Consider the following 54550-nt stretch of genomic DNA (forward strand, 5'->3'; position numbering starts at 1 on the left):
ACGGTGACCGCGACCCCGCCGATGGCGATGGGGGCGAGCGGCGACCAGTCCGGCACGACCTATTCGGCTATCGCGAACGGCACGATCACGATCACCTCGGGCGACGCCGCCAGCGCCGCGCTCGCCCAGACGATCCGCCGCGACACCAGCGGCGCCAATGCCGGCGCAGTCGTCCAGCAGTTCGACGAGGCCAAGCGCCAGGAAATCGCCCAGGGCTTCCAGGCGGCGCAGGCGTTGGCCGCGGAGACGACGGCGTTCCTGAGCCATCAGGCAGCCGAGGCCGAGAAATGGGCTGAAGAGCATCCGAACAGGGATCCCAAGTCCAACCCCTATGCGATCTGGGGTGCCGGTGGCGCCGGGCGGCTTGTGCTCACGGCGATCAACGGCGCTGCCGGATCGGACGTAAGCGGCTCGCTCACCAGCCTCGTGCAGGGAGCGGCGGTCAACGTGCTGCAGGGCCTGGCGACGAGCAAGGTCAAGGACATCGCCGACAAGCTCCATAGCGAAGAGGCCCGCGCCGCGCTGCAGGGACTGGTCGGCTGTGCCGGCAGCGCGGCCGGGGGCTCGGGCGACTGTGCTAGCGGAGCGATGGGCGCCGCGGCAGCGGTCGTGCTGAACGATCTTCTCAAGACCGGGAAGACGACCGCAACCGATAAGGACGGCAAGCAACTGACGCTCGCGGAGCAGCAGGCACGCGACAATCTGGTGGCGACGATCGTCGCAGCGGTCGCCTCCGCTGCGGGCTTGGACGCGCAGAGTGCCGTGACGTCGGCGCATCTCGAGACGCAGAACAACTCCACGACGACGCCAATGGGGCTCTATAGTCCTGACGGGAAGCATGGTCTTCCGGTTGCGGAGGTCTACGAAAAGGATCCAGCGTTCCGGGAAGCCGTGAACAAACTGGGCGGGCTGTCGGCGTTCGACAAGGTCAGCGCTTGTGCGAATGCCAAGGAAATGTGCACGCTGTCGTCCGATCAGCAGGCCGCGCTGGACGCTTATTCCCTGGGTAACCAGAATGTTGTGGGAAAGCAGCGGGAGGCAGAAGCGGCCGCCGCTCTGGCGAAGTTGGCATCCCTGGGCTTTACCCCGGCGCAAATCGAAGTTCTCGCTACGTCGCCTGGAAGTTCGTTCGTGGCTCGATACACGCCGCAATTGGGCGCGGCGATCAACGCCTTGACCAAGCTGAAGGGCCCCTATGGCAACGCGGCGATTGTAGGGGCAGGGCTCGGTTTGGGAGCAGCGTACCTCTACGTCGGGCTCAACACCCCGTCTTCGCCCAGCACGATGACGCCCGTCGATCCATCGGCGAAGCCAAACACGGAAACCCTGCCGGTAGCTACGCCGCTGCCCCCGCTGCAGGGCCGGCCGCCGATGCCGCCGCCCGATCTGCAGCTAGGTACGCCCATACCAAACCCGGACGACATCCGAACGCCACCGCTGGTGACGCCAATCCCGCCGCCGCCTCTGCCAGGATTTGAGCTTCCTGAGCCAGCGAACACTGGCGGAGCATATACGAATGTTGCACACAGCCAAGGTGACCTTCTTAGCGGGGGGGGGCGTATACGGCCCAGGCAGGTTATTTGGCTCAGTTGATGGATTAACTTCTGCAGAAAAATCTTTTGTGAATGATCTAATTGTCGCTGGGCGAACTGTAGAAATCATTCCTACATCAACGAATCGAACTGTCGACTTCATTATTGATGGGGTCAGTTATGAATTGAAGACGGTGAACAATATTGCTAATAAGACGATAGATGGTATCTCGAAATCTATATCAAGCACCATCATGGACGCGCGTGGCCAATCGGGTAACATAATTATAGATGCCCGCGGACAGGATGGAATGACGAAATATGTTGCATATCGTGCTATTGGCCGTGCTTATGGGGCTGATCGGAAATTGAAGATACAAAATATCACCATTATTACTTCAGAAGGTGAAATTTCTGTACCGAGGATAAAATGATGAATTTGATGATGGAAAATTGCCCAATGGAAGAAGAGATTAAAAACAGAATTGTACGTCAACTAAATTGGCGTAATACCGAAAGCGTGTCACTGATATGGCAAGGATATCTTGCTGCTCTTCTAGAGTGGGGATTGATTGAAGTTCAAGTATATGATCGTTTGAGTATTTTGGTCCGGGGAGTTGGAGAAAAGGAAATACACGAGCTATTTTTAGATGAGCCAATTAGTGCTGAGTATGAATCGGAGATCGGCATGGGGCGATCGGGCGAGACGGCGACGTCTCCCGAGGGGCAGTCCGAACGCAATATCTGAGTTAAGGTTGAAGGGGTGAAAGCGGTCGCCGCGTCTAGCGAGGAAAATTGGCGGGATTCCCGCTTTAACAGGCGAGATCACATAGCTTCGCAGTTAACGCGAGCTTCGCGTATCGCACTGGCCACATCTTAGGTCCCTGTTGTCTTCCGAATGGCAAGCAGGATGGCGACTTCGCCAATGCGGCCGTGTGGGCGGTCATCTAGAGCGGATTTCGACCGCACTGAATCGTGGAGGGATCCCCAAGGATCGCGATTTCTGATTCAGAATGCATGCCGGTGAAGGAGTCCGGCATGGATGGGTCATGCTCTCTCTATGGATTTGCGGGTTCGTGTTCTGGCTGCGATTGACGGCGGGCTGAGCTGTCGGGCTGCAGCCGCACGGTTTGGGGTTGCGCCCTCGACAGCGATCCGCTGACACGCGCAGAGGCGGGAAACGGGCAATTTTGCCGCCAAGCTGCAAGGCGGAGACATGCGTTCGCGTCGGGTCGAGGAACGGGCAGCTGACATTCTCGCGCTGTGGGAAGCCCGCAAGGACATCTCTCTGGAAGAGCTTCGCCGAGCCCTGGCCAAGAAGGGTCTGGCGGCCTCTGTCTCAGGGCTACATCGCTTCTTCGCGCGCCGTGGCATGACGCGCAAAAAAAGACTGGCCATGCCGTCGAGCAAGACCGGCCCGACATCCTGAAGCAGCGCCGCGGCTGGTTCGATGGCCAAGTAGATCTGGAACCGGAACGCCTGGTCTTCATCGACGAGACCTGGGCCGCCACCAACATGACCCGCAGCCACGGTCGATGCGCCAGAGGTGAGCGGCTGCGGATGGGATATCCGCATGGCCATCGCAAGGTCACCACGCTGGTCGCCGGACTGCGCATGACCGGCATGGTCGCGCCGATGGTGCTCGACGGACCGATCAACGGCGACTGGTTCGAAGCCTATGTGGCACAGCTCCTCGTGCCCACACTGCGTCCCGGCGACATCGTCATCATGGACAATCTGTCGAGCCACAAACGACCCGCGGTCCGCGAGCGGATCGAGGCGGCCGGCGCGACGCTGCGCTTCCTCCCGCCCTACAGCCCCGATTTCAACCCCATCGAAAAGGCCTTTGCCCGCCTCAAGGCCATGCTCCGAAAGGCTGGAGAGCGCACTGTCAGCGGACTCTGGAACCACATCGGCGCACTTGTCGACATCTTCCAGCCCATCGAATGCGCCAACTACTTCAGTTCCTGCGGATATGATCCAAATTGATCGGAAACTGCTCTAGGCGATCGGCATCCGCAAGGCGATGGGGGCGAGCACGGCGCAGATACGCCTGCTGCTGCTCCGCCAGCGGACCCGCCCTGCGCTGCTGGCCAACTTCGTCGCCTGGCCGATCATCTGGTGGGCGATGCAGCGCTGGCTGAACGGCTATGCCTATCGGATCGAGATGCCGCTATGGCTATATCCTGCGGCAGGCGCACGCGACGCTCGTCGGGCACAGCGATGCCCAGCCCGCGAACATGCGCAGCTCCTAATATTCAACTACAACGCCAGCGTGAGGAAGCGACTATGCGGATCTTCCGCATATCTGCCGAACGGCGGGCAGGGGGCGAAGCCGTAGCGGGTATAGAGTCGGATCGCCGGTTCGAACGCCGGCGCGGTACCCGTCTCCAGGCTCAGCCGCGTCAGCCCACGCGCCCGGGCGACGGCGAGGATATGCTCGAGCACCGCCGCGCCGATGCCCTTGCCGAGCTGCGCCGGCACGGTGCGCATCGACTTCACCTCGCCATGGGTCGCATCGAGCTGCTTGAGCGCGCCCATGCCGAGCAGGTCCGCGCCCGCCCAGGCGCTCCAGAAGGTGACGTCCGCCGCCTGGAGGCCCGACAGGTCGAGGAAGTGGCAGCTCTCGGCCGGCGAGTTGGCGAGCATGCCCGCCGCGTGCAGGCGCAGAAGATCCTGCACCTGGGCGTCGTCCAGCCCGCCTTCCCGGATCGTGATCACAGCGTGTCGATCATGCCCGCCAGCGTCTCGAGGCAGGCATGGGCGAGCAGCTTGCTGCGGGTCGGCGACCAGCCGAACTCGGGATCGGCGTTCGCATCATGGTCCTTGAACGGCATTTCCAGCGTCATCGACACCGCGCCGAACCGCTCGGCGAGCTGGTTGGTCGACATGGCGAGGTTGGCCTTGCCCGGGGGCGACTTGTCATAGCCGAGCTCGGTCTGGAAATCGGGGGTGTGCGCCGCGAGACGCCGGCCGAACTCGTAGAATTTCTCGCCGAGCGCGTCGGTCCAGCTCGGGATGCCCTCGAAGCCGGCGAGGAAGTTGGCCGGGATCGCCTCGTCGCCGTGCACGTCCATGGCGAAGTCCACGCCGGTTGCGTCCATGGCGTTGCGCACCGCGAGCACTTCCGGGCTGCGCTCGGGCGTCGGGGTGTGCCATTCGCGGTTGAGGTTCACCCCCGCCGCATTGGTGCGCAGATGGCCGCGGCGCGAGCCGTCCGGGTTCATGTTGGGCACGCAGTGGAACGTGGCCTTGGTGCGGAGCGCCTGCGCGACGGCATTGTCCTCGTCGGTGAGGAACTCAAGCGCGCCCTCCATCCACCATTCGGCCATGCTCTCGCCCGGGTGCTGGCGGGCATAGAGCCAGACCTGCTTCGGCCCCTCGCCCATGGTCAGGCAGTCGATCGGCTGGCCGTCCAGCGTCTCGCCCAGCTGGCGGTGGGTCACGCCCTCCTGCAGCGCGATGCGGCTGACCAGGTCGTGGTGCCGCTCCATCGAATAGGGGGCAAAATAGGCGAACCAGGTGAGGTCCGTCTGGAAGTGATGGGTGAAGCTGAGGATGCCGTCGGCATAGTCCGTCTCGGTCATCCGCCACGATTCGCGGTCCGCCGACCAGCGCGCCTTGTAGCCCGGCCAGCCGAAGGGGTAGGCCGAGCTGCCCGCATTGAGGATGCGGAAGGTCAGCGTCCGCCCCTTCGCGCCGGCGACGCGGAAGTGGAACCACTGGAAAAAGTCCGACTGGTGATCGAGGACGATCTCGCAGTCGACCCGGTCGCCTTCGATGGCGACCACGCGGATGTTGCCGCTGTCGAACGCGGCGCTGATCTGAATGCTCATTTGACCGTCGTAGTGATCCCGGACTCGCCGGGGAAGTCCTTGAACAGCGCAGCGGCGAGTCGCTGCGCGGTGGCGGCAGGCTGGTTGTCGCGGAGGCCCACGCCGGTCGTCTCGGCGCGGCCTTCCCAGATCACGTTCTCGCCGGCGCGGCGGCGGAGCTGCACCCAGAGCTGCGAGACGAGGATCTCGTTCTGCTTGCGCTTGCCGATGCCGAACGAGACGCCGCCGCCCAGCCCGACACCGCCGCCCCGGCCACCGCCGAAGCTGCCGCCGCCCAGCCCGATCGAGACCGGCGAGGGTTCGCGGACCACGCCGCGCGAGGCACGGGTGAACGAGACCGAGGCGATATAGCCCGCCGGGCGATCGCTGGTGGCGGGGACATAGCCCTGCTTGTTCAGCTCCGCCTGCACCGCATCGGCATAGACGCGGAATTCGGGCGTGACGTCCATCGCGCCGGTCATCGGCATCACGCTGACCGTGGTGCGCTCGAACGGCTCGCTCAGATGATAGCGGGTGACGTCGATCGGCGGACGGGCGCCGGTGGTGGTGCAGCCGGCGGCGAGCGCGGGCAGGGTAGCGAGCAGGGCAAGACGCAGATACGGATTCACGAACACGCACTCCTGTTTCGTGGGCGCAATGGATCTATCCTGCCAGCATGGGCCGGGTCGAGCGGATTTGCGGGTCCCATCGGGGACGGAACGTTCGAGCGCGGCGTTCGGCTGCATATCGGCGGCACGGGACACACGCGGCCTTGACTTCCCGGCCCCGCGCTTATAGGCGAGCCGCTCTTTCCGGCATTCCAGATAATTTGAGAAGCGAATCGGTCATGAAGATCGTCAATTCATTGAAGTCGCTCAAGGGGCGGCACCGCGACAACCGCGTGATCCGCCGCCGTGGCCGGATCTACGTGATCAACAAGACGCAGAAGCGTTTCAAGGCACGTCAGGGCTGAGCCCATACGTGGGGACTGCGCCGCACGCCGTCATCTTCGACGTCGGCAACGTTCTTTTCCCTTGGGAACCGCGGCGTTTGTACGAGCGCCTGTTCGAAAACGAGCAGGCGCTCGACGCGTTTCTGTCGCAGGTCGTCACCAAGGAATGGCATTTCCAGCATGACGCTGGCCGCCCCTTCGCCGAGACATCGGCGGAGCTGAGCGCGCTGTACCCCGAGCATGCCGACAAGATCGCGCTCTGGGGGCCGCAGTTCGGTGACCAACTGGGTCCGCCGATCCCCGGCATGGCCGAGCTGGTCGAGGAACTCGATTCGGCGGGCGTGCCCCTGTTCGGCATCACCAATTTCTCCGGCGAGTTCTGGCGGGCCTGGATGCCGCAGGTCGACTGGCTGTTCGGCCGCTTCCAGGACATCGTCGTCTCGGGCGACGAGAAGCTGGTGAAGCCCGATCCCGCCATCTACGCGCTGGCGCTGGAGCGATTCGGACTGCAGGGCCCGGACGCGGTGTTCGTCGACGATCTGCCGGTGAACGTCGAGGCGGCGCGGGGGCAGGGTATTCACGGCGTGGTGTTTACCGGCGCGGAGGCGTTCCGCGCCGAGCTGGTGCGGCTGGGTGTGCTTGCCGGCTGAGCGCTGGCGTTTCTTCCTCTCCACCTTTTCCGTCGTCATCCCGACGAAAGTCGGGATCCATTCACCGCTCCGCCGGGGCTGGAGCTGGAACGGCGACCCTAATGGATCCCGGCTTTCGCCGGGATGACTGAGGTGGGTGTCGCGGCGAGCGATTGCTGCTCGCTAAGTTGCCAAAGTTCACACTCGTGCGCGATTCGTAAGTTCACACACGTGGACGTGCACGGTGCATTTCGCGAGGCGTGGTTCCAGCAGGTTCAAAGAGCGCTCGCTGGGTAGATCCCGGCATAGAACATATAGGAACCGGAATTACAGCTGCAATGATGGTCTAAGCACTCCCCCAGGATCATCAAATATCCTTCTGCTCCAACAGATGGAGGCCTCGGTCTGGATGTCCGTGATACCGTTGTGCTGGGATGGCCTGAAGCGCTACGTCACCCGAGACGCTGCTGTGATCATCACTAATCGAAGGTTGCGGAGCATGGGGGAAGACATGAAGCCGATTACGTTTGTGCTGATCGCGACCGTTTTTTGCGGCCTAGTTTCTACCGCCGTCGCAGCTGGTTCGACGTCAAGTGGCGGTGTCAAAACGCTAATTTTGTCGCAAGATGCTGGCGCGTCATCCCGTAGGCCTGGTCCTTCGCTCACGACTAAGCCGCTGGGCGTCAAGCCGGGACCTGCGGAGGGAATTTCTAAATCGGAAATGAAGGTGTTGGCGGCTTCGGCTCTCCAGCGCCCCGGCTTCGGACGCGCTATGGCTGCACGGTTCGGTCTGCAAGGGCCTTTTGCAGAAGCTTTAGACGAGCATGTGCGCGCAATCCATCATGACCCACGTTTTGTCGCTATCGTGGCGGACAAAATGTACGCGCGACGTGGTGATTTACGAGACCGTGAGTCAGTGCCTCGGGTCAGCGATTTGGTTGTCGAGGACCTTCTGAATGCGTTGCAGGTTCGCGGTTTTTCGAAGATGAGCGATTTCGATATTCAAAGATACTACTACTTTCTTGCGGCTTTGGCAAAAAGCTCTACGCAGGAAGAGTGCGCACATATTTATTCCACGCGGGTAGAAGCCGGTATGGAGCTGCAGGTCATTTCAAGAATGGGGATCGTCCCCTTTCGAGAGTTTCTGGGCCTGCTGAGAAAAGCGATTTTTTCATCGCTCGATGCTGACATGCCCGTCGTTGAAATTAGCGAACTGCAGAAGGACAAGGCAACTGCTGCTTTCGCGAAGCCTCTGGAGATTGAATGGCGCAAGCTCCCGGCGTCCCGGCTAGATGCTGTGACAAGCGCCGTGCAGAATCAGAAAGATGCGCAGCCTGCCGACGTTTGTACCGCGTATCAAATCATTCTCGATGTAGCATACGCAATGCCAGGCGACGAAGGGGCATGGTTCCGCAGGGACTTTTTAGTCAATTCGCAGCCGCAGTGATCTGCCACCACGGCTGAAGTGCTTGCGCGGTAGGCGAATAGTTACCTACTCCACCGCGCAAAAATCGCCGTCGGCAGCTCCAGCCCGCGCGCTTCCTCGCGCACCGTCAGCTCGCCCGCCTCGACCGTGCCCCCCTTGTCCGCCATCGCCTGGCGGACCAGTTCGCCGATCGCCAGCGCCGACATCCGCACCGCGTAGACGGTGAGGAACAGGAAGCGCGAATTCGCGTCGAGCAGCTTGGCGACGTCGTCGATCAGCGACGGCAGACCCTCTTCCAGCTTCCACACCTCGCCATTGGGCCCGCGGCCCCATTTGGGCGGATCGAGGATGATGCCGTCATAGCGCCGCCCGCGGCGCACCTCGCGCGCGGTGAATTTCATCGCGTCGTCGATCATCCAGCGGATCGGCTTATCGGCCATGCCCGAGAGCTGGGCGTTGGCCTTGCCCTCCATCACCGACTTCTTGGAGGCATCGACATGCGTCACCTTGGCGCCCGCCGCCGCCAGCGCCAGCGAGCCGACGCCGGTATAGCCGAACAGGTTCATGCACTCAGGACTGTCCATGCCGTCGATCCGGCCGCGCATCCAGTCCCATACCGGCGCCATGTCCGGGAAGAAGCCGAGATGGCGGAAGGGCGTGGTCTGGGCGGTGAAGCGCACCTCGCGCCAGGCCAGCGGCCAGCCTTCGCGGGGCGTAGGCTTCAGATACTCCCAGCGGCCGCCCCCATCCTCGTCGGATCCGGGGACGAACTCGGCATGCGCGTCCCACTCGGCCGCGGCCGGCGCCCACATCGCCTGGGGCTCGGGTCGGATGAAGCGATAGGCGCCGTAGCGCTCGAGCTTCCGCCCATGGCCCGAATCGATCAGCCCATAGTCGCCCCAGGGCTCGCCGGTGAGGGTGACGAGCTTCATGGGCGGGCGTGGGCGCGCTCGGCGATATAGCCGGTGACCGCGTCGAACGTCGCGGGCAGGGTGTCGTAGCGCTCGTGGCGCTCGAACAGGTCGCCGACGCGGCTCGGCACGGTCGGACGCATGCCGGTGGCGCGCTCGACCGCGTCGGGGAATTTTGCGGCATGCGCGGTGGCGAGGGTGACGACGGGCACGTCCGGCGCCAGCCCGGCGCGCTGCGCGGCGGCGAGGCCGATCGCGGTGTGCGGGTCGATCACCTGGCCGGCTTCGGCACAGGCCCAGCGCATCGCTTCGTTCATGCCGTCGGCATCGATCGCGTCGCTGGTGAACAGCTTGGAGGCGCCTTCGCGCTGGGCGTTGGTGAGCTGCATCGCGCGCGTCGATTCGAAGCCGCGCATCTGGTCCGCGATCGGCGCACCGGCGAGATCGGCCAGCAGCCGCTCGAAGTTCGAGCTGACCTGGATGTCCATCGAGGGCGCGGCGGTTGGCGTGACGGTGCCCGCCGAATAGTCCCCGGCCGACAGCGCCCGGTGGAGGATGTCGTTGACGTTGGTCGCCACCACCAGCTTGGCCACCGGCAGGCCCATGCGCGCGGCGACATAGCCGGCGAACACGTCGCCGAAATTGCCGGTCGGTACCGAGAAGGCGACCGCCCGCTCGGGCGCGCCGAGGCGGACGGCGGCGTAGAAATAATAGACCACCTGTGCCATCAGCCGGGCCCAGTTGATCGAATTGACCGCGCTCAGCTGGAAACGACCGGCAAAGTCGCGATCGTTGAACATCGCCTTCACCAGCGCCTGGGCATCGTCGAAGCTGCCGTCGATCGCGATGTTGTGGACATTGGGCGCGAGCACCGTGGTCATCTGGCGGCGCTGGACGTCCGACACGCGGCCCTGCGGGTGGAGCATGAAGATGTCGACGCCGATGCGCCCCGCCACCGCGTCGATCGCGGCGCTGCCGGTGTCGCCCGAGGTCGCGCCGACGATGGTGAGGTGCTGGTTGGTGCCGCTCAGGAACTTCTCGAACAGCAGCCCGAGCAGCTGGAGCGCCACGTCCTTGAAGGCGAGGGTGGGGCCGTGAAACAGCTCGAGCAGCCAGTGCTGCTGGTCGATCTGGACCAGCGGGGTCACCGCGGTGTGGGCGAAGCGGCCATAGGCCTGGGTGCAGAGCTGGCGGAGCTCGTCTTCGCTCAGGTCCGGCGTGACGAAGGGCAGCATGACGCGCACCGCCGTCTCGACATAGGACAGGCCGCGCATGGCGGCGATGTCCTCGGCCGAGAAGCGCGGCCACTGGGTCGGGACGTAGAGGCCGCCGTCGCTGGCGAGGCCGGTGAGGGTGACGTCGCGAAAGCCCAGCAAGGGCGCGCCGCCGCGGGTGCTGTGATACTGCATGGCCGACCGCGTTACCCGCCGGCAACGATCGGGACAAGATAGCTGTCCTTGGGGGCGGCGTGCCCTTGTTGGTGGGCGAGGGTGTTCCGCAACGGACCCGGCGTGCGTATAGGCGCGTTCCGTACAGCCTTCCCGATGGAGAGAGATGATGGCCTATCCCCAGCCCTGGCACGCCGATGCCGACCGATATGACGGCCGCATGCCTTATCGCCGCTGCGGCGTGAGCGGGCTCGACCTGCCGGCGATCAGCCTGGGGCTCTGGCAGAATTTCGGCGGCACCGACGTGTTCGAAAATGCCCGCGCGATGCTGCGCCGGGCGTTCGATCGCGGCGTGACGCACTTCGATCTCGCGAACAATTACGGGCCGCCCTATGGCTCGGCCGAAGAGAATTTCGGCCGCGTGCTGGCGACCGACTTCGCGCAGCACCGCGACGAGCTGATCATCTCGACCAAGGCCGGCTGGGACATGTGGCCCGGGCCGTACGGCGACGTCGGCGGCAGCAAGAAATATCTGATCGCCTCGTGCGACCAGAGCCTCAAGCGGATGGGGCTCGACTATGTCGACATCTTCTACTCGCACCGCGTCGACCCCAAGACGCCGCTGGAGGAGACGATGGGCGCGCTCGCCCAGATCCACCGCCAGGGCAAGGCGCTCTATGTCGGCATCTCCAGCTATTCGCCCGAGCTGACGCGGAAGGCCGCGGCGATCCTGGCGGACTACAAGGTGCCGCTGCTGATCCACCAGCCGAGCTATTCGATGCTCAACCGCTGGATCGAGGAGAGCCTGCTCGACACGCTCGAGGATCTCGGCACCGGCTGCATCGCCTTCTCGCCGCTCGCGCAGGGGATGCTGACGCGCAAGTATCTGAACGGCGTGCCCGAGGATGCGCGCGCGGCCAAGGGCGGATCGCTCGACACGCGGCTGCTCTCGGACGACAATATCGCCCGCATCCGTGCGCTCAACGCGATCGCCGAGAAGCGCGGGCAGACGCTGGCGCAGATGGCGATCGCCTGGGTGCTGCGCGATCCCCGCGTGACCTCGGCGCTGGTCGGCGCGCGGACGGTGCAGCAGCTCGACGATTCGCTCGATGCCGTGAAGAACCTCGATTTCAACGCCGAGGAGCTGGCGGAAATCGACACCCATGCAACCGAAGGCGCGATCGATCTTTGGAAGGTATCGTCCACGCTTGAGGAACTGCCCCAACGATGAGTGTCGCGTTTCGCCGCGAGAGCGACGAGGAACATAAGGAACCCAAGTTCGAGCTGCCGCTGCCGGCCGGGCCCAACCTGGTCACGGCGGCAGGGCCGGCGCTGATCGCGGGCAAGGTCGCCGCGCTGGAGGCGGCGATCGGGGCCGAAGGTGAGGACGAGGCCAGGGAAGCGCTCAAGCGCGAGCTTCGCTACTGGAACACCCGCGCCGCCACCGCGCAGGTCGCGCCGCCCCTGGAGGACGGCGTGGCGGGGATCGGCGCGCGGGTGCGGATCAAGCTGAACGGGCGCGAGCGGGTGATCGAGATCGTCGGCCATGATGAGGCTGATCCGGCGGCCGACCGGCTGGCCTTCCAGGCGCCGCTGGCGCACGCCCTGCTCGGCGCGGAGGAAGGCGAGCGCGTCGATTTCGGAGGGAAGCCGGAAGCGATTGAGGTGCTGGCGGTGGAGGCGATTTAGGGGGCGCCCCCCTCCCGCAAGCGGGAGGGGGATTTAGAAGAAGGGGACGGTGCTCAGTCGTTGAACGCCGCCAGATCGAACGCGATCACGTCCTGGCGCTGGGTGCCGAGGCCGGTGATTCCCAGCTCCATCACGTCGCCGGGCTTGAGGAAGATCTTCTCGGGCTTCTGGCCTTCGCCGACTCCGGGGGGCGTGCCGGTGATCAGCAGGTCGCCGGGGTGGAGCGTGATGAAGCGGCTCATATAGGCGATGCATTCCGCCACCGGAAAGATCATCGTCGACGTGTTGCCGGTCTGCATGCGCTTGCCGTTGAGGTCCAGATACATGTCGAGCGCCTGGCAGTCGGCCACCTCGTCCGGCGTCACCAGCCACGGGCCGATGGGTCCGAAGGTGTCGCAGCCCTTGCCCTTGTCCCACTGGCTGCCGAGCTCCTTCTGGAAGGCGCGCTCGGATACGTCGTTGGCGAGGACGAAGCCCGCGACATGGTCGAGCGCATCGGCCTCGTCGACATGGCGGCAGGTCTTGCCGATGATCACGCCCAGCTCGACTTCCCAGTCGCTCTTCTGCGAGTCCTTGGGGATCATCACCGGATCGTTCGGGCCGGTGAGGCACGAGATCGCCTTGGTGAAGAAGATCGGCTCGGGCGGCGGCTCGAGGCCGGCTTCGCGGGCGTGATCGGCATAGTTGAGGCCGATCGCGAGGAACTTGCCGATGTTCGCCACAGGCACGCCCAGGCGAACGTCGCCCTCGACCAGCGGCAGCGTGGTGGGATCCACCGCGCGGATCCGCTCGATCACGTCGACGGTGAGGTCGGGCACCAGGCCGGTCAGGTCGCGGATGCGGCCCTCGGCGTCCAGGATGCCGGGCTTTTCGGCACCGCGCGGGCCGTAGCGAAGCAACTTCATGCAAGCGTCCTCATTCAGGAAAGACAGACGATTGCGCCCTAGCGCGCGGGGGCGCGTTGCCAAAGCGGGATTTGCCGATTTGTCCGATTATTGGAGGCGGGGCCGGGGCCGGCGGAGGGCGGGGGCGGCAACAGCGTCGTTGCGCCGTACTTCTCGACAGCCGTCATCCCGGCGAAAAGCCGGGATCTAGACGCCAAACGGCCTCGGCAAGAACCGCGACGGAGACCCCAATGGATCCCGGCTTTCGCCGGGATGACGGGCGGGGCCGGGGCGGGCCGGCCTAAGCGCTCAGCTCACCCGGCGCAGGTGCTTGCCGCCATAGCGCTGGCCCAGATAGTCGGCGAGGCGCTGGATATAGTTGCGCGCGTTCGCCGCCTTGTTCGGGCAGCAGGGCAGGGGGTTCTTGCTCACGCCGGCGGCGCGGCGCTCGACCTTCTGGCAGAGCAGCTCGAGGTCCTGGCGCGAGAGCAGGTTCTTTTCCCGCATCACGCACAACAGGCCCTCGAGGATGATCATGCTTTCGTCCGAGGCCTGCACGGGCAGCGGGGGCAGGCCCTGGTCCTGTTCGGGGTGCACTTCGTTCAGCGACACGACACCTCTCCTTCTCCTATTGGATCCAGAGACTATGCCGATTTTCGCAGGTGGCAAGCCTCTAGTCGAGCCCGCCGCCTAAGGTTCTATACAGGGTAACCAAGTTGCTCGCGCGGGTCAGCCGCGTGGTGACCAGGCTCTGCTCGGCGGCATAGGCGCTGCGCTGCGAATCAAGCACGGTTAGGAACGAGTCGACCCCCGCCCGGTAGCGCGCGTCGGACAGTTTGGCGGCGACCTCCGCTGCATTGGCGCGTGCGCTCTGCGCGCGCAGCTGCTCGTCGATCGTGCCGCGCTGGGCCATCGCATCGGCGACTTCGCGGAAGGCGGTCTGGATCGTCTTCTGATAGGTCGCCACCGCCGCGTCGCGCGAGGCCTTGGAATAGTCGAGGTTCGCCTGGTTCTTTCCGAAGTTGAAGATGTTGAGCGAGGCGGTGGGCGAGACCGTATAGGTATCGGTGCCGGACCCGAACAGCTTGCCGATCGTCGAGGCGATCGAACCCACCGTGGAGGTGAGCGAGATGCTCGGGAAGAAGGCCGCGCGCGCCGCGCCGATATTGGCGTTCTGTGCGATCAGCTGGTGCTCGGCCTGGAGCACGTCCGGGCGGCGCAGCAGCACTTCCGACGGCACGTTGCCGGGCAGCGCGTCGATCGTCGCCTTGGCGTCACCCAGCGATTCCGGCAGCAGCTCGGGCGCAACCGTGGCGCCGGTGAGCAGCTGGAGCGCGTTGATGTCCTGCGCGATCCGGGTCTGTGCCGTCGCCACGTCGTTCCGGGCGGATTCGTAGCTCGTCTCGGCCTGGCGCGACTCCAGCTCCGAGGCGGTGCCGATGCGGAACTGCGCCCGGGTCAGCTCGAGCGACTGCTCGAACGCCTTGAGCGTGTTCTGCGCGATCGCGAGCTGCTCGCGGTCCGAGGCGAGGGTGAGCCAGGCGCTGGCGATCTCGCCGATCAGCGACACGCGGGTGGCGCGCTGCGCCTCGCTGCTCGCGAAATACTGCTCCTGCGCGGCGCGGCTGAGATTGCGCACCCGGCCGAACAGGTCGATCTCATAGGAGGTGATGCCGCCGGACACGCTGAAGTTCTGGACGTCCTGCACGCCCGCGCCGCCCAGTGCGCCGCCGGCACTGGCCGCGAACTGCGCGGTGTTGGTGTAGGTGCCGGTGCCGCTGACGCCGATCGCGGGGAACAGGTCCGCCCGCTGCGCGCGGTACTGCGCCCGGGCCTGCAGCACGTTGGCCGCGGCGAGCCGCAGGTCCTGGTTGTTGTCCAGGCCCAGCTGGATCACCCGGCGCAGGCGATCGTCGGTGAAGAAGTCGCGCCAGCCGACCTTGCTGATGTCCGGCGCGTCGGTGGCCGCCGCCGGGTAGACGCCGCCCTGGGGCAGCGCCGCCGGGATCGCCGGCGCGGGCCGGCTGTACTTGGGGGCCAGGTTGCAGGCCGAGAGCGCGGTGCTCGCGGCCAGCGCGAAGAACAGGGGGAAGCGGTTGGTCACGGCCGTCAGGCTCCCTGGGGCGCGTTGGCGCCGCCGTCATGGTTGGTATTCGGGCCCGCATTCTTGTTGCGGCGGCGATCGAACAGATTGCGCACCACCACGAAGAACATCGGCACGAAGAAGATCGCCAGCACCGTCGCGGAGAGCATGCCGCCCACCACCGCACGGCCGATCGCGTTCTGGCCGCCGGCGCCCGCGCCGGTGGAGATCGCCAGCGGCAGCACGCCGAAGATGAAGGCGAGGCTGGTCATCAGGATCGGGCGCAGACGGAGCTTGGCGGCTTCGATCGCCGCGTCGAAGGCGCTCATGCCCTCGCGCATCCGCTCCTCGGCGAACTCGACGATCAGGATCGCGTTCTTCGCCGACACGCCGATCGTGGTGATCAGGCCGACCTGGAGGTAGATGTCGTTGTTGAGCCCGGTCAGCCACGCCGCGAGCAGCGCGCCGAGCACGCCGAGCGGCACCACCAGGATCACCGAGATCGGCACCGACCAGCTCTCGTAGAGCGCGGCGAGGCAGAGGAACACGATCAGCAGCGACAGCGCGTAGAGTGCCGGCGCCTGGCCGCCCGACAGGCGTTCCTCATAGGAGAGGCCGGTCCATTCGAGCTGGGTGCCTGGCGGCAGCTTGGCGTGGATCGCCTCCATCGCCGCCATCGCGTCGCCGGTCGAGGTGCCGGGGGCGGGCGAGCCGAGGATTTCCATCGAGGGCAGGCCGTTATAGCGGGTGAGCTGCACCGGTGCCTGCGCCCAGCTGAGCGTCGAGAAGGCGGTGAACGGCGTCATCGTGCCGGTGGGGCCGCGGACGTACAGGTTGGCGATGTCCTCCGGCGTCAGGCGATAGGGGGCATCGGCCTGGACATAGACGCGCTTGACGCGGCCGCGATCGATGAAGTCGTTGACATAGGAACCGCCCCAGGCGGTGGCGATGGTGCTGTTGACCGAGGAAAGGTCGAGGCCGAGTGCCTTGGCCTTGTCCTGGTCGATGTCGACCTTGAGCTGCGGCGCGTCGTCGAGCGCGTTGGGGCGCACGCCGACCAGGCGCTTGTCCTGCATCGCCATGCCCAGCATCATGTTGCGCGCCTGGAGCAGGCGTTCATGGCCGATGCCGCCGGTATCGACGAGCTGGAGGTCGAAGCCGGTCGCGTTGCCGAGCTCCTGCACCGCCGGCGGGGTGATCGCGAAGATCAGGCCGTCGCGATATTGCGCGAAGGTACCCATGGCGCGGCCGACGATCGACGCGGCGGCATTCTTGTGGCCGGGGCGATCGGCCCAGTCCTTCAGCGGCATGAACGCAAGGCCGCTGTTCTGGCCGGCGCCCGCGAAGCTGAAGCCGTTGATCGTGAACACGCCCTTCACATTGCCCGCTTCCTCCTTGAGGAAGTGGTCGCGGATCAGGTCGAGCCCCTTTTCGGTACGTGCCGAAGTGGCGCCCGCCGGGCCCTGGACCAGCGCGATCACGATGCCCTGGTCTTCCTCGGGAAGGAAGCCGCCGGGCAGCCGCAGGAACAGGAAGCTCATCCCGCCGATGATCAGCAGATAGACCAGGCCCGAGCGCTTCCAGCTGCGCGCGGTGCTGCGCACGCCCTTCTCGTACTTGGCCTGGCCGCGATCGAACTTGTCGTTGAACCAGCGGAAGAAGCGCGCGAGCAGGCCGTTGCCCTCGGTCTTGCTCGGATCGTGCGGCTTGAGGATGGTGGCGCACAGCGCCGGGGTGAGCACCAGCGCCACGAACACCGACAGCGCCATCGCCGAGACGATGGTGATCGAGAACTGGCGGTAGATCACGCCCGTGGAGCCGCCGAAGAACGCCATCGGCAGGAACACCGCCGAGAGGACGAGGGCGATGCCGACCAGCGCGCTGGTGATCTCTTCCATCGACTTGCGCGCGGCGTCGATCGGGCTGAGATGCTCGGTGGTGATCAGGCGCTCGACATTCTCGACGACGACGATCGCGTCGTCGACGAGCAGGCCGATCGCCAGCACCATGCCGAACAGGGTGAGCGTGTTGATCGAATAGCCGGCGATCGCCATCACCGCGAAGGTGCCGAGCAGCACCACCGGCACCGCGATCGTCGGGATCAGCGTGGCGCGGAAGTTCTGCAGGAACAGGAACATCACCAGGAAGACGAGCACCACCGCTTCGACGAGCGTGTGGACCACCTGCTCGACCGACAGGCGGACGAACGGCGTGGTATCGTACGGGTAGATGACCTTGATGTCGGCCGGGAAGGTCTTGGCGATTTCGTTGACGCGCGCCTTGACCAGGTCGACCGTGGTCAGCGCGTTGGCGCCGGGGGCGAGCTTGATGCCGATGCCGGCGCCGGGCTTGCCGTTCCACTTCGAATCGAAGCCATAGCTCTCCGCGCCGATCTCGACGCGGGCGACGTCGCCGAGGCGCACCACCGAGGCATCGGTGCCGCTCTTCAGGCGGATCTGGGCGAACTCGTCGGGCGTGGTCAGCCGCGACTGGACCGACACGGTGGCGTTGAGCATCTGCTCCTTCGGCGCAGGGCGCGCGCCGAGCTGGCCGGCCGAGACCTGCGCGTTCTGCGCGCGGATCGCGGTGGTCACGTCATCCATGGTGAGCGCGTATTTGTTGAGCTTCACCGGATCGACCCAGATGCGCATCGCGTACTGCGAACCGAACACCTGGGTGTCGCCGACGCCGTTCACGCGCGACAGCGGGTCCTGCAGCTTCGACACGATATAGTCGGCGAGATCGGTGCCGCTGTGCGACCCGTCCTCCGAATAGAGGCCGATCACCACCAGAAAGTTCTGGGTGGCCTTGGCGACCTGGATGCCCTGCTGCTGCACTTCCTGCGGCAGGAGCGGGGTGGCCGCCTGCAGCTTGTTCTGCACCTGCACCTGGGCGATGTCCGGATCGGTGCCCTGTTCGAAGGTCAGCGTGATCGTGACGGTGCCCGCCGACGAGGACGAGGACGAGAAATAGCGAAGGTGGTCGATTCCCTTCAGCTGCTGCTCGATGATCTGCGTCGTCGTGTTTTCCAGCGTCCGGGCGTCCGCGCCCGGATAGGTCGCGGTGATCGAGACGGCGGGCGGCGCGATGGCCGGGAACTGCGCGATCGGCAGGCTGCGGATCGCGAGGATGCCCGCCAGCATGATGATGATCGCGATGACCCAGGCGAAGATGGGCCGATCGATGAAATAGCGCGACATGAGCGGTTACTTCCCCTGGGCGGGTGCGGCGGCGCCCGGCTGGCCCTGGGCGGGCTTGGCGTTCGGGTTCCAGGGCTGCGGGGTGACCGGCATGCCCGGCCGCAGCATCATCGCGCCCTCGACGATCACCTTGTCGCCTGGCTTGAGCCCGCCGGTGACGATCCAGCTGTCGCCGGCGGTGCGGCTGGTCTGGATCGGGCGCGGCTCGATCTTGTTCTCGGCGCCGACGATCAGCACCGTCGGATTACCGCGCTCGTCGCGGCTGACGGCGCGCTGGGGCACCAGCATCGCATTCTGCTGGGTACCCTCGACGAGGCGGGCGCGGGCGAACATGCCCGGTAGCAACAGGCCGTTCGGATTCGGGAACAACGCGCGGATCACCTGGCTGCCGGTGGTCTCGTCGACGGTCACGTCGGCGAAGCGCATCGTGCCCTGCGGCCCGTAATTGGTGCCGTCCTCCAGCGTCAGCGCCACCTTGGCGTTGCCGTCACGCGCGACCTGGCCGGCCAGGATCGACTGGCGCAGCTTGAGGATGTCGGCGCTCGACTGCTGGATGTCGACATAGATCGGGTCGAGCCGCTGGATCGTGGTCAGCGCATTGGCCTGCGAGGCGGAGACCAGCGCGCCGGTGGTGTAGAGCGAACGGCCGATCTTGCCGCTGATCGGCGCGCGGATCGTGGTGCGGGCGAGGTCGATCTCGGCGGTGGTGAGCGCGGCGCGCTGGGCAGCAACGTCGGCGCGCGCCTGGGCGGCGCTGGCGACGGCGTTCTCCGCTTCCTGCTTCGAGATCGCGTTGATCTTGACCAGCTCGCCATAGCGGCGGGCGAGCGCCTCGCTGGTGGCGATGGTCGCCTGGGCGCGGGTCAGCGCGGCGCGGGCGCTGGCGACGGCGGCGCGATAGGGGGCGGGGTCGATCCGGTAGAGCGGCTGGCCCTGGCGGACCATGTCGCCTTCGGTGAACAGCCGCTCGAGGATCAGGCCGTTGACCTGCGGGCGCACGTCCGAGCTCTCATAGGGGCTCAGCCGGCCGGGCAGCTCGCTGGTGAGCGGCACCGCCTGCTGCTGGACGACGACATAGGAGACGGGGGGCGGTGCGGCCTGCTGTCCGCCCGCGCCGCCGGGGGCGCCGCCACCCTGCTGCTGGGACTGACCGCCACAGGCGGCGAGGACAAGCGCGAGAGCCGGCGCGGTGTGACGGAAAAAAGTCATGCGGATGCCTGCCGTTATGATATATGTGAGTGAACGATCGCTCACATTCGCCGCTACTGCGAAGTGAGGTGGTCGGTCAAGACGGTTTCAAGGGTAACACGGATGGCAGAAGCCACGGAAGCAGGCGGCGTTCCGCACCGCGATAAAGCGCTGTTGCGGCGCGAAAAAATCGTGTCGGCAGCGCGCAGGTTGTTCATTGCGAACGGTTTTCACGCCACCGGCGTGGCCCAGATCGCCAAGGAATCGGGCATTGCGGTAGGTCAAATCTATCGCGATTTTTCTTCGAAGGAGGCGATCGTCGCACAGATCGTCCGGGCCGACTGCATGGATTTTCTCGCGCCCGAGTCGCTGTGCGCGGGCATCCGGAGCGGCGATCCCGAGTTCGTATGGACTTGGCTGGCCGATTTCATCCGCCCGGAGCCCGACGAGTCGGACCCGTTGTTCGCGGAGATCGTCGCCGAGTCGGCGCGCAACGAGCGCATCGCCGCGATCTTCGAGGATACCCGCGAGGACGTGCGCGGCACGATGCTCGCGGCGCTGACGGCGCTGATCCCCGGCGACGCCTTCGCCGAGCGCCGCTGTGCGCTGACCGACGTGATCACCGCGACCGCGCTGGGGCTGATGCAGCACCGCTTCCTCAGCCCCGCCGAGGATACCGATCGCGCTGCCGCGCTGGTGCTCCGGATGATCCGGCACGAGGTCGCCGCGATGCAGGCCGAGGCCGCGGCGGGTTGATGCGCGCGCTGGTGACAGCGCCCGCGCCGATATGCGAAGGCGCGGCATGACCATGGCTCCCCCGTCCCGCGTCGCGCTGTTCGTCACCTGCCTGGTCGATGCGATGCGGCCGCGGGTGGGCTTTGCGGCCCTGCGCACGCTCGCCGATGCCGGGTGCGAGGTGGTGGTGCCGGAAGCGCAGACCTGTTGCGGGCAGCCGGCACTCAATTCGGGCGACCGCGCCACCGCCACCGATTTCGCCCGGCGCAACGTGGCGATGCTGGAATCGTACGAGGCGATCGTCGTCCCCTCCGGCAGCTGTGCGGGGACGATCCGTTGCCACTATCCCGAATTGCTCGCCGGCGATCCCGAATGGGCCGCGCGGGCCGAGGCGGTGGCGGCGAAGACCTGGGAGATCCTCGCCTGGCTCGATGCGCGCGGCTGGCGGCCGGAGGGCGTCGCGCTGCCGGCGACCGCGACCTATCACGACAGCTGCTCGGGTCTGCGCGAACTCGGCATCAAGGCGCAGCCGCGGCGGCTGCTCGGCGCGGTCGACGGCCTGGCGCTGGTGCCGCTCGAGGGCGAGGAGACCTGCTGCGGCTTCGGCGGCACCTTCTGCGTGAAATACCCGGCGATCTCCAACGCGATCGCCGACGAGAAGGCAGCGGCGGTGGAGGCTACGGGTGCCGGGCTGCTGCTGGCGGGCGATCTCGGTTGCCTGATGAACATGGCGGGCAAGCTGCACCGGCGCAGGGCGGACGTCCGCGCCTTCCACACCATCGAGGTGCTGGCCGGCATGGCCGACGGCCCGGCGATCGGCGAAGCGCAATGAGCCGTGCCTTCGACGCGCGGGTCGATGCCGCGCTCGCCGACCGCCAGCTCAAGATCGCGGTCGAGCGCACCGCCGGCACCGCCGAGGCCAAGCGGGGTGTTGCGATCGGCGCCTGGCCCAGCTTCGCGGCGGCGCGCGAACGGGCGGCGGCGATCAAGGACCATGTGATCGCCAATCTCGGCAGCTATCTGGTGCAGTTCGAGGCGGCGGCGACCGCAGCGGGGGCGACGGTCCACTGGGCCGCCACCGCCGACGAGGCCTGCGCGATCGTCGTCGACCTCTGTCGCAAGGCGGGGGCGAAGAGCGTCGCCCGCTCCAAATCGATGCTCGGCGAGGAGATCGGGCTGCCGCACGCGCTGGAGGCGGCGGGGATCGGCCGGGTCGAGACCGATCTGGCCGAGCACATCATCCAGCTCGCCGGCGAGCGGCCCTCGCACATCATCTGGCCGGCGATGCACAAGACGCGCGAGCAGGTCTCCGAACTGTTCCACGCCCGCCACCGCGAACCGCCTGTCGAGGAAAGCATCGTCGCGATGGCGGCGAGCGCCCGGCGGCAGCTGCGCGGCGAGATGCTGGGCGCCGATGTCGGCATCTCGGGGGCCAATTTCCTGATCGCGGATTCGGGCCAAGTCTGCACCGTCACCAACGAAGGCAATGCCGAACTCTCGCTAGTGCCGCCGCGCGTGCATATCGTGACGGCGGGGATCGAGAAGCTGGTCCCCTCGATGGACCATGCCGTGCATCTGCTGCGGCTGCTCGCCCGATCGGCGACCGGCGCGGCGCTGACGCAATATACCACCTTCTATGCCGGGCCGAAGCGGGCAGGGGACCATGACGGGCCCGAGGAGATGCACATCGTGCTGGTCGACAATGGCCGCAGCGCGATGCGCGACGCGGGGCTGGCGGAGATGCTCCGCTGCATCCGCTGCGGCGCGTGCATGAACCACTGTGTGGTGTTCCGCCAGATCGGCGGCCATGCCTATGGCGGCACCTATCCGGGGCCGATGGGATCGGTGCTGACCCCCGCGCTCGACGGTCTGGCGGCGAGCCGCGATTTGCCGGGTGCCTGCACGATGAACGGCAAGTGCCAGGAGGTGTGCCCGGTCGCGATTCCCTTGCCGACATTGCTGCGCGGCTGGCGCGAGAAGAGCTGGCGCGAGGGGCTGGAGCCGGTGACGCTGCGATCAGGGCTGGGGCTCTGGGCCTGGGCGGCGCGGCGACCGTGGCTGTACCGCGCAGGCGTGCGCTGGGCGATCCGGGCGATGCGGCTGGCCGGGCGCGGCTGGATCTCGCGGCTGCCCTTGGCCGGCGGCTGGACCGGCGGGCGCGACTTCCCCGCCCCGGCCGCGGAAAGCTTCATGGACCGCTATCGAAAGGGCGAACGATGAGCGCGCGCGACGCGATCCTGGCGCGGCTGGGGCCGGCGCGGGCGGCGGTGGATCTGGCTGCAGAGGCGGCGGCGCTGCTCGCGGGCGAGGAACGCGAGCGGCCGGCGGGGCCGGAGGATCTGGTGACGCGCTTCCTGGCGCAGCTTGCGCTGCCGAGCGTGGCGGCGACGCATGCACGGATCGGCTCGCTGGCGGAACTGCCGGGGGCGGTGGCGGGGTATCTCGCGGCCGAGGGCGCCGCGCCGGCGCTATGGCTGCCGCCCGATGCGCGGGTGGACGGGCTCGACTGGGCCGGGCTGACGCGGCTGGCGGAATGCCCGATCGACGACGGCGCGGTACTGGCGTTTGCGCGGGCCGGGGTGGCGGAGACGGGGTCGCTGGTATTCGAGACGTCGCCGGAAGCGCCGATGCTCCCCAACTTCCTGGCGCTGCGGCATATCGTCGTGCTGGAGGTCGCCGGTCTGGTCCGCTGGCTGGAGGACGCCGCGCCGGGCGGCGCGGTACCGCGCGCGCACTACTGGGTCACGGGCGTCAGCGGCACGACCGACATCGAAGGCACCTATGTCCGCGGCGCGCATGGCCCGCGGTTTCTGCATGTGGTGCTGGTAGGGTGAGGGGCGAGGGCAATGAGCGTCTTGGCGAGAGTCCTGATCGTAGGCGCGGCAGTTGGCCTCGCGACCATGATTGCTCAGCACGTGCGGGTGCGCGTCCAGCGCGATGAAAGCGGGTGGAAGCAGCTTAAGCCAGGCTTCTTGATCTACTTCATGTTGTTCGGCTGTGCGTCGTTCGTTGTACTCGCCGGATCGGCCCTGATAACGTCGGATCCGATGCAACCCGATGCGCAGGAGCAGAACTTTTATGCGCTGTTGGTACTGATCGGCTTTGCACTTGCTGGAGCTTACCCTGTCTGGATCGCGTATGGCCGGTGCGTAATGTGGAAAGGGAGCATGATCCTGGTACGAAGCTGGACGGGTAAGGAACGGCTGTTCTTGATCTCCGAACTGGTGTCCGTGCAAAGGAGCGAGATCTCTGAGGATTATCGTTTGGTATTCCAATCGGGTGAGACGCTTCGCTTCTCAACGAATTTGCGGGGTGCTGCGCGGTTTATTTTGGATATCGAATACTATCGCGACAGCATTGAGCACAAAGATCAGTCTTCGCAGACTGCGACATAGAAGGCATTCCGTGCATCCTCCCCTGTAAGGGGAGGTGGCAGCCCGCAGGGCTGACGGAGGGGTGTCGACGCTGGGGGCGCGGGCCTCCGTCTTCAGCTGGGACACCCCTCCACCACCGCCTTCGGCGGCGGTCCCCCTCCCCCTCCGGGGGAGGATCTTTTCAGCCCTTCAATGCCCCGCCGCTGCGAACTCCACATCCCCCGCCGTCCCCGTCGCGCGCACGCCGAAGGCGAGCACCACCAGGAACGCCACCGCGGGTACCAACAGTGCGAGATTGATCCCCGCGAGGTCGGACAGATGCCCCATCGCCGCGGTCAGCACCGCGCCGCCGATGATCGCCATCACGATCAGCGAGGCGCCGATCTGCTTGAGCGGGCCCAGGCCGCCGATGCCGATCGCGAAGATCGTCGGGAACTGGATCGACATGAAGAAGCTCGCCGCCACCAGCGCGTAGAGCCCGGTCGTGCCGCCGACGAACACCGCCGCCACGGTCAGCGCCGCCGAGAGCCCGGCGAACACCGCCAGCAGCTGCGGCGCCGGGACCTTGCCGAGCATTGCCGCGCCGACGAAGCGGCCGATGCCGAACAGCACCAGGCTGGCGAACAGATAGTCGGCCGCGCCCTGCTCGGTGAGGCCGGGCAGGTTCACCTGGGCGTAGCGGATCGTGTAGCTCCACAGCCCCACCTGCGCGCCGACATAGAAGAACTGCGCCACCACCGCGAAGACCAGCGTCCGGTCGCGCAGCACGGTGCCGAGTGCCTTGCCCGTCGGCACCGCGGGCGCGTCGCCGTCGCGGCGGTTGTCCGGGAAGGCGATCAGCGCGGCAGCGATCGCGAAGGCGAGGACGACGAGGCCGATCACCAGATAGGGCGTCTGCACCGAGGCGAGCTCGCCGCGCAGCGTCGCGGTCCGCTCGGCGGCGGACATCGCCGCCAGCGCCTTCTCGTCCTGCGCGAAGCTGGAGAGGATGAAATATTTCCCCACCAGCACGCCGAAGATCGTGCCGAGCGGGTTGGCCGCCTGGGCGAAGTTGAGCCGGCGCGCGGCGCCCTCGGGGCTGCCGAGCTCGGCGATCAGCGGGCTGGCCGAGGTTTCGAGAAAGGCGAGGCCGCAGGCGATCACGAACAGCGCGGCGAGGAACCAGCGATATTCGCCGAAATGCGTCGCCGGATAGAAGAGCAGCGCGCCGATCGCGTAGAGCGTCAGGCCCGTCACGATCGCCGCCTTGTAGCCGCGCCGCCGCGCCAGCATCGCCGCCGGGGTCGCGAGCAGGAAATAGCCCATGTAGAAGGCCTGCTGGACGAAGCTGGTTTCGAAATCGCTCAGCGTGAACGCGCGGCGGAAATGCGCGATCAGGATGTCGTTGAGGTTGTTCGCCATTCCCCACAGGAAGAACAGCGAGACCGTCAGGATGATGGCGGGGGTGTAGCGTCCGGCCTTGCTGGCCATGTGTCCTCTCCTTGGTGCGGCGCCCCTGTTGGGGTCATTCGATGGCGCGGTCCAGATGCGTGTAGCCGCCGTCGACGAACAGCCACTGGCCCGTGGTGTGGCTGGCGCGCCCGGACAGCAGGAACAGCGCGGTGTCGGCGATCTCTTCGGGCGTGGTGAAACGGTGGCCGAAGGGCACGCGACGCTCGATTTCCTCACGCCGGGCGGCGGGGTCGTCGAAGCTCTTCAGCCATTCGGCATAGGCGGGGGTCTCGACCTCGGCGGGCACGATTGCGTTGACGCGGATGCCGTCGCCGCGCAGTGCGACCGCCCATTCGCGGGTCAGCGCCAGCACCGCGCCCTTGGCGGCGGCATAGGCGCTGGTGTGGCCCTGGCCGGTGATCGAGGTCTTGGAGCCGATATTGACGATCGCGCCCTGCGCCGCCTTGAGGTGCGGAAGTGCTGCGCGCGCCATGCCGAAATAATGGACGAGGTTGATGTCGAGCGAGGCGCGGAACTGCGCCGGGGTCGCCTCGAAGCCGAGATTGTCGTTGCGCCCGGCATTGTTGACCAGCCCGTCGATCCGCCCGAAGCGCGCCGCCACCGCGTCGACCGCGGCGACCACGGCATCGTCCTCGGCCAGCTCGCAGGGGTGGAACAGCCAGTCCGCGCCCAGCTGCGCGACCAGCTCGGGCCGGGGCGGCTCGCGCGAGACGATGGCGGGGACCGCGCCTTCGCGCGCAAGGCCCCCTGCGATCGCCGCGCCGATCCCCGACGAGCCGCCGGTGACGATCACGACCTTCCCGGCGAGCCCCAGGTTCATGCGCCGAACCGATATTGGACGAGCGTCTCGGGCTTCATCTCGATCGAATAGCCGGGGCGCTGCGGCGGCATGTAGGCCGCGTCCCGAATCACGCAGGGCTCCAGGAAATGTTCATGGAGATGATCCACATATTCGATGACCCTGCCGTCCATGGTGCCGGCAAAGCACAGATAGTCGATCATCGACAAGTGCTGGACGTATTCGCACAGCCCCACGCCGCCGGCATGCGGGCAAACCGGCAGGCCGTAGCGCGCGGCGAGCAGCAGCACCGCCAGCGCCTCGTTCACCCCGCCGATGCGGCAGGCGTCGAGCTGGATCACGTCGACCGCGCCCACCGCCATGAACTGTTTGAACATGATGCGGTTCTGGCACATCTCGCCGGTCGCGACCTGCACCTGGCCGATGCCGTCGCGGATCGCCTTGTGGCCGAGCACGTCGTCGGGGCTGGTCGGCTCCTCGATGAACCAGGGCTTGGCGAAGGCCAGCGCGTTGACCCATTCGATCGCCTGGCCGACCTCCCACACCTGGTTGGCGTCGATCATCAGCTTGCGGTTTGGCCCCAGCACCTCGCGGGCGATGCGGACGCGGCGGATATCGTCCTCCAGGTCGCGGCCGACCTTGAGCTTGATATGGTCGAAGCCGGCATCGACCGCTTCCTGCGCGAGGCGGCGCAGCTTCTCGTCGGGATAGCCCAACCAACCGGCCGACGTGGTGTAGCAGGGATAGCCGCTCGCCTCGAGCGTGGCGACGCGCTCGGCCTTGCCCGCCGCGCGCTCGGTGAGCAGGGCGAGCGCCTGCTCGGGGGTGATCGCATCGGTGAGGTAGCGGAAGTCGATCGCGCGGACGAGCTGCTCGGGCGTCATGTCGGCGACCAGCTTCCACACCGGCTTGCCCTCGGCCTTGGCCCAGAGGTCCCAGATCGCGTTGACCACCGCGCCGGTGGCGAGGTGCATCGCGCCCTTGTCGGGGCCGATCCAGCGCAGCTGGCTGTCGCCGGTCAGGTGCCGCCACATCCGCGCGGGCTCCTCGGCGATCCAGGCGAGGTCGAGGCCGAGGACGAGATGGCGCATCGCCTCGATCGCCGCGACGCAGATGTCGTTGCCCCGGCCGATGGTGAAGGTGAGGCCATGGCCTTCGAGGCCGGGGACGTCGGTCTCGAGGATGACATAGGCCGCCGAATAATCGGGGTCCGGGTTCATCGCGTCGGAGCCGTCGAGCGAGGCGCTGGTCGGGAAGCGGAGGTCGACCGTGCGCAGGCCGGTGATATGGGCGTTGCGAGTCATCAGTTCACCCACCCGCCGTCGATCACATGCACCGCGCCGGTGGTGAAGCTCGCCTCGTCGCTGGCGAGATAGCAGATCAGCGCGGCGATCTCGTCTTCCTGGCCGAGCCGGCCCATCGGCTGGCGGGCGACGAAGGCGGCATGCGCTTCCTCCACCGCGATGCCCTGCTGCGCGGCCTGCTCGGCGACGCGCTGGCGGAGACTCGGGGTGTCGACCGTACCGGGGCAGACCGCGTTGCAGCGGATGCCCTTGGCGACAAAGTCCGCCGCGACGGACTTGGTGAGGCCGATCACCGCCGCCTTGGAGGCGCCATAGGCGTGGCGGTTGGGGATGCCCTTCACGCTCGACGCAATCGACGACATGTTGACGATCGCGCCGCCGCCCTTGGCCAGCATGCCGGGCAGGAAGGCGCGGATCATGCGGTGCATGGCGTGAACGTTGAGGTCGAAGGACAGCATCCAGTCGGCATCGGTGCCGTCGAGGATCGAGCCTGCCGCGACGAAGCCGGCGATGTTGGCGAGTATGTCGAGCTGGCCGATCGTCTCGGGAAGCGCGGCGATGGCGTCGGCGTCGAGCAGATCGAGCACCACCGGCTCGACGCCCTCGAGCGTCGCCAGCGCGGCGCCGTCGCGGTCGAGCGCGAACACCTTGGCGCCCTCGTCGCGCAGCCGCAGCGCGGTCGCGCGGCCGATGCCGTGCCCTGCCGCGGTCACCAACGCGGTCTTGTTGCCGAAACGCATCGCCTCCCCAACTCCTCTAGAACGTTTTCATAGGTCAAAATGACTTTCACATTCTTAGGCGCAAGCCGCGATTGTTCGCAAGTGGCATGACACCGCTCGTCGCATTGGTTAGCCTGACCGTCATGAGCGACAATGCACCCACCGCACCGGCCGACAAATCGCCCGCCTATGCCGCGCCTGCGCTGGAGAAGGCGATCGACGTGATCGAACTTCTCGGCAGCGAGCCGCAGGGGCTGACGATCAGCGAGATCGCGCAGCGGCTGGGGCGATCGATCAGCGAGCTGTTCCGGATCATCGTCGTGCTCGATCGGCGCGGCTGGCTGCACAAGGACGGCGCCAGCGATCGCTACCGGGTGACCTACCGCGTGCTGGAGATTGCCCACCGCGCGACGCCGGCGCAGGAGCTCACCCATGTCGCCACGCCGCTGATGCACAGCCTGGCGGCGGCGACGGTCCAGTCCTGCCATCTGGTGGTGGTGAACGGCACGCGCGGGCTGATCGTCGCGCGGCAGGAGAGCCCGGGCCAGACCGGCTTCGCGGTGCGGCTCGGCACCGAGATCGACCTGCTGACCAGCTGCTCGGGCCATGTGCTGCTCTCGGCGATGGATGAGGAGCGGCGGGCTGCGCTGTACCCGAAGGGGCTGCCCAAGGGGCTCGCGGAGCAGCTACAGGCGGTGCGCGCCAAGGGCTATGAATCGATCCCCAGTGCGCGGATGGCCGGGGTGTCGGACATGAGCTGCCCGATCTTCGGCTTCGACGGCCATGTCGTCGCGGCGCTGACCATCCCGTTCCTCGCCGCGATCGACGACGCGCCGCACGTCTCGCAGGAAGAGGCGCTGGCCCTGCTGCGGACGACGGCGACGGCGATCTCCTCGGCGCTCGGCTGGTTCGACCGGGGCGAGGCGCCGGTGGTGCCGAGCCTCTCGGTCGCCAGCCCGGTCCGCCGCCGCCGCGCGCGGATCGGGGAGGGATAGAGCCCGCTCTTCTTCGCCGTCATCCCGGCGGAAGCCGGGATCCATTTGCCAGGGCGATGCGGATCGAGCGGCAACGGAGGCCCCAATGGATTCCGGCTTTCACCGGAATGACGGAGGGGTGGTGGCGTCCCCGTCAACCCGGCGTTACGGCGTAATAGATGTTGTAGCCGACGAAGACCGTCGCGATGATTGCCAGGATGATCAGCGCGACGGCACCGAAGCCTTTGCGGGCGCGTTTCTCGACGGGTTCGGTTCTCGGGTCCATGCGGCGCCTCCTCGTTGAATCTCAACGGAAAGACGCTTCGGCGCACGGATCGTTGCGATCAGCCTGCCAGCAATCCCAGCCGCCGCGCATAGGCTGCGAACAAGGTCGGCCAAGCCGAGGCGGGCACCGTCTTGGGCAGGCGCACGCCGAAGCCGTGGCCGCCCTGGTCGAACGCATGCAGCTCGCCCGGCCGCTTGGCCGCGAGCAGCGCCTGGTAGAGCGCGATGCTGTTCTCGATCGGCACCAGCCCGTCGTCGCTGGCATGGGTAAGGAAGATCGGCGGAGTCTCGGCGTTGACGCGCTTTTCCACCGACGCCGCTTCCAGCGCCTTGGGATCGGCGCCGGCGCCGAACAGCTGGTCGCGCGAGCCGAGATGGGTGAAGGGCGCGGCCATGCTCACCACCGGGTAGATCAGCCCGGCGAGATCCGGGCGGGCGGAAAGCTGGTCGGCGGCGTCGACGGGGGTGTAGACGCGCTCGGCATGGCGGGTCGCCAGGCTGCCGGCGAGATGGCCGCCAGCGGAGAAGCCGATCACCAGCAGCTTGGCCGGATCGACGCCGTAGCGCGTGGCCGAGGCGCGGATCAGCCGCAGTCCGCGCTGGGCGTCGGCGAGCGGCACGGTCGCGCGGTTGGCCCAGCCGTCGGTGGGAATGCGGTAGCGCAGGATGAAGGCGGTGATGCCCTGCGCGTTGAGCCAGCGCGCCTGCTCCTCGCCTTCATTGTCGATCGCGAGGAAGCCATAGCCGCCGCCCGGCATCAGCATCACCGCGGTGCCGTTCGGGTTCGCCGCGCGACGTACGGTGAGCGACGGGCGATCGATGCCGCGCAGCCAGCGATCGGGCGCGGCGGGGTCCTTCGAGCGCTGCTCGGTGCTCGGCTTGGGCAGCGGGGAGGGGGCGCCGGGGGGCGAGCCGGGCCAGAGCGGCAGCACCTCGTCCGCGTCCGCCGCGCCGGCGGGGAGCGCGGCGAGCGTCGCGGTGGCGGCCATGCCGGTGAGCATCGTTCGGCGCGTCAGGTCTTCGAACACGGGCATCCTCTCTTCTGCAACCCGGCAATGCCCGGGTGCTTTCGCGGCGCATTGCCGCTGAATCTGGTAGCGGTACCGCGTGGTTGCAGAATCGCGATCGGCGCGCAACCGCGCACCCGACGCGGCCCCCGGCGACAAGAGCGTTGACGCGCGGCTGCGGTATCAAGATGGTATGGCCGTGGTTCAGGGGAGGTAGCAATGATCAGATCAGGATGGCAGCGTCGCGGGGTTCTGGCGGGGCTCGCCGCCCTGCCGGCAGTGGCGCGGGCGCAGACGACGGCGCGGGGGCCCGTGCAGGCCAATTGGCCGTCGCTGGTGGCGAACTACCGCTACCCCGACTGGTTTCGGGACGCCAAGTTTGGGATCTGGTCGCACTGGGGGCCGCAATCGGTGCCCGAGCAGGGCGACTGGTACGGGCGGCATATGTACATCCAGGGCCACCCCGCCTCGGACTTCCATCGCAAGGCCTATGGCCACCCCGCCGATGTCGGCTTCATGGAGGTCCAGAATCGCTGGACGGCGGCGAACTGGGACCCGGAAGCGCTGATGCAGCGCTATGTGAAGGCGGGCGCGAAATATTTCGTGTCGCTCGCCTGCCATCACGACAATCTGGACTGCTACGACAGCGCTTACCATCCGTGGAACAGTCTGCGCGTCGGGCCGAAGCGCGACGTGGTCGGCACCTGGGAGAAGGTGGCGCGCGCGCACGGCCTGCGCTTCGGCGTGTCCAACCATGCGGCGCATGCCTGGCACTGGTTCCAGACCGCCTATGGCTATGATCCCGAGGACGCGCGCAAGGGCGAGCGCTACGACGCCTTCCGCCTGACCAAGGCAGACGGCGCGGGCACATGGTGGGAGGGGCTCGATCCGCAGCTGCTCTACACCGGCAAGCACATTGTCGCGCCCGACGGCATCGACACGATGCAGGCGATGGGGAAGTGGCACGAGAATAACGATGGCCAGTGGGTCGAGCACGGCCCGGCCGGCGACGCCGCCTATGCGACGCGCTGGCTGCAGCGTCAGGTCGACCTGGTGAGCAAGTACCAGCCCGATCTCTGCTATTTCGACGATTACGAGCTGCCCTTCGGCCCCATCGGGCTGGCCGCGGCGGCCGATTACTACAACCGCTCGATCGCGAAGCACGGCAAGATCGACGTGGTGCTCAATGCCAAGCAGCTCAAGCCCTATGCGCGCTTCGGGCTGGTGCAGGATGTCGAGCGCGGCTTTGCCGACCGGCTGTGGGACGAGCCCTGGCAGACCGACACCTGCCTGGGCGACTGGTTCTACAAGCGCAGCCTCTACACCGAAAAGCGCTACAAGTCGGCGAACGACGTGCTCCAGCGGCTGGCCGACGTGATCTCGAAGAACGGCAACCTGCTGCTCTCGGTGCCCCAGCGCGGCGACGGGTCGATCGATTCGGAGGAAGAGCGCATCCTCGACGATCTCGGTGCCTGGATGGCGGTGAATGGCGAGGCGGTGTTCGGCACCCGGCCGTGGCGCGTCTATGGCGAGGGGCCGACCCAGCTCGCCGCGGGCATGCAGAACGAGGACGGCTTCAAGGGCTTCACCGAGCGGGACGTGCGCTTCACCACCAAGGGCGACACGCTGTACCTGTTCTTCCTCAAGGCGCCGAGCGCGCCGGTGACGGTGCAGGCGCTGGGGTTGAAGGCGGGCCGGGTGGCGCGGGCGCGGCTGCTGGGCGGTGGCGACGTGGCCTTCCGTCAGTCGCAGGCGGGGCTGACCGTGACGCTGCCCAAGGGCCTGGGCACGGTGCCGGTGGTGCGGATCGACGGGTTGCGGCGGGCATAAAGGCCGGCTCCTCCCACCAATCGTCATCCCGGCGGAAGCCGGGATCCATTGGGGTCTCCGTTTTGGCTCCTGCTGCGCCGTACAGGCGAATGGATCCCGGCTTTCGCCGGGATGACGTTGTTTGGATATGTCTCGAAAAAGCCTCGCCAGCGACGGTGCCCGTGCGGGCAAATTCTTCTGTCAGAAGGGGAAAATGGTGCTGCCGGCGAGGATTGAACTCGCGACCTCAGCCTTACCAAGGATGCGCTCTACCACTGAGCTACGGCAGCACTGTTTTCCAACCGCGGCGACCAGCGCCGTGCGGGAGGGGCCTATTTGCTTGGAGACCCGTGATTGTCAACCCGCATCCTGCCGGTTTATCGCTTTTCGCATGAAGGATGTGGATAAGCAGGCCCGACTGGCCGAAAAACTTCGCGAAAACCTGCGGCGGCGGAAGGCCCAGGCGCGCGGGGTGAAGGCGGAAGCGGCCGGGCAGGGGACGGAAGCGCCCCCCGAATCGGCGGACTGAACGATCCTCCCCGGCTCGGGGAGGATCTTTACCTCACCCGATCGGCGCGCACTTGGCTTCGAGCCACGCCCGCTCGGCGCTCTCCAACTGCGGGCCGACGATCGTGAGCACCTCGGCATGGTAGGCATCGAGCCAGGCGCGCTCCTCGGGGCTGAGCAGCTCGGGCAGGATCAGGCTGCGCTCGATCGGCGCGAAGGTGAGGGTCTCGAATGCCAGCATCGGCTTGTCGCCGCCGGGGATCGTCCGCTCGACGATATGGACGAGATTCTCGATACGGATGCCGTATTCGCCGGCCTTGTAGTAACCCGGCTCGTTCGAGAGGAACATGCCCGCCCGCAGCGGCTCCAGCGCCTGGCCGCCCGGATAGGAGGGCGGGGCGATCCGCTGCGGCCCCTCGTGCACCGAAAGATAGGCGCCGACGCCGTGGCCGGTGCCATGGGCGAAGTCGAGCCCCGCTTCCCACAGAGGGCGCCGCGCGAAGCCGTCGATCTGCGCGCCGGTCGTACCGTCGGGGAAGATCGCGGTGGCGATGGCGATATGGCCCTTGAGCACGCGGGTGAAGCGGTCCTTCATCTCGTGGCTGGCGTCGCCCACCGGCATCACGCGGGTGACGTCGGTGGTGCCGTCGCCATATTGCCCGCCCGAATCGATCAGGAACAGCTGGCCGCGCTCGATCGGCAGGCTCGATTCGTCGGTGACCTTGTAGTGCGGGATCGCGCCGTTGGGACCGGTGGCGGAGATGGTGTCGAACGACAGGTCCTTGAGCCGGCCGGTCGCCTCGCGGAACGCGCGCAGCTTGTCGGCGGCGGACATTTCGGTGAGGCCGCCCTGCGGCGCGGTTTCCTCGAACCATTTGAGGAAGCGGCTCAGTGCTGCGCCGTCGCGTGCCTGCGCGGCCTTGTGCCCGGCGACCTCGGCGGGGTTCTTGATCGCCTTGGCGAGGATGACGGGATCGCGCAGCGCGACCACGGTGGCGCCGCCGGCTTCCAGGCCGTCGAATATCGCCGCGACGGCCGTGCCCGGATCGGCGACGACGCGCTTGCCCGCGAAGCCGCCGAGCGCAGGCGCGAACGCCGCGCGGTCCTGGATCCGCACCGCGTTGCCGAGATGCTGGCGCACCGCGTCGGTGACCTTCTCCGGCGCGACGAACAGGTCGGCGGTGCCGTCGGCATGGATCACCGTATAGGCGAGCGCGACCGGCGTGTGAGTGACGTCGTCGCCGCGGACGTTGAAGGTCCAGGCGATCGAATCGAGCGCGGCGATCACCACCGCGTCGGCATTGCGCGCCTGGAGCCAGTCGGCGATCTCGGCGCGCTTGGCGGCGGAGGACTTGCCCGCCAGCGCCTCGTCGAGCACCGCGAGCGGCGCGTCGGACGGGCTCGGCTGGTCGGCCCAGACGGCATCGATCGGGTTGCGGCGGACGGGGACGAGCGTCGCGCCCTTCTCGGCCAGCGCCTTGCGCGCTTCTTCCACCCAGGCGCGGGTGTGCAGCCAGGGATCATAGCCGATGCGGCCGCCGTTCGGAGCATGCGCGCCCAGCCAGTCGGCGACGCTGGTCGCCGGCACGCCGACATAGTCCCACTGCTCGGCCGAGACCTGCTGGCGGACCTGCAGGGTATAGCGCCCGTCGGTGAAGATCGCCGCTTCCTGCGGCAGCACTACCGCGGTGCCAGCGGAGCCCTGGAAGCCGGTGAGCCAGGCGAGCCGCTGGGCATAGGCACCGACATATTCGGACATGTGCTCGTCGGTGAGCGGCACGACGAAGCCGTCGAGCGCGTCCTGCGCGAGTTGCGCGCGCAGCGCGTTCAGACGGTCGGCATAGCTGGACATACGCATACTTCCTGCATCTTCGGTGGCGGCGCGGAGCGCGTCGCGGGAATGGCCGGTTTCTGGCCGATGCAGGCAGCTTTGGAAAGGGGCGGGACCGGGCCCGCCCCTGCGATCCTTCAGCGGCGGACGCGCACATAGGTGCAGCGGTTCTTCGCGGTGATCGTGCGGTCGATCGCGCGGCCGCCCAGCGCACCGGCGACACCACCGGCCGCGGCGCCGAGCAGGCCGCCGCCGACCACCGACGGACCGGCCAGCGCACCGGCGACGCCGCCCGCGATCAGACCGGCTTCGCCCTTCGACTTGCGGCACTTCTTCACATAGCGATAGTTGCGGCTGGACTTGGACTTGCCTTCGTAGCGCGACTGGGCGCTGGCGACCCCGATCGGCATCGCGACCGGCATGGCCAGGGCAAAGGCGGCGAGCGCGGCGATTGTCTTACGCATATTCGGACCCCATCTTTCGGTTCGTGTTCGATGCGTATCAATGTGTCATGCCGCATTTCGGTTGCATGAACCCGCAACGATCGGGGCAAATCCGATGATGTCGGGAGGCTCCCGAGCGCGCGGCGCGGCGGCGGCGATCGCGGTGGAGGCGCTGCTGGCGGCGCTGCTGTTCGCCGGCCTGCGGGCGCAGACCGTGATCCGCACCGATCCGGATGCGAACCTGCTGAGCTTCGACGTGCCGCCACCCCCGCCGCCGCCCGCCCCCGAGCCGGCCAAGCGGCGCGCGGCGCCCGAGGCCGAGGGCGCCTCGGCGCCGCCCAACCGAGTCTCCAAGGCGACCGAGGTGGTCGCACCGCCGCCGCCGGTCGTCCTCCAGCCACCGCCGCTGGTGACCGCGCCCAAGCCTGCCACGGCCAGCGATTCGTCCTCCGGCGCGGCGCCGGTGGCGGGGCCGGGAACCGGTGCAGGCGGCGAGGGCGACGGCACCGGCAGCGGCGGGCGCGGCAATGGGCCGGGCGGCGGGGGCGGGGTACCGCTGCGCTGGATCGGCGGCGGGATCACCGATGCCGACTATCCCCGCGCTGCGCTGAACGCCGGGGCGAGCGGCACGGTGGGGCTGCGCTTCGTGGTGGGCGTAAACGGGCGCGTCTCGAGCTGCACCGTCACGCGGAGCAGCGGCAATCGCGACCTCGACGAGACAACCTGCAAGCTGATCCGCAAGCGCTTCCGCTACGTGCCGAGCAAGGATGCGGCGGGGCGGCCCTATGCCGACACCGTGACCGGCGAGCATCGCTGGGATCTGTACGAGCGGCCGGATGGGGAGTGAATCAAGTCGCTACTCCCCTGCCTACTCTTCCCCCTCCCGCAAGCGGGAGGGGTGCGAAAGAGCCGCTGACGTCTTGTCAGCCTACCCCTTCACCAGCGCATCGATCGCCGCCGCCAGTTGCAGGTCCCTTGTCGACAGCCCGCCCGCGTCATGCGTGGTCAGCAGGATGTCGACCCGGTTCCACACGTTCGACCATTCGGGATGGTGATCCGCCTTCTCGGCGATGAGCGCGACGCGGGTCATGAACGCAAAAGCTTCGGTGAAATCGGCGAACAGGAAGCGGCGAGTGATCGCGTCGCGCCCCCGTTCGTAGTTCCAGGCGGGCAGGGCCGCGAGCGATTCCTCGCGCAGGCCGTCGGTCAGTCGCGCTACCATAGATCCCCTCCTTGCTCGTTCTCTGCCGCTCCGCCTATGCATTCGGCCATGCCGGAGCAAGCGCCAACCTTCGCCCCCGATGCGGCCCTGATCGAGCGCCTCGCCCGCGCCGCGCTGGCCCGCATTCCCGCGCCCTTCCAGGTGCATCTCGCCGACGTGGTGTTGCTGGTCGAGGAGTTCGCCGACGAAGAGACGCTCGACGCGCTCGGCATCGACGATCCCTTTGCGCTCAGCGGCCTCTATCACGGCCGGCCGATCGGCGAGAAATCGGCGTTCGATTCGGGCGGGTTGCCCGATCGCATCCACCTCTATCGCCGCGCGATCCTCGACGAATGGGTGGAGACCGGCGAATCGCTCGAGCGGCTGGTCCACCACGTCGTGATCCACGAGGTCGGCCATCATTTTGGCCTGTCCGACGAGGCCATGCACGCGCTCGAAGACGCCGCAGATTGAACCCGGGCCTCGCCTTTGACGCCGTGACCTGCCTGCGCGGGGGGCGGATCCTGTTCGAGGGGCTTTCCTTCGCGCTGGCGCCCGGCGACGCTGGCTTGGTGCTCGGACCCAATGGCGTTGGCAAGTCCAGCCTGGTCCGCATCGCCGCCGGGCTCCTCGCGCCGCTGGGCGGGCGGGTGACGGGAGAAGGCACGCGGGCGCTGCTCAGCGAAACCGCGGCGCTGGATGCCGAGCGGACGCTGGCGGGTGCGCTCGGCTTCTGGGCGGGGCTCGACGGGCGGGGGGAGGCCGTCGGCGATGCGCTGGAGGCGGTGGGGCTGGCGGACCTCGCCGATGTGCCGGTGCGGCTGCTCTCGACCGGCCAGCGGCGGCGCGCGGGGTTCGCGCGGGTGCTGGCCAGCGGCGCGCCGATATGGCTGCTCGACGAGCCGGGCAACGGGCTCGATACCGTCTCGCTGGCGATGCTGGAGGCGCGGATCGCCGCGCACCGCGCCGGCGGCGGCATCGTGCTGGTCGCGACGCACCAGCCGATCGCGCTGCCGGACGCGCAGGAGATCGCGCTGTGATCGCGCTGGTCTGGCGAGAGTTGCGGCGGGCGTGGAGCAGCGGCGGGCTGGTGCTGCCGATCGCCTTCTTCCTGCTGGTCGCGATCCTGTTTCCCTTCGCGATAGGCCCCGACGGACGGCTGCTCGCGCGGATCGGCGGCGGGGTGATCTGGGCGGCGGCGCTGCTCGCGGCGCTGCTGCCGGTCGAGCGGCTGGTGACGCCCGATGCCGAGAGCGGGGTGCTCGATCAGCTGGTGGTGCGCGGCTATTCGGATGCCGGAATCGCTGCCGCCAAGATGCTGGGCCATTGGCTGGGTTTCGGCCCCGCACTGCTGGCGGCGACCTGCGTGGCGGCGGCACTGCTGCATGTGCCCGGCGCGGCGCTGGGGACGATCCTGCTGGGGCTCGCCATCGGCACGCCCGGGCTGGCGGCGCTGGGCGTGGCGACGGCGGCGCTGGTGGCGGGGTTGCGCGGCGCGGGTGCGCTGGCGGGGCTGGTGATGCTGCCCTTCGCGGTGCCGCTGCTGATCTTCGGTGCGGGTGCCACCGGCGGCGAGCCCGGCGCGATCAAGCTGCTGGCGGCGATCAGCCTGGTGCTGGTGGCCGGCTGCCCCTTCGTCGCCGGTGCGGCGATGCGGATGGGCCGGGGGTAGGCAAGGGACAATCCTCCCCCGCCAGGGGGAGGTGGCGCCGAAGGCGACGGAGGGGGAGGTACGCACCCAACCATCGGCGTGCTTCCTCCCCCTCCGTCAGGCTGCACCTGACACCTCCCCCTGGCGGGGGAGGATTAAACGTCAGTTCCCTTCCGGACCCGTATAGCTGGTCAGCTCGTCGCCGAGCAGCGTGACCACGTGCAGCACGTTGGTCGATCCCGGCGTCTTGAACGGCACGCCGGCGCAGACGATCACGCGGTCGCCCGCCTTGGCGAGGCCGTGGCGCAGCGCCATGCGCTTGGCCTTGGCGACCATCTCCTCGAACGAGTCGACGTCGCGCGTCTGCACGGCATGGGTGCCCCAGAGCAGCCCCAGCCGGCGCGCGGTGTCGCGTTCCGGGGTCAGCACCAGGATCGGCACCAGCGGCCGCTCGCGGGCGATGCGGCGCGCGGTCGAGCCCGAGGTGGTGAAGCAGATGATCGCCGAGGCCGAGACCGTCGCCGCGATGTTCTTCGCCGCTTCGGCCAGCGCGTCGGCGGTCGTCGGATCGGGCTTGGTGACGGTGAAGTGGACGCGGTCGCCATGCGCCGGATCGCGCTCCACCGCATCGGCGATCGAGTTCATCATCGACACCGACTCGATCGGCCACTTGCCCGCGGCGCTCTCGGCCGAGAGCATGATCGCGTCGGCACCGTCATACACCGCCGTCGCCACGTCCGACACTTCGGCGCGGGTGGGCGAGGGGCTCTCGATCATCGATTCGAGCATCTGCGTCGCGACGATCACCGGGCGGCCCAGGCGGCGGGCCGATTCGACGATGCGCTTCTGCAGCGGCGGCACGGTCTGCGGCGGCAGCTCGACGCCGAGATCGCCGCGGGCGACCATCACGCCGTCGCACTGCTCCAGGATTTCCTCGAGCCGCGCGATGGCCGAGGGCTTCTCGATCTTGGCGAGCAGCGCGGCCTTGCCGCCGATAAGGCGGCGCGCTTCCATCAGATCCTCGGGGCGCTGGACGAAGCTGAGCGCGATCCAGTCGGCGCCCTGCTCGACCGCGAAGCTGAGGTCGCTGCGGTCCTTCTCGGTGAGCGCGGCGAGCGGCAGCACCATGTCGGGCACGTTGAGGCCCTTGTTGTTGGAAAGCGGACCGCCGACCTCGACGATTGTGGTCAGCCGGTCGGGTGCCACGTCGGTCACGCGCAGCACCAGCTTGCCGTCGTCGAGCAGCAGGCGGGCATCGGGGTGCGCCGCCTCGAAGATCTCGCGGTGGGGCAGTTCGACGCGGGTGGCGTCGCCCGGGGTGGGGTCGCGGTCGAGCGTGAACTGGTGGCCGGTGACCAGCATCACCTTGCCCTCGGCGAACTTGCCGACGCGCAGCTTCGGACCCTGCAGGTCGGCGAGGATCGTGGTCGGGCGGCCGGTGGTCGCCTCCATGCCGCGGATCGCCTCGAACAGCGGGATCTTCGAGGCCTGGTCGCCATGGCTCATGTTGATGCGGAACGCATCGGCGCCGGCGCGGAACAGCTTCTCGATCATTTCGGGCGACGCGCTGGCCGGTCCCAATGTTGCCAGGACGCGCACCTTGCGCGAGCGGGGGGAGATCGCCTGTGTCATCGTTGTCTTCCTCGGCTTGTGCGTGCCCGCCTCTAGCCCCAAATGCGTTAACATCAACTGCGGAGGTGCCAAATGGATGAACTAGATCGCCTGGACGACGCAACAGCGGCCAAGGCGTTCCGCCGGCTGGTGCGCCATCTGCGCCACCGCCACGATGCCCAGAACATTGATCTGATGGGGCTTTCGGGCTTTTGCCGGAACTGCCTGGGCGACTGGATCCACGAGGCGGACCCGAGCATCGCCAAGGCCGATGCGCGCCGAATCGTCTATGGGATGGAGCAATCCGCGTGGAAGGCGAAGTATCAGGGCGAGGCCACGCCCGAGCAACTGGCGCGAATGGAAGAGAGCCTGAAGAAGAACGAAGGCCGCGACGCCGAGCTCGACGAGGCGCTTGACGAGAGCTTTCCGGCCAGTGATCCTCCCAGCATGACCGATCCCCACGCCTGAGTTGGGCCTGCACGGGGGGCGCGACAGGGGGAGACGGGAATTGAAGATGTTGTTGTTGGCCGCCCTGGCATGTTCGGCGGCGGTTCCCGCGCTCGCCCAGACCTCTCCCAAGGAAACCTATGTCCAGGCGGGGCGGTTGCTCGACCGTCCCGGCCAGACACCGCGCGGCGCCAGCACCCTGATCCTGCGCGACGGCAAGGTCGTCGAGGTCCGCGACGGCTTCGTCGCGCCCGAGACGGGCGCGACCCTGGTCGACCTGCGCGACAAGTTCGTGCTGCCGGGGCTGATCGACCTGCACGTCCACCTCTTCTCCGAAGGCGATCCGGTGAAGGAGCGGATGAGCGCGCTCACCGAGGACGAAGCCGACGAATTCGTCATCGGCATCGAGGATGCGCGGCGCGACCTGGAGGCGGGCTTCACCACCGTCCGTGATCTCGGCAGTAACCCCCGCGCGATCCGGGCGCTGCGCGACGCGGTCGAGCGCGGCGCGATCGCGGGACCGCGAATCGTCAATGCCGGGCGGATGATCTCGGTCTCGGGCGGGCATGGCGACGGCACCAACGGGCTGGCCGAGGCATTCGCCGACACGGTCGCCCACCGCCAGATCAACACCTGCGACGGCGCCGACGATTGCCGCCGCGCGGTGCGCCAGCAGATCGGGCTGGGCGCCCAGGTGATCAAGTTCGCGGCGACCGGCGGCGTACTGTCCAACGTTGCGGGCGGCCTCGGCAAGCAGATGTCCGACGAGGAGATGAAGGCGGTCGTCGAGACGGCGCATGCCTTTGGCCGCCGCGTCGCGGTCCACGCCCATGCGGCGGAGGGCGTGCGCGGCGCAGTGGAGGCGGGGGCCGATTCGATCGAGCATGGCAGCTTCCTCGACGATGCGACGATCGCCGCGATGAAGGCGCACGGCACCTGGCTGGTGCCGACGATGATCGCCCCGGTCACCGCGCTCGCCAATGCCCGCGCCGGCAAGCTGCCGCCGGCGACGATCCCCAAGGCCGAGGCGGCTGCCGCTGCTGCGGCAGCAAGCCATGCCAGGGCGATCAAGGCAGGGGTGAAGGTCGCCTTCGGCACCGATACCGGCGTGTCGCGCCACGGCGAGAATGCCAGGGAGTTCGCGCTGCTCGTCCGCGCAGGGCTCACCCCGGCGGGGGCGATTCGCGCGGCGACGCTCGATGCGGCCGATGCGCTGGGTCGCAAGGACCAGCTGGGCTCGCTCGAACCCGGCAAGGCGGCGGACCTGATCGCGGTATCGGGGGATCCGCTGCAGGACGTGACCGTGCTGGAGCATGTCGACACGGTGGTGCGCGCCGGGGTGGTCCACAAGCTGGGCGGCAAGCGCCAGGTCTTCCCGCAGGACTGAGGTTGAGCGAAAGCGCGGGCTGGCGTACAGGGCCCGCCTGATTCCGTATCCTTTCGGACGAAGTGGCCGGCGCGACCCTCGCGCGGCGCGTTCGCCCGATCCCATGCTTCAGGAGCTAGAACACCCATGTCCGACAATATTTCCGCCGAGCAGCTCCGCCTCCTGATCGAGCGTGTCGAGCGTCTCGAAGAGGAGAAGAAGGGCATCGCCGACGACATCAAGGACGTCTATGCCGAAGCCAAGTCGACCGGCTTCGACGTCAAGACGATGCGCACCATCGTCCGCCTGCGGAAGATGGAAAAGCATCACCGCGAAGAGGCCGAGATGCTGCTCGAAACCTACAAGCAGGCGCTGGGCATCTAAGTCCGCCGCGATGGCGCTCGCCGGGCTTCCGCGCTAAGGCGAGCGCTTCCACCTTCTCCAGACCGCAGGCAGTTCGGGTTCACCATGGCAGGCCATTCCAAATTCAAGAACATCATGCACCGCAAGGGCGCGCAGGATAAGAAGCGCTCGGCGATGTTCTCCAAGCTCAGCCGCGAAATCACCGTGGCGGCAAAGATGGGTCTGCCGGACCCGGACATGAACCCCCGCCTGCGCGCCGCGATCAACGCCGCCAAGGCGCAGTCGATGCCCAAGGACAATATCCAGCGCGCGATCGACAAGGCGAGCAAGGGCGAGGGCGATAACTACGAAGAAATCCGCTACGAGGGCTTCGGCCCGGCGGGCGTCTCGCTGATCATCGAGGCGCTGACCGACAACCGCAACCGCACCGCGACCAACGTGCGCACCGCGGTCTCGAAGAACGGCGGCAACCTGGGCACGGCCGGCTCGGTGAGCCATGGCTTCGACCGCCTGGGCCTGATCTCCTATCCGGCGAGCGCCGGCGATGCCGAGAAGGTGTTCGAGGCGGCGCTGGAAGCGGGTGCCGAGGACGTCACCAGCAGCGAGGACGGCCACGAGATCTGGACCGGCCAGGGCGACCTGCACGAAGTCGCCAAGGCGCTGGAGCCGGTGCTCGGCGAGTCCGAGGGCGCCAAGCTCGCCTGGCGGCCGCAGACGATGGTGACGGTGGGCGCCGACGACGCGGCGACTTTGTTCAAGCTGCTCGACGCGCTGGACGACGACGACGACGTCCAGACCGTGTGGGGGAATTACGAGATTCCCGACGAGGTGATGGAGAAGCTGGGTTGATCTTCCCGCTCCTCCCCGAAACGGGGAGGAGGACCGCCGCGAAGCGGTGGTGGAGGGGGGCTTCCCCAAGGGACTCGCTGGTGGAGAACCTTCCTAGCGAACCCTTTCAAATTTACCGTCATTCCCGCGAAGGCGGGAATCCATTTGCCTGTACGATTCAAGAAAGATCCGCGATGGCACGGGCAATGGATCCCCGCCTTCGCGGGGATGACGAGCGGAGTCGGCAGGCGCGACACCCCTCCCCTGAAGGGGAGGGGCTTAAGCGATGATCATCCTCGGTCTCGATCCCGGGCTCGGCACCACCGGCTGGGGCCTCATCCGCGCCGAGGGCAACCGGCTGAGCCATCTCGGCCACGGCAAGCTCGTCACCGACACCAAGGCAACCCTGCCGCGCCGCCTCGCCCATCTCGATGCGATGCTCGCCGCGCTGATTACCGATCACGCGCCGGAGGCGGCCGCCGTCGAGGAAGTGTTCGTCAATTCCAACGCGCAATCGACGCTCAAGCTCGGCCAGGCGCGCGGGGTCGTGCTGTGCGCCGCCGCGCGGGTCGGCATCGACGTCGGCGAATATAAGCCGAGCACGGTCAAGAAGTCCGTGGTTGGCGTGGGCAATGCCGACAAGGACCAGGTCCATGCGATGGTCTCGCGGCTCTTGCCGGGGGTGAAGATCGTCGGCGCCGATGCCGCCGACGCGCTCGCGGTGGCGATCTGCCATGCGCATCATCTGGCGAGCGCGCGGTTCGGGGTTCGGTAGGGCTGCGGCCTTCCTGCAACTTCGTCCTCCCGGCAAAATCGGGATCCAGACGCCTCTTGCCACCAGCGAGAGCCGGCACGGAGACCCCAATGGATCCCGGCTTTCGCCGGGATGACGACTTGGTGGCTGTGCATGCCAGCAAACAAAAAGGCCGGAGCGTCGCCGCCCCGGCCTCTTCTAAAACCCATCCGCAAAGCGGATCAGTATACCCGCTTCTTCGGCTTGATATACTCGATCGCGTCGGTGAGCGTGTAGTCGTGGACCGGGCGGTAATCGAGCTCGGTCTTGCCGCCCTTGCCGCCCCAGCCGTCGAACGTCGCGATGGTGTGCTTCATCCAGCCGGCGTCGTCGCGCTCGGGGAAGTCCTCGTGCATGTGGGCGCCGCGGCTTTCCTTGCGATTGATCGCGCTGCGGATCGTCACCATCGCCTGGCCCATCAGATTGTCGAGCTCGAGCGTCTCGACGAGATCGGTGTTCCAGATCAGCGAGCGATCGCTGACATGGACGTCCTGCAGGCCCGCATAGACCTGGTCCATGTGCGCCACGCCTTCGGCCATCAGCTCCTCGGTGCGGAACACGGCGCAGTGGCGCTGCATCGTCTTCTGCATGTCGGCGCGCAGCTGCGAGGTGCGGGTGCCGCCATTGGCGTTGCGGAAATGGTCGAGGCGACCCAGCGCCAGCGCTTCCGAATCCTTCGGCAGCGGGTGGTGCGGGGTGTTCGGCTTGAGGATGTCGACGATCCGCTTGCCGGTCGCGCGGCCGAATACCACGAGGTCGATCAGCGAGTTGGAGCCGAGGCGGTTGGCGCCGTGCACCGACACGCAGGCCGCTTCGCCGACCGCGAAAAGGCCGGGGACCACCGCATCCGGGTTGCCGTCCTTCAGATGGACGACTTCGCCGTGATAGTTGGTCGGGATGCCGCCCATATTATAGTGGACGGTCGGGACCACCGGCAGCGGCTGGCGGGTGAGATCGACGCCGGCGAAGACCTTGCCGGTCTCGGTGATGCCGGGCAGGCGCTCGTGCAGGATCTTGGGATCGATATGGTTCAGGTGAAGGTAGATATGGTCCTTCTCCTTGCCAACGCCGCGGCCTTCGCGGATCTCCATCGCCATCGAGCGCGACACGACGTCGCGGCTGGCGAGATCCTTGGCGGACGGCGCATAACGCTCCATGAAGCGCTCACCCTCGGAGTTGGTGAGATAGCCACCTTCGCCGCGTGCACCCTCGGTGATCAGCACGCCGGCGCCGTAGATGCCGGTGGGGTGGAACTGCACGAATTCCATGTCCTGCAGCGGCAGGCCGGCGCGCAGCACCATCGCATTGCCGTCACCGGTGCAGGTGTGCGCCGAAGTGGCCGACTGGTAGACACGGCCATAGCCGCCGGTCGCCAGCACCACCGCATGGCTGCGGAAGCGGTGGATCGAGCCGTCTTCCATGCACAGCGCGATCACGCCGCGGCACTCGCCATTTTCCATGATCAGGTCGAGCGCGAAATATTCGATGAAGAAGTCCGCGTCGTACTTCAGGCTCTGCTGGTACAGCGTGTGCAGCATCGCATGGCCGGTACGGTCCGCCGCGGCGCAGGTGCGCTGCGCGGGGGGGCCTTCGCCCATGTTCTGCATCATGCCGCCGAACGGGCGCTGGTAGATCTTGCCCTCTTCCGTACGGCTGAACGGCATGCCGGCATGTTCGAGCTCGTACACCGCGGCCGGGGCCTCGCGGGTGAGATACTCGATCGCGTCCTGGTCGCCGAGCCAGTCGGAGCCCTTGACGGTGTCGTACATGTGCCAGGTCCAGTGGTCCGGACCCATGTTGCCGAGGCTGGCGGCGATGCCGCCCTGCGCGGCGACCGTGTGGCTGCGTGTCGGGAACACCTTGGTGATGCAGGCGGTCTTGAGTCCCGACTGCGCCACTTCCATCACCGCGCGGAGGCCCGAGCCGCCCGCGCCGACGACGACGGTGTCATAGATATGGTCGATGATCTTGTAGGCGGCGGGCATCAGGCAGCCACTCCAACGGAGGTGAAGGCGATCTTCAGGATGGCGAAGATCGCGAGCACGCGGACGGTGATCGTGAAATATTCGAGCAGGACGATCAGCACGAAGCGCGTCTCGTTGTGCTGATAGTCCTCGATCACGACCTGCAGGCCGTGACGGAAGTGGAAGGTGACGCTGAGCACCAGGAGGATCAGCGGCACGGCGACCAGCGGCTGGCCGATCCAGGCGACCATCGTCGCATAGTCATAGGCAGGCAGCAGGGCGATCGAGACGATCAGCCACAGCACCAGCAGCAGGTTCGATCCCGCCGAAACCTTGTGCTTCCACCATTCGCCCGCGCCTTCATGCGCCGAGCCGAGGCCGCGGACGCGACCGAGCTGGGTTCCGTTACCCATTCGCCTTCTCCAGAAGCACGACCCAGAAGATCGCGGTGGCGAGGATGCTGACCGCGAAGGTCGTCAGCGCGCTGCGCTTGTTGCCCCGCAGCTCGAAATTCGCGCCGGCATCGAGGAACAGATGGCGCACGCCCGAGGCCATGTGCTGGAAGAAGGACAGGCTCATCCCGATCCCGACGATATAGCCGAGGATGTTGAGCTTGCCGTTCGACAGCGTGAATACGTCGAGGAACGTCGCATAGGCATCCGGGCCATAGGCGAGCGCGACCAGCCACCAGACGAACAGGCCGGTACCCACGGTCGCCATGCCGGAGCCGGTGGCGCGGTGGAGGATAGAGACCGCCATGTGCGGTCCCCAGGTATAGATGCCGAGATGCGGCGACAGCGGTCGTGCCGTGTTGCGGACGTTGGCCAACGATAAATCCTTTCGGTCGACGCGGGCTTCCTTAATCCCGCCAGACGAGGATGCAAGACGGATTGCCCTTAGGTTCAGCCGGGCGGTGGGCGCAAGATGGTGCGGATCGGCCATTGCACACCCGCTCCTAACCGGCTCTTAACCAATGAAGCGACATAGCTTGGCTCGATGCGGCCGAAGCCCGGCCGCCGACCGGGGATGAGACGTAGGTGAGCGATTCGGTTTCCACCCAGGCGCTGGCGGCGGCCGGCACGATGAGCGCGCGGATCGACGTGGCGGCGCGGCTGCATGTGTTCGATTTCGAAGGTTCGCTCCAGCAATCGAGTCGCGAATGCTGGGAGGTGCTGGAGCCGGAGATCGAGGCGGTTTCCGCCGCCTATTGGCACCAATGGGTCCGCTGCTTCCCCGAGGAGCGCGACTGGGCGCCGTCGGACACCGCCAAGATGATCGACGTGGGCGTGGTCTTCCTGCGCAGCCGCTTCCTCGAAACCACGGCGAAGGGCTGGATCGAATCGATCGAGCGTTCGGTCGCCGCGGCCTATGAAAAGGGCGTGCCGCCGATGGCACTGCTCTCGATGATCAGCGCGAGCGACCGCGCGGCGCTGGAAGTGCTGATCCGCCGGGTGGGCGGCGCCGATCCGCGGCTGCCGGTGCTGGTCGACACACTGATGCGCCTCTCGGCGCTCGAAGCGGACGTCACCGTCGAGATCTACAACATGTATCGCGAACATGCCGCGCAGGTGGCGCGCGACCGGCTTGCCACCGAATTCCACACCTCGATCGGCGCGACCGTCGAGCAGGCGTCGCGCGGCGGCGAGGCGCTGCGCGGGCAGGCGGTGCACACCTCCGCCTCGGCGCGGGGCATGCTGGGCAAGGCGAGCGAGGTCGCGGCGGCGGCTGAACAGTCGGCGGTGGCGATGCGCGAGGCGGCGATGACCGCGGCGGGCCTGATCCGCGCGATCGAGGATGCGCGTACCGAGGTCGAGGCGGCGGCGGCGATCGCCACCCGCGCGAGCGGCCAGGCCACCGACGCGGTGGGGATGAGCGAGATGCTTTCCGACCATGCCAAGTCGATCGAGTCGATCCTCGGCTTGATCCGCGACATTGCCGGGCAGACCAACCTGCTCGCGCTGAATGCCACGATCGAGGCGGCGCGGGCAGGCGATGCGGGCCGTGGCTTCGCGGTGGTGGCGCAGGAAGTGAAGAGCCTCGCCAGCCAGACCGCGCGGGCGACCGACGATATCGCTGCGAAGATCGCCGCGATCCAGTCGGCCACGCGCTCGACGGTGGAGACCAATGCCTCGATCCGCGCGACCGTGTCCGAAGTGCAGGAAAGCGCCAATCGCATCCGCAGCGCGATGGAAGTGCAGGCGCAGACCGTCACGGCGATCACCGCGGCGGTGGACGAGACCGCTCTGGCGGCCGATTCGATGTCGGCGACGATCAGTGCGATCCGCGCCGATACCGAGGCGGTCGCCTCCGAGATCGATCGGGTCGGCCAGGGATTTGCGACGCTCGACGAACAGCTCGGCGCGCTGAAGGGCAGCGCGGGCGAGTTCGTTGCCAAGGTCGCGGCGTAATGGACGCTGCAATGGCGGTCGGCCGCAAGCCCGGCCAGTGGAGCGGCGGCGTCCGCGGGTTCGACGACTGGTGCCGCGACTATGACTGGGACGGCACGTTGGTCGCCGCCTGTGGCGAAGTCGCAGACCTGCTCGATCCTGCCTGGGAAGGAATCGCACGGCGGTGCCAGCAGCACGTGCTCGGCACGCAGGCCGGCCAGCGGATGCGCGGCAGGATCGATACCGAAGGCTATGTCAGCGATGGCGTCGCGTTCCTGCGGACTCGCTACCGCCAGCCGCTGGGCGCGCAATGGGCGGAGATCATCTGCGCCTATGCGCAGGACAGTTATGCGCATGGCGTCCCGCTGCCCGTGCTGTTCGGCCATTTCGCCTATGCCCATAGCCACACGATCGCGGCACTGCAGGCGGTGCTGGGCGACGACATGGCCCGGTTTGCGCGGCTGTGCGACGCGATCCAGCGCATCGGCATGGCCGAAGTCGACCTGATGACCAGCCATCTCGGTGCGCGCGATGCCGAGTCGGTGCACGACGAGCGCCGCGCCCGCTCCGACCAGTTCCGCGCGAGCATCGCCGAATCGATCGAAGGCGCGACGATGCTCGGCAATCGCATCCGCGTGCAGGCGCAGGGGGCCTCCAGCGCGGCGCGCGGCATGCTCGGCAAGGCGAGCGAAGTCGCGGCGGCGGCCGAACAGTCCGCCGTGGCGATGCGCGAGGCGGCGATGACCGCAGCGGGCCTGATCCGCGCGATCGAGGACGCGCGCACCGAAGTGGAGGCGGCGGCGGGCATCGCCACCCGCGCGAGCGGCCAGGCCACCGACGCGGTGGGGATGAGCGAGATGCTCTCCGACCATGCCAAGTCGATCGAATCGATCCTCGGCCTGATCCGCGACATCGCGGGGCAGACCAACCTGCTCGCCCTCAACGCGACGATCGAGGCGGCGCGGGCGGGGGATGCGGGCCGTGGCTTCGCGGTGGTGGCGCAGGAAGTGAAGAGCCTCGCCAGCCAGACCGCGCGGGCGACCGACGACATCGCCGCCAAGATCGCCGCGATCCAGGCGGCGACGCGCTCTACGGTGGAAACCAATGCCTCGATCCGGGCGACCGTGTCCGAAGTGCAGGAAAGCGCCAACCGCATCCGCACCGCGATGGAGGTCCAGGCGCAGACCGTCACCGCGATCACCGCCGCGGTCGACGAGACCGCGCTGGCAGCCGATTCGATGTCGGCCACGATCGGTGCGATCCGCGAGGACACCAAGAGCGTCACCAGCGAGATCGACACGCTCCAGCACGACGTGACCGAGGTGGACGACCGGCTCAACCAGCTGCGCGCGGCGGCGGAGGACTTCTCGGCCGCGGTGGAGGCTTGATCTGGAGCAACGCCCCCGCGGGTTGATCCGCGGCTGCTAGCCGTGCATCGCTGGCCGGATGTCCCGTGTCTTTCCCTGTGCCGCGCTCCTGTTGCTCGTCAGTGTCTTTCCCGCGCGGGCGCAGCAGGAGGATGTCCAGGCCTGGGAGCAGCTCAACGTCGTGGTGCCCCTCGTCCCGCGCGTACGCCTGACGGTGGAGCAGATCGCGCGGACAGGGGACCGGCTGGGGGGACTCTACACCACCGAATATGGCGGGATCCTGGGCTGGCAGATGCGCGAGGGCGTCGAGCTCGGCATGGGATATCGCCGCGTCGGCTTCCACAACCGAAACCTGGCACCCGACGAGGATCGCCTGCGGCAGCATCTGGTGGTGACCAGCGGGCGCTTCGCCGGCCGGTTCCGGGTGGACGAGCGCTTCGTGACGCATGCGCGCGGCGTGGGGGTGCGGATCCGGCCATTGCTCCGCTACAATCTGCCCATCGGGCGTGACCGGCTCGCGCTGTTCGCCAGCCATGAAAGCATCGTGCTGGTGAATACGACGCGCTGGGGCCAGCGGGCGGGCTATGAGCGCATGCGCAACATTCTCGGCGTCGCGGTGCCGCTGGGCAGGGCGCTGAGTGCGGATATCGGCTATCTCAACCAGTATCGCCTCGCGCGGAACGGCGCACGGCCGCAGATGGACCATGCGCTGAGCGTCCAGCTGACGGTCAACCTCGGCGCACTGGGCGTGGCGGTGCTCCAGGACTGACCCCGCGTGCCGGGGTGACGCGCCCCCGCACCCGCGCTAGGGCGGTCCCCATGAAGACCCATATCCTCCTCACCGGCAGCAGCCGGGGTATCGGCGCGGCGACGGCGGCGCTGCTCGGCGACGACGCCCGCGTGACGCTGGTCGGCCAGGGCACGCGCAGCGGCATCCCCGCCGACTTTACCGATCCCGCCGCCCCGCAGGCGCTCTGGCAGCAGGCGCTCGATGCGCTGGATGGCCGGATCGACGTGCTGATCAACAATGCCGGCATCTTCGAGGCCAATCCGCTCGACGCAGCGCATGACGACTGGGTCGAAGGCTGGGAGCGCACGATGCGCGTCAACCTCACCGCCTCGGCCGAACTGTGCCGACTGGCGGTGCGCCACTGGCAGGAACGGAAGAGCGGCGGCCGCATCGTCAACGTTGCCAGCCGCGCCGCCTATCGCGGCGACAGCCCGGCGCACTGGCATTATGCCGCCTCCAAGGCGGGCATGGTCGGCATGACCAAGTCGATCGCGCGCGGCTATGCGGGCGAGGGCATCCTCGCCTTCGCGATCTGCCCCGGCTTCACCATGACCGGCATGGCCGAGGACTATCTGGCGAGCCGCGGCGGCGACAAGCTGCTGGCCGACATCCCGCTCGGCCGCGTCGCGAGCCCGGAGGAGATCGCCGCGATCGCCAAGTTCTGCGCGCTCGATGCACCGCCCTCGATGACCGGCGCGGTGCTCGACGCCAATGGAGCCAGCTATGTCCGCTGAGATCGACAGCTGGAAGGTCAGCCTGCCCTGCACCCGCGCCGAGGCCGAGGCGATCGATGCGGGCACGATCGAGATCGACGCGGTGCTGATGACCACCGAGACGGTGGAGGACGATGTCGAGCATTGGCGGCTCGACGCCTATCTGGAGCACGAGCCCGATGCCGCCATGCTCGCGGCATTGAAGGCGCTGGTGCCGAGCGCGGCGGGCATCGAGCCCGAGGTCGAGGCGCTGACCGCGCAGGACTGGGTGACGCTGAGCCAGGAAGGGTTGGAGCCGATCCGCGAAGGCCGTTTCGTCGTCCATACCAGTGCGCATCCGGTCGAGGCACCGGAGGGCGGCCGCGCCTTCCTGATCGACGCGGGCCGAGCGTTCGGCACCGGGCACCATGCGACCACCTCGGGCTGCCTGGCGATGCTCGACGGGCTTTCGGACCGGCAGTTCGCCAACATCATCGACGTCGGCACCGGCACGGGGCTGCTCGCCTTCGCCGGCGCGCATCTCTGGCCTGAGGCCAAGGTGATGGCGACCGACATCGATCCCGCCGCGGTCGACGTGACCCGCGAGAATGCGGTGGCGAACGGAATCGCGGGCGTCGACCTGGTGGTGGCCGATGGCGCGCTGTCCGATGCGATCACGGCACAGGCCCCCTACGATCTCGTCATCGCCAACATCCTGGCGGGGCCACTGGTCTCGATGGCGCCCGAGCTCGCCGCCATCGCCGCGCCCAATGCGACGATCGTGCTGGCCGGCCTGCTCGAGACGCAGCGCGCGCAGGTTGTGGAAGCCTTCGAGGCGTGCGGCTGCACGCTGCAGGCGATCGACCGCCGCGGCGACTGGACGATCCTGCGGCTCGCCGCCGGGGCGACACGCTACGTGCCGGTCACCCCGCCCGATCCCAAGGGCCGCGACGGCTGGGCGCTGGATATTTGATCCACTCGCCACCCCACGTCCGTCATTCCGGTGAAAGCCGGAATCCATTAGCGCTCCGTTGCCGAAGGAGCCGAGCCGGCCTGGCAAATGGATCCCGGCTTCCGCCAGGATGACGGCCTGACTGGGGGTGCCGAGCCTCAGTCCCGGTGCTGGCTGACGTAGCGGACGATGTCCTCGGGCGTGCGGAACAGCGCGTCGGGGGACATGCCGGTCAGCAGATCCTCGGCGGCATAGCCCCACAGCACGGACCCTGCCCGCATCCCGACTTCGCGCGCCGCATCGACGTCGCGGGTTTCGTCGCCGATCGCCAGCGCGGCATGGGGCTGGACGCCCATCTTGCGCAGCACGCGGCGGAACTTGGGCGCCTTGCCGAACAGCGACGAACCGCAGGCATAATAGTGAATCTTGGCGGCGTGGCGGGGCCCCAGGATCTTGCGGGCATTCTCCTCCGAGTTGGAGGTGACCAGCGCCAGCTTCACGCCCATGTCGACCAGCCGATCGAGCAGATTGGGCGTGCCCGGGAACAGCTCGATCCGATGCGCCTCGCGGCTGACCAGCTTGCGGACATAGCGGGCGATCCACGGCATCTTCCACCGCGCGATACCGAGGAACTCGATCACCTCGCGCGAGCTCTTGCGGCGGAGCAGTTCCACCTCGTCCGGCGCGATCTTGCGGAAGCGGAAGCGTTCGGCGAGATCGTTGGCGACCGAGACGAACCAGTCGCCGCTGTCGGACAGCGTGCCGTCGAAATCGAAGATGACGAGGTCCAGCGGGCGGGTCGCCACGGCGCTCGTCTCAACCATGTCCGCTACCAGGTCCATGCATCCGGCACTCCGCCCCGTTGCCCAACTCTATCTGTACCGTACTGTGCTCGATCCGGAAATCATGCGCGAGCCGCTGCTGAAGATGAAGCAGAAATGCGTCACCTGGATGACCGGCGGGCATGACGAGATGGGCGGTCAGCGCCGTCTCGGTGGTGCTCATCGGCCAGACATGGAGATCATGGACGCGGGCAACGCCGGGCTGGGCGAGCAGCGCCTGCTCCACCGCGTCGAGGTCGATCCGGTCCGGTACCGCCTGCAGCGCCATGGTGAGCGATTCGCGCAGCAGCCCCCAGGTGCCGACCAGGATGACCACGACGACGACGAGGCTGATCGCCGGATCGATCCAGCGCAGGCCCGTCCACCAGATCAGCGCGCCGGCGACCACCACCGCGGCCGACACCGCGGCGTCGGCCGCCATATGAAGGTACGCGCCGCGAACGTTGATGTCATGGTCGCGCCCGCGGGCGAAGAGCAGCGCGGTGCCGAGGTTCACGAGGATGCCCGCGCCCGCCACCAGCATCACCGGGATCGGCGCCACGGCGGGCGGATCGGCGAAGCGCTGGATCGTCTCGAGCAGGATCGCGCCGATCGCGATCAGCAGCAGCAGCGCATTGGCGAGCGCGGCGAGAATCGACGAGGCGCCCAGGCCATAGGTGAAGCGCGGCGTCGCCGGGCGCTTGCCGAGCTCGGCGCCCACCCAGGCGATCAGCAGGCCGAGCACGTCGGAGAGATTGTGCCCGGCATCGGCCAGCAGCGCCATCGAATTGGTCCACAGCCCGGTGCCGCCCTCGATCACCACGAAGGCGATGTTGAGCGCGGTCCCGATCGCGAAGGCGCGGCCGAAATCGGCGGGGGCGTGGCTGTGGCCGAGCCCATGGGCATGCGCGTGGCCGTGGCCGTGCCCGTGTGCGTGGCCATGGTGATGGCCGTGTGCGTGATGTCCCGACATTTCGAGCGATCCTAGCGGGCGACATCCATGTGATGCTAGCCCATTGGGAAGAAAGCTCGATAGGGGTAGCAAGCGAGCCCGTGCTCCTGCGAAAGCAGGAGCCCAGGGTAGGAGAGGACGTCGCGCGTGGCCCTGGCCCCCTGCTTTCGCAGGGGCACGACGGATGGAGCACGCTTCTCCGTGCCGCTCCGGCTCAACGCCGCTTGCGCTTGCCGTCCATCGGATTGAACGCCGGCGGGCGGATCGTCACCAGCTCGCTGCGCTCGATCACGCCGTCCTTGTTCTTGTCGAACCGCGTCCAGATCTGCGCGAACCGGTCCTGGAATTCGCTCCAGCTGACCTTGTTGTCGCCGTCGCGGTCCATTTCGAACGGGCTGGGCAGGGTGTTGCGGTCGCCCATCCAGCGCAGCGACCAGTCCGAATAGGCGATATAGCCGAGGCTGCCGGTATGGCCCGTATCGGCGCTGTCGAAGCTGCGCTTCAGCCCTGCGTCGAACTCGGCGCGGGTGACGCGCGCGTCACCGTCGCTGTCGAACCCGGCGATCAGCAGCGCCACCGGCTCGGCGATCACCGTCGCCTGGGGCTGCGCGCCGGGCGCATTGACCGTGATCGGGTCGGACGCGGGCCGTTGCTGCGCAGCGGCGGGGAGGGCGGCGGTGCAGGCGGCGAGCAGCAGGAACAGGCGCATCGAAATCCCTTCAGCGGGCGGGCAGCAACAGGCTGGAATCCCCATAGCTGTAGAAGCGATAGCCGGTTTCGATCGCATGGGCATAGGCCGCCTGCATGCGATCCAGCCCCATCAGCGCGGAGACGAGCATGAACAGCGTCGAGCGGGGCAGATGGAAGTTGGTCACCAGCCCGTCGACGCCCTTGAAGCGATAGCCCGGGGTGATGAAGATCGCGGTGTCGCCCTCGAAGGGCTGGATCACCTGGTTCTCGTCCGCCGCGCTTTCGAGCAGGCGCAGGCTGGTGGTGCCCACCGCGATGATGCGGTTGCCCGCCGCGCGCACCGCGTTGAGCCGATCGGCGACCTCCGGCGTGATGCGGCCCCATTCGGCGTGCATCTTGTGGTCCTCGGTGTCCTCGGCCTTCACCGGCAGGAAGGTGCCCGCGCCGACATGCAGCGTCAGCGTGGTATGGCCGATGCCCGCGGCTTCCAGCGCAGCCATCAGGTCGGGCGTGAAGTGCAGCGCGGCGGTGGGGGCGGCGACGGCGCCGGGTTCTGCCGCGAACATCGTCTGGTAATCATCGGCGTCGCGTGCATCGGTCGGGCGCTTCGAGGCGATGTACGGCGGCAGCGGCATGCGGCCGCAGCGCTCGAGCAGCAGCTCGACGGGTTCGTCGCCCTGGAAGTCGAGCGCGAAGCTGCCGTCCTCGGCGCGGTCCGAGGCGTTGGCGATCGCGTCCG

Annotated in this window: 57 protein-coding genes, 1 tRNA gene and 2 pseudogenes (1 of these 60 cut by a window edge); 32 read left to right on the forward strand and 28 right to left on the reverse strand. The window is 67.6% G+C overall.

What is annotated here, in order from left to right; all coding sequences use genetic code 11:
* The 5 genes and pseudogenes from GGR89_RS03195 to GGR89_RS22880 all read left to right on the forward strand — a co-directional run.
* Positions 1-1593: pseudogene (locus GGR89_RS03195) on the forward strand (hypothetical protein); the annotation flags it as partial.
* Positions 1535-1966: a CdiA C-terminal domain-containing protein gene (locus GGR89_RS03200; RefSeq protein ID WP_125977499.1), complete on the forward strand. Its 432-nt coding sequence runs from the start codon at positions 1535-1537 to the stop codon at positions 1964-1966. The pseudogene GGR89_RS03195 and the gene GGR89_RS03200, both read left to right, overlap by 59 nt.
* A complete protein-coding gene (locus GGR89_RS03205) occupies positions 1963-2280 on the forward strand; it encodes a hypothetical protein (protein ID WP_164542715.1) in 318 nt (105 codons plus the stop codon). Before GGR89_RS03200 ends, GGR89_RS03205 begins: the two co-directional genes overlap by 4 nt.
* 294 nt (positions 2281-2574) lie before the next feature.
* Positions 2575-3521: pseudogene (locus GGR89_RS03210) on the forward strand (IS630 family transposase).
* 25 nt (positions 3522-3546) lie between these two features.
* Positions 3547-3873, forward strand: coding sequence for a hypothetical protein (locus tag GGR89_RS22880; protein ID WP_425338742.1), 327 nt, complete (start codon positions 3547-3549; stop codon positions 3871-3873).
* Here GGR89_RS22880 and GGR89_RS03215 read toward each other — a convergent pair.
* The 3 genes from GGR89_RS03215 to GGR89_RS03225 are packed head-to-tail and all read right to left on the reverse strand — an operon-like array spanning position 3795 to position 5976.
* Complete coding sequence (locus GGR89_RS03215) at positions 3795-4253, reverse strand: GNAT family N-acetyltransferase (RefSeq protein ID WP_125977501.1); 459 nt, start codon at positions 4251-4253, stop codon at positions 3795-3797. The genes GGR89_RS22880 and GGR89_RS03215 overlap by 79 nt on opposite strands.
* Positions 4250-5368, reverse strand: coding sequence for a M14 family metallopeptidase (locus GGR89_RS03220; RefSeq protein ID WP_125977502.1), 1119 nt, complete (start codon positions 5366-5368; stop codon positions 4250-4252). The genes GGR89_RS03215 and GGR89_RS03220 overlap by 4 nt, the downstream gene beginning before the upstream one ends.
* Positions 5365-5976, reverse strand: a complete 612-nt coding sequence (locus GGR89_RS03225; RefSeq protein ID WP_342449827.1) for a DUF4136 domain-containing protein — start codon at positions 5974-5976, stop codon at positions 5365-5367. The genes GGR89_RS03220 and GGR89_RS03225 overlap by 4 nt, the downstream gene beginning before the upstream one ends.
* Positions 5977-6194: 218 nt before the next feature.
* Here GGR89_RS03225 and ykgO point away from each other — a divergent pair, with 218 nt between their 5' ends.
* The 3 genes from ykgO to GGR89_RS03240 all read left to right on the forward strand — a co-directional run bounded on the left by ykgO (position 6195) and on the right by GGR89_RS03240 (position 8375).
* On the forward strand, positions 6195-6320 hold the full coding sequence (ykgO, locus tag GGR89_RS03230) for a type B 50S ribosomal protein L36 (RefSeq protein ID WP_010543750.1): 126 nt from the start codon (positions 6195-6197) through the stop codon (positions 6318-6320).
* Between the two features lie 8 nt (positions 6321-6328).
* Positions 6329-6949 carry an HAD family hydrolase gene (locus tag GGR89_RS03235; RefSeq protein ID WP_125977504.1) on the forward strand — a complete coding sequence of 207 codons (621 nt, stop codon included), beginning with the start codon at positions 6329-6331 and terminating at the stop codon, positions 6947-6949.
* Between the two features lie 490 nt (positions 6950-7439).
* On the forward strand, positions 7440-8375 hold the full coding sequence (locus GGR89_RS03240) for a hypothetical protein (RefSeq protein WP_125977505.1): 936 nt from the start codon (positions 7440-7442) through the stop codon (positions 8373-8375).
* 41 nt (positions 8376-8416) lie between these two features.
* Here GGR89_RS03240 and GGR89_RS03245 read toward each other — a convergent pair whose 3' ends face one another.
* Positions 8417-9286 (reverse strand): class I SAM-dependent methyltransferase, encoded by an 870-nt coding sequence (locus GGR89_RS03245; RefSeq protein WP_125977506.1) that lies wholly within the window; start codon positions 9284-9286, stop codon positions 8417-8419.
* Positions 9283-10674 carry a threonine synthase gene (gene thrC, locus GGR89_RS03250; RefSeq protein WP_125977507.1) on the reverse strand — a complete coding sequence of 464 codons (1392 nt, stop codon included), beginning with the start codon at positions 10672-10674 and terminating at the stop codon, positions 9283-9285. The genes GGR89_RS03245 and thrC overlap by 4 nt, the downstream gene beginning before the upstream one ends.
* A 148-nt stretch (positions 10675-10822) precedes the next feature.
* On the opposite strand from thrC, the gene mgrA reads away from it, so the two are divergent.
* Positions 10823-11884 (forward strand): L-glyceraldehyde 3-phosphate reductase, encoded by a 1062-nt coding sequence (gene mgrA, locus GGR89_RS03255; RefSeq protein ID WP_125977508.1) that lies wholly within the window; start codon positions 10823-10825, stop codon positions 11882-11884.
* Positions 11881-12342 (forward strand): GreA/GreB family elongation factor, encoded by a 462-nt coding sequence (locus GGR89_RS03260; protein ID WP_125977509.1) that lies wholly within the window; start codon positions 11881-11883, stop codon positions 12340-12342. The genes mgrA and GGR89_RS03260 overlap by 4 nt, the downstream gene beginning before the upstream one ends.
* Positions 12343-12395: 53 nt before the next feature.
* On the opposite strand, the gene GGR89_RS03265 is transcribed toward GGR89_RS03260, so the two are convergent.
* The 5 genes from GGR89_RS03265 to GGR89_RS03285 form a co-directional block, all read right to left on the reverse strand.
* Positions 12396-13247 carry a fumarylacetoacetate hydrolase family protein gene (locus GGR89_RS03265; RefSeq protein ID WP_125977510.1) on the reverse strand — a complete coding sequence of 284 codons (852 nt, stop codon included), beginning with the start codon at positions 13245-13247 and terminating at the stop codon, positions 12396-12398.
* A 288-nt stretch (positions 13248-13535) separates the two neighbouring features.
* Positions 13536-13838, reverse strand: coding sequence for a hypothetical protein (locus tag GGR89_RS03270; protein WP_241213479.1), 303 nt, complete (start codon positions 13836-13838; stop codon positions 13536-13538).
* 61 nt (positions 13839-13899) lie between these two features.
* Positions 13900-15330 carry an efflux transporter outer membrane subunit gene (locus tag GGR89_RS03275; protein ID WP_125977511.1) on the reverse strand — a complete coding sequence of 477 codons (1431 nt, stop codon included), beginning with the start codon at positions 15328-15330 and terminating at the stop codon, positions 13900-13902.
* Positions 15331-15335: 5 nt separating this feature from the next.
* On the reverse strand, positions 15336-18509 hold the full coding sequence (locus tag GGR89_RS03280; RefSeq protein WP_125977512.1) for an efflux RND transporter permease subunit: 3174 nt from the start codon (positions 18507-18509) through the stop codon (positions 15336-15338).
* Between the two features lie 6 nt (positions 18510-18515).
* Positions 18516-19718 carry an efflux RND transporter periplasmic adaptor subunit gene (locus tag GGR89_RS03285; RefSeq protein WP_125977513.1) on the reverse strand — a complete coding sequence of 401 codons (1203 nt, stop codon included), beginning with the start codon at positions 19716-19718 and terminating at the stop codon, positions 18516-18518.
* 189 nt (positions 19719-19907) lie between these two features.
* On the opposite strand from GGR89_RS03285, the gene GGR89_RS03290 reads away from it, so the two are divergent.
* Genes GGR89_RS03290 through GGR89_RS03310 form a run of 5 tightly spaced genes read left to right on the forward strand, consistent with a single transcriptional unit; the run spans position 19908 to position 23827 of the window.
* Positions 19908-20453 carry a TetR/AcrR family transcriptional regulator gene (locus GGR89_RS03290; RefSeq protein ID WP_241213480.1) on the forward strand — a complete coding sequence of 182 codons (546 nt, stop codon included), beginning with the start codon at positions 19908-19910 and terminating at the stop codon, positions 20451-20453.
* Positions 20454-20499: 46 nt separating this feature from the next.
* Entirely contained in the window at positions 20500-21264 is a 765-nt protein-coding gene (locus tag GGR89_RS03295) for a (Fe-S)-binding protein (RefSeq protein WP_125977514.1), read from the forward strand.
* Entirely contained in the window at positions 21261-22652 is a 1392-nt protein-coding gene (locus GGR89_RS03300) for a lactate utilization protein B (protein WP_125977515.1), read from the forward strand. Before GGR89_RS03295 ends, GGR89_RS03300 begins: the two co-directional genes overlap by 4 nt.
* The gene (locus GGR89_RS03305) at positions 22649-23266 is read left to right on the forward strand and encodes a LutC/YkgG family protein (RefSeq protein ID WP_125977516.1); all 618 of its coding nucleotides are present in this window, start codon (positions 22649-22651) and stop codon (positions 23264-23266) included. The genes GGR89_RS03300 and GGR89_RS03305 overlap by 4 nt, the downstream gene beginning before the upstream one ends.
* A gap of 12 nt (positions 23267-23278) precedes the next feature.
* On the forward strand, positions 23279-23827 hold the full coding sequence (locus tag GGR89_RS03310) for a hypothetical protein (RefSeq protein ID WP_125977517.1): 549 nt from the start codon (positions 23279-23281) through the stop codon (positions 23825-23827).
* Between the two features lie 168 nt (positions 23828-23995).
* On the opposite strand, the gene fucP is transcribed toward GGR89_RS03310, so the two are convergent.
* From fucP to GGR89_RS03330, 4 genes are read right to left on the reverse strand one after another with little or no spacing between them, the layout of a single operon-like run.
* Positions 23996-25276, reverse strand: a complete 1281-nt coding sequence (fucP, locus tag GGR89_RS03315) for an L-fucose:H+ symporter permease (RefSeq protein WP_125977518.1) — start codon at positions 25274-25276, stop codon at positions 23996-23998.
* 34 nt (positions 25277-25310) lie between these two features.
* Positions 25311-26078, reverse strand: coding sequence for an SDR family oxidoreductase (locus tag GGR89_RS03320; protein ID WP_125977519.1), 768 nt, complete (start codon positions 26076-26078; stop codon positions 25311-25313).
* A complete protein-coding gene (locus GGR89_RS03325; protein ID WP_125977520.1) occupies positions 26075-27361 on the reverse strand; it encodes an L-fuconate dehydratase in 1287 nt (428 codons plus the stop codon). The genes GGR89_RS03320 and GGR89_RS03325 overlap by 4 nt, the downstream gene beginning before the upstream one ends.
* Complete coding sequence (locus GGR89_RS03330; protein WP_125977521.1) at positions 27361-28101, reverse strand: SDR family oxidoreductase; 741 nt, start codon at positions 28099-28101, stop codon at positions 27361-27363. The genes GGR89_RS03325 and GGR89_RS03330 overlap by 1 nt, the downstream gene beginning before the upstream one ends.
* 86 nt (positions 28102-28187) lie before the next feature.
* Here GGR89_RS03330 and GGR89_RS03335 point away from each other — a divergent pair, with 86 nt between their 5' ends.
* On the forward strand, positions 28188-29075 hold the full coding sequence (locus tag GGR89_RS03335) for an IclR family transcriptional regulator (protein ID WP_342449828.1): 888 nt from the start codon (positions 28188-28190) through the stop codon (positions 29073-29075).
* A gap of 133 nt (positions 29076-29208) precedes the next feature.
* On the opposite strand, the gene GGR89_RS22560 is transcribed toward GGR89_RS03335, so the two are convergent.
* Together GGR89_RS22560 and GGR89_RS03340 are read right to left on the reverse strand one after the other, a co-directional pair.
* Complete coding sequence (locus tag GGR89_RS22560; RefSeq protein WP_277600122.1) at positions 29209-29340, reverse strand: hypothetical protein; 132 nt, start codon at positions 29338-29340, stop codon at positions 29209-29211.
* Positions 29341-29398: 58 nt separating this feature from the next.
* The gene (locus GGR89_RS03340; RefSeq protein ID WP_241213481.1) at positions 29399-30373 is read right to left on the reverse strand and encodes an alpha/beta hydrolase; all 975 of its coding nucleotides are present in this window, start codon (positions 30371-30373) and stop codon (positions 29399-29401) included.
* Between the two features lie 192 nt (positions 30374-30565).
* On the opposite strand from GGR89_RS03340, the gene GGR89_RS03345 reads away from it, so the two are divergent.
* Positions 30566-32176: an alpha-L-fucosidase gene (locus tag GGR89_RS03345; protein WP_125977522.1), complete on the forward strand. Its 1611-nt coding sequence runs from the start codon at positions 30566-30568 to the stop codon at positions 32174-32176.
* Positions 32177-32370: 194 nt separating this feature from the next.
* Here the strand turns inward: GGR89_RS03345 and GGR89_RS03350 are convergent.
* Positions 32371-32445, reverse strand: a tRNA-Thr gene (locus GGR89_RS03350).
* Positions 32446-32546: 101 nt separating this feature from the next.
* On the opposite strand from GGR89_RS03350, the gene GGR89_RS03355 reads away from it, so the two are divergent.
* Positions 32547-32684 (forward strand): hypothetical protein, encoded by a 138-nt coding sequence (locus tag GGR89_RS03355; protein WP_164521799.1) that lies wholly within the window; start codon positions 32547-32549, stop codon positions 32682-32684.
* 33 nt (positions 32685-32717) lie between these two features.
* Here the strand turns inward: GGR89_RS03355 and GGR89_RS03360 are convergent, their stop codons facing one another.
* Both GGR89_RS03360 and GGR89_RS03365 read right to left on the reverse strand, forming a co-directional pair.
* On the reverse strand, positions 32718-34514 hold the full coding sequence (locus GGR89_RS03360; protein ID WP_125977523.1) for an aminopeptidase P family protein: 1797 nt from the start codon (positions 34512-34514) through the stop codon (positions 32718-32720).
* A gap of 116 nt (positions 34515-34630) precedes the next feature.
* Positions 34631-34957, reverse strand: coding sequence for a hypothetical protein (locus GGR89_RS03365; protein WP_125977524.1), 327 nt, complete (start codon positions 34955-34957; stop codon positions 34631-34633).
* Between the two features lie 94 nt (positions 34958-35051).
* On the opposite strand from GGR89_RS03365, the gene GGR89_RS03370 reads away from it, so the two are divergent.
* Positions 35052-35783, forward strand: a complete 732-nt coding sequence (locus GGR89_RS03370) for an energy transducer TonB (protein ID WP_167712751.1) — start codon at positions 35052-35054, stop codon at positions 35781-35783.
* Between the two features lie 81 nt (positions 35784-35864).
* On the opposite strand, the gene GGR89_RS03375 is transcribed toward GGR89_RS03370, so the two are convergent.
* Entirely contained in the window at positions 35865-36158 is a 294-nt protein-coding gene (locus tag GGR89_RS03375) for a 4a-hydroxytetrahydrobiopterin dehydratase (protein ID WP_125978006.1), read from the reverse strand.
* Positions 36159-36206: 48 nt separating this feature from the next.
* On the opposite strand from GGR89_RS03375, the gene GGR89_RS03380 reads away from it, so the two are divergent.
* The 3 genes from GGR89_RS03380 to GGR89_RS03390 are packed head-to-tail and all read left to right on the forward strand — an operon-like array spanning position 36207 to position 37809.
* A complete protein-coding gene (locus GGR89_RS03380) occupies positions 36207-36611 on the forward strand; it encodes a metallopeptidase family protein (RefSeq protein WP_206431295.1) in 405 nt (134 codons plus the stop codon).
* Entirely contained in the window at positions 36608-37177 is a 570-nt protein-coding gene (gene ccmA, locus GGR89_RS03385) for a heme ABC exporter ATP-binding protein CcmA (RefSeq protein ID WP_167712753.1), read from the forward strand. Before GGR89_RS03380 ends, ccmA begins: the two co-directional genes overlap by 4 nt.
* Positions 37174-37809, forward strand: coding sequence for a heme exporter protein CcmB (locus GGR89_RS03390; protein WP_125978012.1), 636 nt, complete (start codon positions 37174-37176; stop codon positions 37807-37809). Before ccmA ends, GGR89_RS03390 begins: the two co-directional genes overlap by 4 nt.
* A gap of 141 nt (positions 37810-37950) precedes the next feature.
* Here the strand turns inward: GGR89_RS03390 and pyk are convergent, their stop codons facing one another.
* Entirely contained in the window at positions 37951-39420 is a 1470-nt protein-coding gene (gene pyk / locus GGR89_RS03395; RefSeq protein WP_125978014.1) for a pyruvate kinase, read from the reverse strand.
* Between the two features lie 72 nt (positions 39421-39492).
* Here pyk and GGR89_RS03400 point away from each other — a divergent pair, with 72 nt between their 5' ends.
* The 5 genes from GGR89_RS03400 to ruvC all read left to right on the forward strand — a co-directional run bounded on the left by GGR89_RS03400 (position 39493) and on the right by ruvC (position 43178).
* Positions 39493-39867, forward strand: a complete 375-nt coding sequence (locus tag GGR89_RS03400; RefSeq protein ID WP_125978016.1) for a DUF1244 domain-containing protein — start codon at positions 39493-39495, stop codon at positions 39865-39867.
* A 46-nt stretch (positions 39868-39913) separates the two neighbouring features.
* Entirely contained in the window at positions 39914-41233 is a 1320-nt protein-coding gene (locus GGR89_RS03405; protein ID WP_241213503.1) for a metal-dependent hydrolase family protein, read from the forward strand.
* A gap of 126 nt (positions 41234-41359) precedes the next feature.
* The gene (locus GGR89_RS03410) at positions 41360-41596 is read left to right on the forward strand and encodes a DUF2312 domain-containing protein (protein WP_010543233.1); all 237 of its coding nucleotides are present in this window, start codon (positions 41360-41362) and stop codon (positions 41594-41596) included.
* Positions 41597-41680: 84 nt separating this feature from the next.
* A complete protein-coding gene (locus GGR89_RS03415) occupies positions 41681-42424 on the forward strand; it encodes a YebC/PmpR family DNA-binding transcriptional regulator (protein WP_125978020.1) in 744 nt (247 codons plus the stop codon).
* A 265-nt stretch (positions 42425-42689) separates the two neighbouring features.
* On the forward strand, positions 42690-43178 hold the full coding sequence (ruvC, locus tag GGR89_RS03420) for a crossover junction endodeoxyribonuclease RuvC (RefSeq protein ID WP_125978022.1): 489 nt from the start codon (positions 42690-42692) through the stop codon (positions 43176-43178).
* Positions 43179-43378: 200 nt separating this feature from the next.
* Here ruvC and sdhA read toward each other — a convergent pair whose 3' ends face one another.
* From sdhA to sdhC, 3 genes are read right to left on the reverse strand one after another with little or no spacing between them, the layout of a single operon-like run.
* On the reverse strand, positions 43379-45181 hold the full coding sequence (gene sdhA, locus GGR89_RS03425) for a succinate dehydrogenase flavoprotein subunit (protein WP_125978024.1): 1803 nt from the start codon (positions 45179-45181) through the stop codon (positions 43379-43381).
* A complete protein-coding gene (gene sdhD, locus GGR89_RS03430) occupies positions 45181-45573 on the reverse strand; it encodes a succinate dehydrogenase, hydrophobic membrane anchor protein (protein WP_125978026.1) in 393 nt (130 codons plus the stop codon). Before sdhD ends, sdhA begins: the two co-directional genes overlap by 1 nt.
* On the reverse strand, positions 45566-45988 hold the full coding sequence (gene sdhC, locus GGR89_RS03435) for a succinate dehydrogenase, cytochrome b556 subunit (RefSeq protein WP_125978028.1): 423 nt from the start codon (positions 45986-45988) through the stop codon (positions 45566-45568). Before sdhC ends, sdhD begins: the two co-directional genes overlap by 8 nt.
* 254 nt (positions 45989-46242) lie before the next feature.
* Here sdhC and GGR89_RS22565 point away from each other — a divergent pair, with 254 nt between their 5' ends.
* From GGR89_RS22565 to GGR89_RS03460, 5 genes are read left to right on the forward strand one after another with little or no spacing between them, the layout of a single operon-like run.
* Positions 46243-47568 (forward strand): methyl-accepting chemotaxis protein, encoded by a 1326-nt coding sequence (locus GGR89_RS22565; protein WP_206431200.1) that lies wholly within the window; start codon positions 46243-46245, stop codon positions 47566-47568.
* Positions 47568-48935, forward strand: coding sequence for a methyl-accepting chemotaxis protein (locus GGR89_RS22570; protein WP_125978030.1), 1368 nt, complete (start codon positions 47568-47570; stop codon positions 48933-48935). The genes GGR89_RS22565 and GGR89_RS22570 overlap by 1 nt, the downstream gene beginning before the upstream one ends.
* Before the next feature lie 58 nt (positions 48936-48993).
* Positions 48994-49683, forward strand: a complete 690-nt coding sequence (locus GGR89_RS03450) for a DUF2490 domain-containing protein (protein WP_125978032.1) — start codon at positions 48994-48996, stop codon at positions 49681-49683.
* A gap of 50 nt (positions 49684-49733) precedes the next feature.
* Positions 49734-50438, forward strand: a complete 705-nt coding sequence (locus GGR89_RS03455) for an SDR family NAD(P)-dependent oxidoreductase (protein ID WP_125978034.1) — start codon at positions 49734-49736, stop codon at positions 50436-50438.
* On the forward strand, positions 50428-51369 hold the full coding sequence (locus tag GGR89_RS03460; RefSeq protein ID WP_125978036.1) for a 50S ribosomal protein L11 methyltransferase: 942 nt from the start codon (positions 50428-50430) through the stop codon (positions 51367-51369). Before GGR89_RS03455 ends, GGR89_RS03460 begins: the two co-directional genes overlap by 11 nt.
* A 137-nt stretch (positions 51370-51506) precedes the next feature.
* On the opposite strand, the gene GGR89_RS03465 is transcribed toward GGR89_RS03460, so the two are convergent.
* From GGR89_RS03465 to queA, 4 genes are all read right to left on the reverse strand, one after another.
* Positions 51507-52190, reverse strand: coding sequence for an HAD hydrolase-like protein (locus tag GGR89_RS03465; RefSeq protein ID WP_241213502.1), 684 nt, complete (start codon positions 52188-52190; stop codon positions 51507-51509).
* Positions 52165-53142 (reverse strand): cation diffusion facilitator family transporter, encoded by a 978-nt coding sequence (locus tag GGR89_RS03470; protein ID WP_167712755.1) that lies wholly within the window; start codon positions 53140-53142, stop codon positions 52165-52167. Before GGR89_RS03470 ends, GGR89_RS03465 begins: the two co-directional genes overlap by 26 nt.
* A gap of 193 nt (positions 53143-53335) precedes the next feature.
* Positions 53336-53830, reverse strand: coding sequence for an EF-hand domain-containing protein (locus GGR89_RS03475; protein ID WP_125978040.1), 495 nt, complete (start codon positions 53828-53830; stop codon positions 53336-53338).
* 10 nt (positions 53831-53840) lie between these two features.
* Positions 53841-54550 carry the 3' portion of a tRNA preQ1(34) S-adenosylmethionine ribosyltransferase-isomerase QueA gene (queA, locus tag GGR89_RS03480; protein WP_125978042.1) on the reverse strand. It continues 322 nt past the right edge of the window, so only the last 710 of its 1032 coding nucleotides appear in the window; its start codon lies off the right edge, out of view — the gene reads right to left on this strand; it ends in the stop codon at positions 53841-53843.

The organism is Sphingomonas trueperi (genome assembly GCF_011927635.1).
GTDB classification, from domain to species: Bacteria; Pseudomonadota; Alphaproteobacteria; order Sphingomonadales; family Sphingomonadaceae; genus Sphingomonas; species Sphingomonas trueperi.

Coding starts and splice junctions, on each gene's coding strand:
- GGR89_RS03330 (WP_125977521.1), bottom strand. CDS start 28,101: ATGCGTTTCGGCAACAAGACCGCGTTGGTGACCGCGGCAGGGCACGGC.
- GGR89_RS03285 (WP_125977513.1), bottom strand. CDS start 19,718: ATGACTTTTTTCCGTCACACCGCGCCGGCTCTCGCGCTTGTCCTCGCC.
- GGR89_RS03340 (WP_241213481.1), bottom strand. CDS start 30,373: ATGCCCGTGTTCGAAGACCTGACGCGCCGAACGATGCTCACCGGCATG.
- GGR89_RS03300 (WP_125977515.1), top strand. CDS start 21,261: ATGAGCCGTGCCTTCGACGCGCGGGTCGATGCCGCGCTCGCCGACCGC.
- GGR89_RS22560 (WP_277600122.1), bottom strand. CDS start 29,340: ATGGACCCGAGAACCGAACCCGTCGAGAAACGCGCCCGCAAAGGCTTC.
- GGR89_RS03310 (WP_125977517.1), top strand. CDS start 23,279: ATGAGCGTCTTGGCGAGAGTCCTGATCGTAGGCGCGGCAGTTGGCCTC.
- GGR89_RS22565 (WP_206431200.1), top strand. CDS start 46,243: ATGAGCGCGCGGATCGACGTGGCGGCGCGGCTGCATGTGTTCGATTTC.
- pyk (WP_125978014.1), bottom strand. CDS start 39,420: ATGACACAGGCGATCTCCCCCCGCTCGCGCAAGGTGCGCGTCCTGGCA.
- GGR89_RS03335 (WP_342449828.1), top strand. CDS start 28,188: ATGACACCGCTCGTCGCATTGGTTAGCCTGACCGTCATGAGCGACAAT.
- GGR89_RS03295 (WP_125977514.1), top strand. CDS start 20,500: ATGACCATGGCTCCCCCGTCCCGCGTCGCGCTGTTCGTCACCTGCCTG.
- GGR89_RS03405 (WP_241213503.1), top strand. CDS start 39,914: ATGTTGTTGTTGGCCGCCCTGGCATGTTCGGCGGCGGTTCCCGCGCTC.
- GGR89_RS03415 (WP_125978020.1), top strand. CDS start 41,681: ATGGCAGGCCATTCCAAATTCAAGAACATCATGCACCGCAAGGGCGCG.
- ykgO (WP_010543750.1), top strand. CDS start 6,195: ATGAAGATCGTCAATTCATTGAAGTCGCTCAAGGGGCGGCACCGCGAC.
- sdhA (WP_125978024.1), bottom strand. CDS start 45,181: ATGCCCGCCGCCTACAAGATCATCGACCATATCTATGACACCGTCGTC.
- GGR89_RS03400 (WP_125978016.1), top strand. CDS start 39,493: ATGGATGAACTAGATCGCCTGGACGACGCAACAGCGGCCAAGGCGTTC.
- fucP (WP_125977518.1), bottom strand. CDS start 25,276: ATGGCCAGCAAGGCCGGACGCTACACCCCCGCCATCATCCTGACGGTC.
- GGR89_RS03345 (WP_125977522.1), top strand. CDS start 30,566: ATGATCAGATCAGGATGGCAGCGTCGCGGGGTTCTGGCGGGGCTCGCC.
- GGR89_RS03205 (WP_164542715.1), top strand. CDS start 1,963: ATGATGAATTTGATGATGGAAAATTGCCCAATGGAAGAAGAGATTAAA.
- GGR89_RS03375 (WP_125978006.1), bottom strand. CDS start 36,158: ATGGTAGCGCGACTGACCGACGGCCTGCGCGAGGAATCGCTCGCGGCC.
- GGR89_RS03475 (WP_125978040.1), bottom strand. CDS start 53,830: ATGCGCCTGTTCCTGCTGCTCGCCGCCTGCACCGCCGCCCTCCCCGCC.
- GGR89_RS22570 (WP_125978030.1), top strand. CDS start 47,568: ATGGACGCTGCAATGGCGGTCGGCCGCAAGCCCGGCCAGTGGAGCGGC.
- ruvC (WP_125978022.1), top strand. CDS start 42,690: ATGATCATCCTCGGTCTCGATCCCGGGCTCGGCACCACCGGCTGGGGC.
- GGR89_RS03355 (WP_164521799.1), top strand. CDS start 32,547: ATGAAGGATGTGGATAAGCAGGCCCGACTGGCCGAAAAACTTCGCGAA.
- GGR89_RS03460 (WP_125978036.1), top strand. CDS start 50,428: ATGTCCGCTGAGATCGACAGCTGGAAGGTCAGCCTGCCCTGCACCCGC.
- GGR89_RS03370 (WP_167712751.1), top strand. CDS start 35,052: ATGATGTCGGGAGGCTCCCGAGCGCGCGGCGCGGCGGCGGCGATCGCG.
- GGR89_RS03455 (WP_125978034.1), top strand. CDS start 49,734: ATGAAGACCCATATCCTCCTCACCGGCAGCAGCCGGGGTATCGGCGCG.
- GGR89_RS03260 (WP_125977509.1), top strand. CDS start 11,881: ATGAGTGTCGCGTTTCGCCGCGAGAGCGACGAGGAACATAAGGAACCC.
- GGR89_RS03305 (WP_125977516.1), top strand. CDS start 22,649: ATGAGCGCGCGCGACGCGATCCTGGCGCGGCTGGGGCCGGCGCGGGCG.
- GGR89_RS03410 (WP_010543233.1), top strand. CDS start 41,360: ATGTCCGACAATATTTCCGCCGAGCAGCTCCGCCTCCTGATCGAGCGT.
- thrC (WP_125977507.1), bottom strand. CDS start 10,674: ATGCAGTATCACAGCACCCGCGGCGGCGCGCCCTTGCTGGGCTTTCGC.
- mgrA (WP_125977508.1), top strand. CDS start 10,823: ATGGCCTATCCCCAGCCCTGGCACGCCGATGCCGACCGATATGACGGC.
- GGR89_RS03320 (WP_125977519.1), bottom strand. CDS start 26,078: ATGAACCTGGGGCTCGCCGGGAAGGTCGTGATCGTCACCGGCGGCTCG.
- GGR89_RS03465 (WP_241213502.1), bottom strand. CDS start 52,190: ATGGACCTGGTAGCGGACATGGTTGAGACGAGCGCCGTGGCGACCCGC.
- GGR89_RS03220 (WP_125977502.1), bottom strand. CDS start 5,368: ATGAGCATTCAGATCAGCGCCGCGTTCGACAGCGGCAACATCCGCGTG.
- GGR89_RS03470 (WP_167712755.1), bottom strand. CDS start 53,142: ATGTCGGGACATCACGCACACGGCCATCACCATGGCCACGCACACGGG.
- GGR89_RS03380 (WP_206431295.1), top strand. CDS start 36,207: ATGCCGGAGCAAGCGCCAACCTTCGCCCCCGATGCGGCCCTGATCGAG.
- GGR89_RS03365 (WP_125977524.1), bottom strand. CDS start 34,957: ATGCGTAAGACAATCGCCGCGCTCGCCGCCTTTGCCCTGGCCATGCCG.
- GGR89_RS03450 (WP_125978032.1), top strand. CDS start 48,994: ATGTCCCGTGTCTTTCCCTGTGCCGCGCTCCTGTTGCTCGTCAGTGTC.
- GGR89_RS03325 (WP_125977520.1), bottom strand. CDS start 27,361: ATGACTCGCAACGCCCATATCACCGGCCTGCGCACGGTCGACCTCCGC.
- GGR89_RS03360 (WP_125977523.1), bottom strand. CDS start 34,514: ATGTCCAGCTATGCCGACCGTCTGAACGCGCTGCGCGCGCAACTCGCG.
- GGR89_RS03240 (WP_125977505.1), top strand. CDS start 7,440: ATGAAGCCGATTACGTTTGTGCTGATCGCGACCGTTTTTTGCGGCCTA.
- GGR89_RS03265 (WP_125977510.1), bottom strand. CDS start 13,247: ATGAAGTTGCTTCGCTACGGCCCGCGCGGTGCCGAAAAGCCCGGCATC.
- sdhD (WP_125978026.1), bottom strand. CDS start 45,573: ATGGGTAACGGAACCCAGCTCGGTCGCGTCCGCGGCCTCGGCTCGGCG.
- GGR89_RS03280 (WP_125977512.1), bottom strand. CDS start 18,509: ATGTCGCGCTATTTCATCGATCGGCCCATCTTCGCCTGGGTCATCGCG.
- GGR89_RS03245 (WP_125977506.1), bottom strand. CDS start 9,286: ATGAAGCTCGTCACCCTCACCGGCGAGCCCTGGGGCGACTATGGGCTG.